Consider the following 56,963-nt stretch of genomic DNA (forward strand, 5'->3'; position numbering starts at 1 on the left):
GGCAAAGACAAAGGTAAACACCTGCCGGACGTTGATGCCCAACGCCTCAACCATCTCGCTATCCTGTACGCCCGCGCGAATAATCATGCCGATGCGGGTGCGCTGTAAAATGAGCCAAACCAGCAGCAGCACCACCAGCCCCACCAAAATAATGAAGACTTCGTTGTAGCTGCGAATACGGCCGTTAAACAAAAGAATCGTCGAGCATTGATTGGCTATCAAATCACCAAAACTGGTGGCCGGACAGCTATCGCCGCTGCCGCTGAACAGAGCTGCCTTCGGCATGGTAAATTCAGGTCGCCCCCAGATGGCGCGTACCACTTCAATCACAATGAAGCTCAATCCCAGGGTGATCATCAGTTGGTAAATGGGACGGTCGTACAACGGCCGTATCAACGCCACCTCAATCAGCCCTCCAATTACAAAACCCAGCCCCGTTGCTACCAGCATGGCTACAAAAAAGCGGGCAGTGGTGCTGATTCCCAGCAAAAAGTCAGTAATGTTGGAGTTAATGAAGAATGTAACCAGGCCGAGTATCGTCAGAACGGCCGCTGTAATCCAGGTGTTCCGTGAAATGTGGGTACTCATCGTGCCCGCTTGCCGCCGCAGCCTAAATCCGGCAATAGCCAACGCCAGTAACGACCCACCCAGCAAAGTTCCAAAAACGCCAAGCGGCCAGCCAGCTGGCGGGCGCACCGTTTCCAAAATCAGATTGTCTTGACTTAAGGCCAACGAGTAGGTGATGGGACTTTCTGCATATACTTCGGGGTTCCAAATGGCCAGTGGGAATCGGGCGTACGCAAGCCACAAAATCACGGCTCCTAAAATGAGTGCCAGCCAGGGCCAAATATGCGTTTGCGCCTTTAGTGCAGGTACACGCTGAATTAAAACGCGCCAGACAGGCAACAGCACAAAGCCTACAATCGTCAGCAGTAGCGGCGACAAAATATCCACAAAGGTATCCGGGCGCACAAACACCGTCCAGCCAACGTAAGCCCCCACCATAAACATTTCGCCATGCGCCAAATTCAACACGTCCATCAAGCCCAAAATTAGCGATAGCCCAGCCGCTACTAGGAACGTAATCATCCCCACGCTCAGCCCACGCAAAATGGTGATCAGCCAATCATCCGTTTCCATGCCTTGAACGGCCGTAAAAAACAAAAACGCCAACACCGCCAACGTAATCAACCGCGTCCGGTTTGCCCTCAATGTCCCTATTGCATCTGCCATACCTGCTCCGTTTTCTGTAATCGGTTATCGGTATTCGGTAATCGGTTTTACGATTACTGTTCACCGCTTACGGATTACCGAATACCGTCACGCTGCTCCCAAATACCGATGAATCGTTGCCTTATCCTGCACCAACTCAGACATCATGCCATCCTGCACAGAATGGCCTTCATCAATAATCACATACCGCTGAGCCAGCCTGCTGGCAACCACAAAATTTTGCTCCACCAACAGCACGGTCGTTTCGGCCGATAGCTGCTGAATCGCTTCCATCATTTGCTCAATAAGCACTGGCGCTAACCCCTCGCTCGGCTCATCAATGAGCAGCAAATCGTTATCAGGCACCAGCGCCCGCGCCACCGCCAACATCTGCTGCTGCCCGCCAGAAAGATTCGTGCCAGACAGCTTAATCAGCCGCTTCAAATCCGGGAAAAGCTCAAAAATAAGCTTCTCCTTACGCTCAAAATCCCCCTTCTTGCGCTCCGCGATCCGCAAATTTTCCAGCACACTCAAATCACGAAAAATAGCCCGATGTTCCGGCACAAAGCCAATGCCCATAGCCGCAATGTCAAAGCTGCGTCGCCCCTGAATCGGTTCGCCATTAAACAAAACAGAGCCGTCACGCGGTGGCGTTAACCCCAAAATAGATTTCAGCGTGGTGGTTTTGCCCGCGCCATTGCGCCCCAGCAAGGCCGTGATGCTCCCTTTGGGCACCGACAGCGACACCCCTTCCAAAATGTGGAACTGGCCAATGAAGGTGTGAATATTGTTAACTTCTAAAAGATTTTCCATCAATAATTCCAGATGATCTTCCCATGACCAAGAAGTTGAACTTTTTACAAAAGTTTAACTTCTCACTGGGCTTACTGTGGCGATGCGGCCGAATCCTCATACAAATGACCCAAATAAGCCGTCTGCACCGTCTCATCGGCCGAAATTTCGGCTGGCGTACCCTCGGCCAACACGCTGCCATGGTGCATCACCGTAATTTTGTCAGAGACGGTCATTACCACGTTCATATTGTGCTCCACTAGCATCACGGTTTTGTTTCCTTTAGCCTGAATTTTTTGGATGAGCGCCATCAGCTCCGGCACCTGCTCTGAGGCCATGCCCGCTGTCGGTTCATCCAGCAGCAAAATTTCCGGGTCTGGCGACAAAATCATGCCCAGCTCCAGCTTGCGCTGCGCCCCGTGTGGCAAGGTGCGGGCAGGCAGCAAGGCTTCATTCATCAAGCCTACCTGCTCAATCACTTCCCAGGCGCGTGCTTCATACTTTGTAAAGGCGCGGTGGGAACGAAACAGTCGAAAGCTGTCTTTGCCCAACGCCTGCGCTGCCAAACGAATATTCTCTAGCACTGTCAGGTTGGGGAAAATGTTGGTAATCTGGAAAGAACGGCCGATTCCCAAATGCACTGTCTTGTACAGGGGAACATTGGTAATATCTTTGCCCCGCAGCAGCACTTTGCCACTCGTAGGCGGAATATTGCCACTCAGCAAATTGAAAAATGTCGTTTTCCCAGCACCATTTGGCCCAATGATAGAGTGCAGCGACCCTGCTTCAACTTGCAGGCTCACATTATCCACCGCTACCAATGCTCCAAACTCCCGCCGCAGACTTTTCGTCTCCAGAATGATTGAATCGGCCATCTCGACTCCATTTACCGTAATCGGTGTTCGGTAAACGGTAATCGGTCTCTCAGAACCGATTACCGTTCACCGATTACGGATTACCGTTTACCGATTACTCTCCACTAAGGCTGCCTACAGGCAAATCGCCACAGCGGTCTACCAACTCTTCTGGCAACAGACAAGGTACATCTGGCCGGTTGGTGTCCACCAGTTCAAAATATTTGAACTCAGTGTCATCCACGTTTAGCAGTGTGGCAATGTACATATCCTGAATAGCTACATGGTCTTCGGGACGGATGTAGATGGTGCCTTTTGGTCCTTCAAACTCCATGCCTTCCATGGCGTCAATCAGAGCCGCGGCGCTGGCATCGCCGCCAGTGGCCTTCAATGCTTCCACAACCAGAATGGCTGCATTCATCGCATCGGCATCAAACAGATCAGGGAAGGTGCCAAGCTGCGCTTGGGTTTGCTCCACCAGCCAATCGTTGATTTCATTGTCCGGGAAGGTGTAGTGGTAGAGGATACCGCTGGTAGAACCAATGGCATTGGAGAAGAAAGCGGGCATGACCACGTTGTCTACAAAGCCTGCGGCCATTGGAATCTCATCTAGTACGCCGCTGTCGGTGGCAGCTTGCAGCAGCGGCACGAAGCCACCGCCAGCCCAGGTTACAATGAACGCTTCCGCGCCATTATCAATCGCGTCGAAGATGGGATCCATATAGGAGGTGAAGTCAGTGGTGTCGGCTGGGGCAAAGATATCGTCGCCGACAAAGGTTGCCCCTTCCAGCGTACAGGCATCGCGGAAAGCCGCAGCACTACCTGTGCCAAAGGAGTAGTCCGGCGCAATTTGAACCAAGCTGCTGTATTGGCTAGCCAAGTAAGCGCAGATGTTCACAGCGTCTTGGTAGTTGTTACGGCTGGTGCGGAAGGAGTATTCATTGAAGGTAGCACCCGTCAGATCATTAGCAGCAGCGGGGGCAGCAATGTGGATAACTTCGTTTTCACGCGCCAGTTCTTGCAGCGTAGCGGTGGCACCGGAGCTAACCGTACCCACCAAAATATCCACACCTTCAACCTCGATGAGCTCACGGCCAACAGTGGCGGTATTTTCTGGGTTGCTCTGGTCGTCACGGACGTAGACTTGGATTTCGCAGCCATCCACCATGTAAGAGGTGTAGCCGTCGCCTTCGGTACCAGGTGCGCCAGTGGCATATTCCATGCCCAACGGGAAAGCGCGCGTCACGTGTGCGCCGTAAATGGCCAAAGCGCCTGTTACATCGGTGATAAGCCCCACTTTGATTGGTTCTTCACAACTGAGTTCGGCCATGGCTTCGTCTTCCATTTCTTCATCAGCCATTTCCTCTTCGTCAGCAGTTTCTTCATCATCGCCGCCCGTGGCTTCTTCAACGGCCGCTTCTACTGTGGGTGCCACTTCTTCAACAGCCGCTTCCACAGTGGGGGCAATCTCTTCGACAGCCGCTTCTACAGTAGGGGCAATCTCTTCAACCGCATCCTGTACCTGCTCAGCGGCATCGTTGATCGCATCTTCGGTGGCGGCATCACAGGCAACCAGCACCAAAGAGAGCATAAAAATCATCAGGGTGAGTAAAGTGATTCGACGTTTCATAGGTTTTTCCTCCAAAATAATGTAACGAAATTAGATATTTCATGGCCCAAGTTGGGCGTTACTCTCTGTCTGCGCTTCATTTCATAAGCACCTCCATTACCAAAATTTTCAACTTCATTCCAAATCTTTCACCAGAACCAACGCCTCGCCTTCACAGACGACAGCGCCAGCCTGAGTTACACAAGTTGTGTGCAGGTTTGCCAATGCTTTTTCTGGTCGCAGGCGAATGATTCGGACAACGGCCGTTACTCTCTCACCGACATGCGCCACACCCGGAAAAGCCAGCGACTGCTTGAGCCAATTGGTGCCGCGCCCAGGTAGCTTGGTGCCTAATAAATCTGAAAACATGCCGCTGAGCAGTGAGCCAGGGACAGTTTCCTCATCCGGTTTGGCGGCAGCAGTGCCAAATTTCAGACCTTTATCGCTGGAGAGCTGCCGATAGAAGGCGATGTCTTCGGCGGTGAAGGTGCGGCTGGCACTGGCTTCTTGACCAACGGCTAGATGGTTCATATTGCCATTTTTGGTAGCCACCTTTGCTTGCTTTCTGCCACGCGCTTCAACAAAATCTCGGAAGCCATCAATGGCTTCAACTGTAATCATTTGAGCCACAAAATGGTCAAGCTCCGTTGCTAATCGTGCCGCTATTTCACTGCGGTTTAAGTGCAGCAGCCGCTTGGTGTGGCGAATGCTGCCCTGCTTTTTGGCGGCGATAGCTGCGGCGATGCTCAAAGCTTCTGCCTGAATTTTTTCTGCTGGGACGACACGGTTTGCCAATCCCCAGGATACGGCCGTTTCCGCATCAATCGCCTGGTTCAAATACAAAACCTCAGCGGCGCGGCGTGGTCCAATGATCAGGGGCAGGAGTACCGCCCAGCCGCCGTCTGGGCTAGGGCCAACCTCGCTGTAAAAGGGGGCAAAGCTGGCTTCTGGTGCCACCAAAACGATGTCTGACCCCAATATGAAGCCCATCGAGCCGCCCGTGACAATGCCATGTACGGCCGTAATCACTGGCACGGGCAAATCGATCATCGCCAAAATAACCTGGTTGAGCAGCCCCACAATTTCTCTGGCGAACGGTTCCATGTTATCGGCGTGCTGCACAAAGCCTAGCGCATCCCCGCCTGTGGAGAAGGAACGGCCGTTGGCTTGCAGCACCACCGCCCGCACCGACTCATTTGCAGCTACGGTTGCCAGCACGTTTAGCATGGCTGCCAGCATGGCCGGAACCAAACTGTTGTGCCGCTGGGGGCGATTGAGGGTGATAACGGCCGTTGCCCCTTCAAAATGCAGCAAAACAAGCGATTCGGATTGCGTCATAATAAAATCACTGCTTCCCCAGTAAAGGTGACTGTGCCTTCATGATTTTTCATTTCGGTTAAAAGTTGCGCCTCATTTCCGCTTTGCCCCAACATTTTCACAGAAATCGTCATTGGCTCATCGGCGTAGGTGGGTGCTGGAAACATCAACGATTGCGAAAGCTGCACCGCGCCTGGAAAGTGACGGCTAATGACGCCACAAACCACGCTGTACAAAAACATGCCATGCGCCACCGTGCGACCAAACCGCGTTCGTGCCGAAAATTCAGGATCAACGTGAATAGGGTTATCATCCCCGCTCAATTTGGCAAAAGCACCAAATTCTGCCTGGGTGAATGTCCTCTCTTCCTGAATCGTTGTTTCTAAATCTAGTTGCATATTATTGTTTAGACACTGATTTTCACGGATTTGCATTGATCTTTTTTGCTTTTATCCGTGTCCAAGACATCAAAAGACTTAGCTGCTAGTTGTTTAGAGCAAGTTGCCTGAAAGACTTTTGATGTCTGCGTCAAGAGTCAGTCAGCAGCCACCATTTCGCGTAGTTCGCGTTTTAATACCTTGCCTGCGGCCGTGCGCGGCAGTTCCTTTACAAAACGCACCTGCTTGGGAATTTTGAATCGGGCTAATTTGCCCTGGCAAAAATCAATTAGCTCCTGCTCGGTCAGAGATGCGCCTTCTTTGGTAACGACCAGCGCCAGCCCAACTTCTTGCCATTTGGGATGCGGGATGCCGATAACGGCCGTTTCCGCCACGCTTGGATGTTGGTAAATCACATTTTCCACTTCGGCTGGATATACATTTTCGCCGCCGGAGATGAACATATCCTTCCAGCGATCCACAATGGTGTAAAAACCTTCATCGTCGTAAACGGCCGCATCACCAGAGTGCAGCCAACCGTCGCGCAGGGCTTCTGCCGTGGCTTCTGGCATGTTCCAGTAGCCCGTGGTGACGTTGCCACCCCGAATACACAGTTCGCCCACCTCGTTTGGCCCCAGCACATTGCCATCCCGATCCATAATGCACACCTCGGTATGCAGCACCGGCTTGCCGACAGACCCGGCCTTGCGAACCGCATCCTCTTTGGTGAGCAGGAACACCGTTGGCCCGGTTTCCGTCATGCCAAACCCTTGTTGGATGATGATGCCTCGGCTGGCGTACTCATGCACTACCGACGGGGGCAGGGAGGAGCCGCCGCTGCCCCAGCTACGGATGCTGCTTAAATCGTATTGGCTGAAATCGGCCGTTTGCGCCAGCATCAGGTAGATGGCAGGCACCAGCAAAATGACGCTCACCTGCCACTGCTCAATCAGTTGCAGCAGCCGCGTTGGTTCAAATTGGCGCATCACCACCAGCGTACCGCCAGCATGGAAGATGGGGCCTGCATACAAACCCAGCCCTCCAGCGTGGAAGCACGGCAGCACGTTCAGGTTCACATCCCGCGAAGACAAATCAATAGCCTGACCCATGCCCACGGCGTTGTAGAAAAAGTTGCCATAGGTCACCTGTGCGCCTTTGGGGCGACCCGTGGTGCCGCTGGTGTACAAAATGGCCCAGGTGTCTTCATATTTCATACGTGGGTCGGGTATGCCTGCTGAGTCACCCGCCGCGAGGGCTGCCTCGTAGGTCCAATCGTCCGCTTCGGCCTCTGCTCCCAGAAAAATCCAATGCTCGACTGAGACGGTTTTGCGTAGCGCAACGGCCGTTTCCGCAAAAGCCTCGTCCACAATCATCACTTTTGGCTGGCAATCATTCACAATAAATGCCAACTCTGGCACAGAAAGCCGCCAATTCAACGTGTTGAGGATGGTGCCGCTCTTGGCGCAAGCAAATAGGGCAAAATAGTAATCGGTGCTGTTGTGCGCCAAAATGGAGATACGATCCCCTTGTTCTAGGCCAAGCTGATGCACAAAAAAGTGCGCCAGTCGATTGGCACGCTCGTTGAACTGGGCGTAAGTTAGCTGCTGCCCGCTGTGGTCATCAACCAAAGCCAGCTTGTTTGGCGTGCGCTCTGCGTGGCGCTGAATCCAATCGAAATGGTACATGATTAGCCTTGCAAAAATTCCGTGACAATGGCAACGGCCGTTTCTGGCTGTTCAAATGGGAAAAAGTGACCGGCTTGTTGGATGACGGCCGTTTTTGCGTGTGGCATGACGCCTTTGAGCAAATCTACATTGGCGGGCGGGACTACTTTGTCTTCATCCCCAGACATGATGAGCGTGGGCGCAGTGACGGCCGTTAATTGATGCTCAAAACAGGCCGCTTCAGACATCAACGACAGCCCCACGCCCATCTGCGCCTGGTAGCCTGCCGGGTCAACGGGATTCTGAGCGCGATAGTTGAGCCACGCCTCCACAACCTCAGGCTGACGTTCAGCAAACCCTTCGGCGCAGCTAATGAGGATACCATTCCGCAGCCGGGTGACGGGGTCGCTGGTCATGTCCATAAGCACAGCCAAGGCTTCTTGCGTCACGGGCACGTGGCGCGGCCCGCCAAAGTTGGTAGCCGACAAAATCAGATGTGTCACTTTTTCAGGATAAGCCAGCGCAAATGCCTGCGCCACAAAACCACCCATCGAATGCCCGAAAACGGCCGTCTGCTCAATCGCCAGTTCAGTCAGCAAACCTGCCAAATCATCGGCCAACAGTTGGGCATTGTACGGCCCGGCGGGCTTGTCGGTTTCCCCTGACCCCCGGTTGTCGTAGCTGATCACAGTGAAATTTTCGGCTAGCCCGGGCACCATCTTGTGCCACATCCAGCGGCTGTAGCCCAGCCCGGCCACTAGCACCAGCGGCGATCCGTTGCCTTCAATTTCGTAGGTCATTGTGATGCCGTTTGCAGTTAGTTTTGCCATATTTTTCCTTGTTTTTTGATGCGTGAAATGTGATGCGTGACAAAACTCACGTTTCACGTTTCATCCTTCACGTTTCCAAATACAGTTTCTTTGAGTTCTGCTTTGATCACCTTGCCATAGGGCGAGTAGGGCAGGGCATCGATGAAGATGACACGCTTGGGAATTTTGTAGCGGGCTAGCTTGCCCTGGCAATGCTTGATTAACTCAGCCTCGGTGACGGAACGGCCGTTGCTCACCACCACCACCATCACCCCAATCTCACCCCACTTCTCGTCTGACTGGCCGATAAGTGCCGCTTCAGCTACGGCGTCGTGTGCCACAAAGATGGCTTCGACCTCGGCGGCGTACACATTCTCGCCCCCGCTGATGATCATGTCCTTGAACCGCCCAGCAATGTAAAAGTAGCCATCTTCATCCTGCCGCGCCATGTCGCCCGTGTGGAACCAGCCGTCGCGCAATGCTTTGGCGGTGGCTTCCGGGTTTTTCCAGTAGCCACTGGTGACGTGCGGCCCTTTGATGAGCAGTTCGCCGGTTTGATTGGTGGGGACGGTACGGCCGTTTTCATCCACCAGCTTCATTTCACTATGGAAAATCGGTTTGCCCACCGTGCCCGGTTTCTTCACAGGATCGTCGTTGTTCATGCTGAAGCAGTTGGTGCCCACTTCCGTGAGGCCGTATCCCTGGCGGAATGGCTTGCCCGTCGCCTGCCGCCACGCCTCGATGAGCGACACCGGGCAGGGGGCACCGCCGCTAATGAACCAGCGGATGGTGCTGAAATCGGTTTTTACCAGTTCTGGCGAGTCCAGCCACATTTGGAAAATGGTGGGCACGCCCAGCAAAACGGTGCATTTTGTTTCTTCAACAACTCGTAATGTCTCTACGGCATCAAACTGGCGCAGCAGCACAATTTGCCCGCCCACGTAAAACAGCGGCGTCAGGAAAACAAACAGCCCGCCAGAGTGGAACATTGGCGTAAAAATGGGCGAAATATCGTCCTGCGTTAATCCCCAGCTAATGACGGTGTTGATGGCGTTCCACACAATTTGGCGGTGGGGAATCATGGCACCCTTTGGCTTCCCGGTGGTCCCAGAGGTGTAGAGAATGCAGGCGGTGTCGTTGGGATGGAGAGACGGCCGTTCCGGTTCCCCATCCTCTGCCTTCGCCAACTCATCTTCATAAACCCAGGCGTTGGCAAGCTGTGCGCCTTCCACGCTCACCAGATGCGCCACTTGAATGTTGGGCAGCATCTCTGCCAGGGTGTCTGTAAATTCTGGCCCGCAAATAAGCAGTTTGGAGCCGCAATTTTGCACGATGTAGGCCAGCTCATCGGCCACCAGCCGCCAATTTAGCGGTGCAAAAATCGCCCCGATTTTGGTGGCGGCGTACAGCAAATCAACGTAAATGACGCTGTTGTGCGCCAGCAGCGAGATCACATCCCCTTTTTGCACACCGAGCTTGTTTTGCAAAAAGTGGCAGGCGCGGTTGACCCGCGCGTTGAGTTGGGCGAATGTAAAATCTTGCCCGCTGGCGATTTCGCGCAGTGCCACCCGGTTGGGGGTTAATTCGGCTCGTTTGCTTAGTAAATGTGATGCGTTCATCTTTACTAGAGACTGATTTTAGTCTCTAATCTCCAGTCTCTTGCAAAAAGGTAATAATTTCCTGCGCCAACGTTTCCACATTTTCGCCAAAGAGCATGGTCATGTGGTTGCCGGGGACGGCTTTGTAACGGCAGTTGGGCAGGGCGTTTACCGTTTCCTCGGCTTGGGCTGGCGGCACGACGGGGGACGTGCCCGGCGCGCCAAAGGAGCCAGGTGCGTGCAGCATGATGGTGGGTTGCTGCACCCGGCCGAAAATCTCTTGCCATGGTTCATCCAGACCTTTGTCTACTGCTTCGGCGATGGTTTCTGGCTTGGAGCGTGCCTGTACAGAGCCATCGTCGTAGGTTTGCACATCGGCGCGGTAGTAGTTTTCTACGGCCGTATCCCAATACCCCTGCCAATACGCTGCACTTTTCACTGCATCCCGATACGCTTCCCACGATGGAATCCGCTGCTTGAGCCTGTCCAACGATGGCTTGATTAGCTCCCTGACTCTGGGGTGCATAAAGCCGGAATCCATCACAATACATTTGCTGACGCGCTCCGGGAAGTTGGCCGCTAAGTAGCAGGTGAGCAGACCGCCATAGGAATGTCCGGCCAAAATTACTTGTTCCAATCCCAAATTATCCATCAGCCCCAAAATATCGGCGGCGTGTTCGGCCATGCTGTAGCCAGTTGCTGGCTTATCGCTCTGGCCGCGCCCGCGCAAATCCACCGCCAGCAGCCGATTGGGCAAGCTACTGGCCGCCAGCCCATCAAAAAAGTGGGCGTTGGCCGACAACCCGTGCATGATGATGACAGGCGGCTCGCCCCCAGGGTGGTCCAAGTAGTGGAGGGTGATGTTGTTGGTTTGGGTGAATTTGTCCATAGTCCAATTTTCAGTAGGTCAGTTGGTCAGTGTTCAGTAGGTCAGTATTCAGTTTTGGTTTGACTGATTACTGGCTCACTGATTACTGAATACTAAATCTCCGTTCCGCGCTCCTGCCAGTATGGCTGGCGCATGACGCGCTTGAGCGTTTTGCCCGCCACGCTGCGCGGAAAATCATCCATGATGACGAGGCGGCTTACTTTTTGGTAGCGGGCCTCGACGCGCTCGTTAACCCAGTCGCGTAGCTCGGTTTCGCTAATCGCGCCCGGTTCATTCAAAATGACGGTGGCCATGGGGGTTTCGCCCCACTTGTCGTCTGGTATGCCGAAGACGGCCGTTTCTCGCACCGCCGGATGCTGCACAATCAACTCTTCAATATCGCGTGGGTATACATTCACCCCCCCAGAGATGATCAAATCTTTTTGCCGATCGACGAGATAAAGGAAGCCATCTTCATCCACATGCCCCAAATCGCCGCTGTGCAGCCAGCCGTCCCGCAGGGCGTTGGCGGTGAGGTCTGGCCGTTTGTAGTAGCCCGCCATGGTGATGGGGCCGCGCCCCACAATTTCGCCCACCTCGCCAGGAGCGCACGGCTTGCCTTCCAGGTTCACAATCTTCATTTCGTACAGGGGCGGCGGTGCGCCCACGCTGCCTGGCTTGTTGGGATAATCGTATTTGTCCAAAATGGTGACAAAGCCTTCGGTGAGGCCGTACAGTTCGTAAAAACGGCCAGGCAGGTGGCGGTCTAGCGCTTCTTTGTGTTCCAGATGCAGCGGTGCGCCCACGGAGCAAATCATCTCCAGCGATTGCATTTTGGCAGCATCGAAGTTGGGTGCGTGCATCATGGCAATGACCTGGGAGGGTACCATGAGCAGATGCGTCACTTCTTCTTGTATCACCGTTTCGATAAGTGCCTGGGCATCAAAATAGGGGTGCAAAATGTAGGTGCAGCCCTGAAACATAGCGGGCATAAGGGTGAGAAAAGCGCCGTTGAACACCAGCGAGCCTGTGTGCAAAATGACGCTTTCCGGCGTGATGCGGTAGGCGGTGGCGAAGCCAGTGCAATAGGCGGCGCGGATGGCATGGGTATGCACAATGCCTTTGGGCAGCCCGGTGGTGCCGCTGCTGTAGATGATGTTGTACGGATCTTCTTCATGTACGGCCGTAAAAGGAGGCTCGGTTTCGGGGGAAACGGCCGTTAGTGCCTGATAATCCTGGTATCCACCCAAGTTGCCATCAATCAAAATGAAGTTCGCCGCCGGGATGTTGGTTAGCTCGTCGCGAATTCTGTCCAGTTCGGGGGCAAAGCCTGCATTGGTGACCACGGCCACACTGTCAGAATCATTCAGGAGGCGGCTGAGGCCGCTGCCGCGTAGCATCGGGCTTAGGGGCACGATGACCACGCCCAGCTTGGCCACTGCCCAAAAAAGCTCTAGCTGCTCTAGGCAGTTGGGCAAAATGGTGGCCAGCTTGTCGCCTTTTTGCAGCCCAAGCTGCACCAGAGCGTTGGCAATGCGGTTGACACGGCCGTTTAGCTGGTGAAAGGTAAGGGTATGATTTTGGAAGATGACGGCCGTGTGGTGTGGACGATAGGTTGCGTGCCGGGGTAACAACGTCCCGATGTTCACGTGCATAAAAATCCCTCGTTTTGCTGCGCTTCTTCCTGTCAGCAGTCGCCAAAATCGAGCGGCTGCTCATCCGTTTGGGCAGTTTAACAAAGCGAGGTTGCCTAAAAGTAACAAACTGCCCAATTGCAGAAAATTGGGCAGTTGAGCTTGCTGAAGAATTACACAGAGCGATGACTGCCCGCACGAGGTGCGAAGCGCCCTCGTGCGGAGAAGATGTTGGGAGTTTTGCACTTTTTGGTGGTGGGACGCCCCCAACTGTGGTTGCGCTTAACGATTCCGTGTCGTATTTTGCTTTTAGGCTGGTGTTGGTTCCTCGACAGACAGCAGTTCTTCGACGAGGGCGTCTAATTCGGCTTCGTGTTCATCGGCAAGCTGCACGCCAAGCGCCAGCAGACGCTCCATGTTAGCAGGCGTTACGTTGTCCATCTCGGCCAGTTCGGTGTCATCTTTGGCAATAGTGGCCTGGAGCCGCAGGTAGCTGTTGGAACGGCCGTGTGCCGTGAACAACTGCCGCATCTGGTAATCTACCGTTTCCGACATCCCGGCCATCATGATATCAATAAGCGGTTTGATCCATTGCACCATGCCCCAATCCTTCACGTTGTGGTACGGGTACGATCGGGATATTTGCCCGGTACCCAATGACAGGATGACCATATTTTCGGCAGTGGGTTGGTCTGCCAGCTTGCGGTACGCTTCCACATAGGCGCACATGGTGGGATTGTTGGCGAAGAGGCCCCCATCTACATAAGCGTAGGGCGTACGGCCGTTTTCACCCGGCATGGCTTCAAAATAAGTTGGTGCGGCCGATGTAGCCCGCGCCACCACCTTGATTGGGTAATCCTTGTCGTCGTTGCGGGCGTCATGCTGGGTGAAGAATTTGGCTTTGCGCCGCGTCACGTCGTAGGCGGTGATGAGGCATGGCTTGATGAGCTGACTGAGCCACAAATCCCCCACGCGCTCGTCAATCAATCGCTCAAAACCAGTCGCCTGGTACCGCTCATCAACCAGACCGTTTAGTGAGCGGATGCGCTTACTCAGCGGTGCATCAAAAATTTCTGTTCCGTGATTCAGATACAAGTCTACGATCTCTTGCGCTGTAAACGCTGGCGTCCACTCATTCTCGCCTGGAGCTAGCAGCAAGCAGGTAATCAAACCACCGGTGCTGGTGCCTGCAATCAGGTCGAAATATTCGGCCAGATAAGCGTCATTCCGCCCAGTGCGCTGCTGGAGCTTACGCTCCAGGCTCACCAAAATCCGCGCCGGAATCAGACCACGGATACCACCCCCATCAATTGTAAGAATACGCGTCTGTTTGTTCATGACAACCTCCTGCAAAGTTAAACGAAGGAACGGCCGTTTTTGCGGGATCGGTTGTGTGAAAGGGGAGTGAATGTTTGTTTGTATTTAGGGAACGACACAGGGTGATTCAGGCTCTGTTTCAAGCTGCCCACTGCCATTGGCCGAAAACACCAAGCGATCCAGGCGAAATCCAGCCGACCGAGCGGACAATTCTATTGTATGAATTCCGGCTGTCACGTTCTTAAAAATGGCTGCACCCAAATTGCCACCTTGGTCGAAGTTGAAATCATACGTCCAGGCATTGATTACGTTAGAAAAGGATTTTATCCAGGGGCCGTTGTCTAACCTGACCCAGACGTCGTTGTACAAACTAGGGTTGGTGGGATGAGAGTTGCGGATATTTAGTTGGTAATCGCTCGATTTTGTTACGCTGATGGGGTAAGTGAGGACGCCGATGCCGGGAGTGCCATACTGTTCTGGCCCGCGCCAAACGTAGTAGCCATTGCCGGTGTAGCTGGGAAAACTAGTTTCAAACTGCCAATCTTCTGCTGCAGGTACAGATTCTATTTCAATCACAACGGCGTCATCTGTTTCCATATAAACACAAGGCGCCTCAGGCACCATGATGAGCGGTAAATATGTAAAAGCTTCGGCCGGCGAGGGGCTGGCATTTGCCATGGCTGGTTGGTTGAAAGCAAAGCGAGATTGTGTGGGTTGACCACTGCCATTGCGCAATAAAGCGACTATTGATGATAGGAAAACGGCCGTCACCACTGCAAAAAAAAATAGGTGACGTAATTGTTGAATGGGTCGTCGGTGCATAAAAATCCTTCCAGCTTAAATCAGCAAGAGCGCCCCTAGTTTAATTGTGGAACTGATTTGGTTCAAACGATGATGGTGTACAGATTGGTTTGTGTTCGGTTCCAGTCAAATAAATCTTGCACCGATTGTAGCCACGACTGGTATTCTGGGTTGGTGGCAGCCCAGGCGTTGAGTGCCTCAAATTGAACCAGCGTATCAAAGCGGGAAACCACATGAATGTGAAAGCTGTCTCCAGCGAAATTGGTTAGAATTTCGGTTTTTGCTCCGTAATTGTTAAGTAATTGGCATAGCGACTTTAATTTTTCAATGCCTTCGCTGCGCCTTTCGGGTAAGTGGTAAACGGTCACGGTGCGGTAGTAACTCAATTTTTCCCCTTCAGGAATCGTGCGTATTGCCTAAGGCGGCAAAGTCGCAATTTTTCCACGAAGGACACGAAGTTACACCAAGTAATAGTTCTTCGTGTATCTACGTGCGGCTTTGTGGATAAAAAATGTTGTGTAACCAAAAATTAACAGAATACGCAATACAAAGATGGTTATCTCTCTTGAACATGAGCGGAATAAGGTGCGGTTAGGGTAGGAAACGGCCGTCAGCAATTCGTGAACAGTTTTCGCGTAAAGCGGACTTGCGTTTTACAATTCATCATGGCGCAGCTTACCCTTTCCTTTTTAGGCACATTTCAGGTGAAATTGGGCGATAAATCTATTACTAAATTTCGCTCGGCCAATGTGCAGGGATTGTTGGTTTACCTGGCGCTGCATCCGGGGCGAGCACTGTCACGGGATGTGTTGGCGGCGTTGTTCTGGCCCGACGAGCCAGACAGTACGGCCCGGACCAACTTCCGCCAGACGCTGTACCAGTTGCGAAAATTGTTGGAGAAGGGAACCAGTGAGGAACGGCCGTACTTCGTCGTCACCCGCCAAACCGTGCGATTTAACCCCAATAGTGACTACCAATGCGACGTGACCGCTTTCTTACAGGCGCTGAAGCTGGGGGATTTGGCAACGGCCGTTGGCCACCCAGATGGTTGTTATGCTGGCGAACTACTGCCCGGGTTCACCTGCGATAGTTTGGAATTCGAAGCGTGGCTGCGACGAGAGCGAGAGCGGTTGCATCGCTCAGCGTTAGATGCGCTGCAGCAGCGCACCGATTGGCTGCTGGGCAGCGGTAATTTGGCTGAAGCCAAAGCGCTAGCGCAGCGACAGTTGGCGTTAGAGCCGTGGCGCGAACTGTCGCACCGCCAACTCATGCAGGCACACGCCCTGGCAGGCGACCGCCAGGCGGCAAAGGCTCAATTTGAACGGTGCAAAGCAATTTTGTGGGCGGAGCTAGCTGTCATGCCAGAACCGGAAACCAGCGAACTGGCTGAAAAGATCAGTGCTGGCGATGAAATCACCATTCAGACGCGCCAACAGCATAATCTGATTGCCCTAGTCACCCCCCACTTTGGCCGTGAGGCAGATTTGGTCGCCGTGCGTGAACGCATTACCAACCGGGATTATCGGCTGGTGACGTTGGTGGGCGAGGGGGGCATTGGCAAGTCGCGGTTAGCACTGGAAGTGGCGTGGCAGCTGCGGCAGCAATTTGCCGATGGCGTTTGGTTTGTGCCGCTAGCTGGTGTGGAATCTACAACGAATTTAGAAGATGCAATAGCTACGGCCGTATTACAAGCCCTCGATCAACCATTGGCGGGACAACAACCCAGCAAAGCACAGCTACTTATCTTTTTGCGGGAGCGAAAAATGTTGCTGGTGCTGGACAATTTTGAACCGCTGCTGGATGGGGCGGGGCTGGTGCTGGATTTGCTCCAGCAGGCGAAGGGCGTGTGCATCATTTGCACCTCGCGCGAACCGCTGAATTTCCAGGCAGAATGGGTGCTGCCGCTACAGCGCCTGCCGCTGCCGCTCATTGCTGACCCATTTTTGAACACAACGGCCGTTCCCCAAGACCCTACCACCTTTCCCGCCGTACAGCTTTTTATGGACCGAGCCCAGAGGGCAAACGGCCGTTTCCAGCTCAACAATGACAATATAGACGACATTGTGACCCTGTGCCGTCTGCTGGCAGGCTTGCCGCTGGCGTTAGAGCTGGCTGCGGCAGCGTTGCGGCATCAGACCCCGCCCCAGCTTATGGCAGCCCTTCAGCATTCTATTGATACATTGGCTACGCGGCGGCGAGACATTCCACTACGCCACCGCTCCATGCGGGCCGTGTTCGATAGCTCATGGGTGTTGCTCACCGAGGCAGAGCGGGCGCAATTGGCCAGCCTCTCAGTTTTCTTGGGACCATTTAGCGAAACCGCAGCCGAGGCCGTGACAGAGGCAACGCTGCATGAGATACACACTTTGGTAGAAAAATCGCTGCTGCAAAGGCAGGAGGATCGGTTTGCGCTACATGCCCTGCTGCGCCAATTTGCCGCTGAAAAGCTGGCCGGTTTCCCCAACAATCAGGCCATCGTGCGGCACAGCCATTACTATTTGCGGGCGGTGGCCGATTTGGCTGACGCGCTCAACGGCGAGATGCCGCATTTGGCAGTGCAGCGCATTGCCCGTGCCTGGGAAAATGTGAAGGGGGCGTGGGCAACGGCCGTAACCCATCAAGATTATTCGCCCATTCTGGCGGCACTCGTCCCCCTCTCCGACTTTTGCCAGCTTCGCGGTTTTTACCGCGAAGGGTTGCGCCTTTTTACACATGCGGCAGACGGTTTGCAGGCAAAGGAACAGCCGGAAGCCCTGGCTCAACTGCTCACCCAACAAGCGGCCATGTACGTCCGCCTGTCAGATTACCCACAGGCAATCAAAATAATTGAAGAAGCATTGCCCCAAACAACCGAGGCGTGGCTCATCGCTCGGCTAAACATCACCTGGGGCGAAGCGTTGTGGCGGCAGAGTCAATTGGATAAAGCGGCCAGACGGTTACACAAAGCGTTAGCTGGTGCTCAAACTCAAAATTTTGAGTCGCTGATTGGTGTGGCTACCTATCATATTGGCGTTGTAAGCACATTGGCTGGCAAAAATGAGGCATCTTTGGTTAATCTTGAGGCTGCCTTGGCGATTTGGCAGCGGCTTAAAAATCTTCGGTGGCAAGCAAATACCCTCACCAGCATGGGGTTTGTGGCGCAATCGTTGAATCAATTGGGGCAGGCAGAAAGCTACCTGTATAAAGCCCTCAATGTGAATCGGTCTGTGCAGGACGTTCGCGGTGAAATGAATACATTGGGCAATTTGGGCAGCTTGTTCACAGCCCAGCAGAGGTTTGAGAGAGCCAAAAAAATGTTTGATGTTGCCCTGCAATTGGCCGAGCAAACGGGCGATCGGCACATCCAGGGAATGCTAAATTACAATCTGGCCTGGAATTTTTGGCAAGCGGGAAATGTTGATGGAGCGAAAACGGCCGTTGAAAAAGCGCGCCTATTTTTTGAACAAGTGGGGGATCAGGATTGGTTGGGAAAAGCTTCAGCACTGCTAGGGGAAGTTGAAATGAAAATTGGCTAGAAAAGAAGAAACGGGAATGAACTTGTCATCCATTCCCGTGGGGTACGTTGTTAGCCACCAGTGTGGCAACCGCCACTGCTACACATCAAGGTCACATCAACAACTGGCTTAATTAAAAGTACGATCTGTGACAAAAATAGAACACCCGAAATCATTACGCTATACATTTGAATCTCCTTTACGAACTGATTGTTCCGATACAAGTTGTGGGGCATTGGGTGTTCCGGCCGGTTGTCCCTTTGCTTAAGTGATTGCAGGATAGCGAACGGCCGTCTCTAGTTCGTCAGCAGATTTTTGGGGTAGCGTCAGCGAATCGTCAGCGAGTTTTTGATAGTGGGAGACAAAAAAAAGAGTATCGCCTAGACGACACTCTCAGGAAAAATATGGCCTCAAAGTTGAGGATGTGAAACAGTTTGGTTAGGCTGCCGTGCTGTGCTTATGACCATTGGTAGCGAGGGAAGCAACAGCCGCCGTGCTGGCTGATTTTTCAACAGTGAAATGCGGGTTGACGGTGGCAAGTACCTCATCGAGCGGTGCGGAGGTTAGCTCTTTGACGTTAGGTTCTCCCGTGCCGTCTGGCCAGCGTATCAGGCGAATGTGGCCATCTGCAATCTCTAACCCCGTAATTTTGCCATCAGAGAAGCTACAGCAGCCGCTGTTAAAGTAACAAGATTTTTCAGTTTCAGGGTATGCTTCGTCTGCATGTGTAGGCTGGTTGCCTTGCGCCCGCACCCATTCCAGCTCAGCGGCAAGGGCGGCTCTTTCGGCAGGGTCAGCAGCATTGGCCAACGCTTCTACCAACTGGGCTTCGTGCGTTTTGGATTCAAAGACGGGGTAATGCGTGTGACCCGTGATGAGAACCAGATTTTTTTGTGCCTCTGCCCAGTTGTACATGGCTTCATTGGTGCGTTTGCGTTTGCGCCAGTCGGTGGCTGGGGTGTTGAGGCGTTTCCTGGTGATTTGCTGAAAGTATCGCCAAAAGTAGCGTACAAACAGGCGCGAAAAATGGGTCAGATAATCACTTTCTATTGAGCCTTGATGACCGTGTACCAAATAAAATTCGCCCACTGCTTGCTCACCTTTTTGAACCGGGATTTTGAGGCTTTCAAAGACGGTTAGCGCTTTGTCTCCAAAATATTTCCGAAAATAGAAATTGACGAGACGGCCGTATTTCCAAATATCATCATGGTTGCCAAAGACGCGATGGTAACGGCCGTCTTCGTGGAATTGCGCCTCCAATTTAAGCGAATGCTTGTATTTCTTCAACACTTTGGACGGCCGTTCTTCCCACAACTCCTCCACATCACCCAAGGCAATCAGATGGTAGCCCATCTCAAAATAGTAGGCGAGTGCCGCGTTGTAGGCACGCTCAGATGCTTGAAAATCATCCGCGCCATTTCGCCCGCCCCGATGCTGATCTGAAAAGATGATGTATTTTGTGTGATTATCATCCAGATTGATGGTTGGCAGCTCAGCCAGACATGCTTCATTGGCATAGGCTCGACTTAGTCCGGCGATGATATTTGCTTCTAAAAAAGAGTGCCAACCTGCTTTTAATGACTTCTGTTGCCACATTTCTACGATGGCTTGCCAAATACGTTTTAACATACGATTCCTCCAAACTTGCGACGGAGACTTTTGAAGTTTTGTCACAAAGTTGCATTGCTTCCAGAGATAAAAACTTCAAAAGTCTGGTTGGTAATTTGATAAACGAAAATCTTATCAATGTTCCTGCGTCAGTTTAAGCAGCAGTCGTCAGCAAAATGTGAACAGGTATCGTCAAAAACGGCCGCTTTGCGTAAAATGGCTCATGTCCCTGCTAGAAGTCTCTTTTTTTGGCACATTTCAGGTGAAATTGGATGGGGTTCCCCTTACTAATTTTCGTTCGGTGAACACGCAAGGGTTGCTGGTTTGTTTGATCTTGCAGGCGGAACGACCGTTCCCCCGCGACCTCCTCGCCACCCTCTTTTGGCCCGACGTGCCAGACAGCACCGCCAAAAAAAATCTGCGCCAAACCCTCTACCAATTACGCCAACTGCTTGAAATAGGAGCCACAGAGGACACGGAGAAAAAAGAGGGCTTATCTTCTCAAACCTCTATGTCCTCTGTGGCAAAAAATCCCTTCTTGTTGGTAAGCCGTCAAACTATTCAGTGGAACCCGGAATGTGATTACAGGCTGGATGTGCAGGCTTTTTTGGCAGATTTGGCGCATGGGGAATTGGAAACGGCCGTTGCCCAATACCAAGGCGAACTCCTCCCCGGCTTTACCTGCGACAGCCTGGAGTTTGAAAGTTGGCTGCGGCAGGAGCGGGAACGCCTGCACCGGCTGGCACTTTCGGCAATGGATGATTTGACTGAGCGACAAATCACCCAAGCAAATTTTGTGGCGGCCCAAGCAACAGCCCGTCGCCAGCTTGCTTTTGAGCCGTGGCGAGAGTCTGCCCATCGGCAGCTCATGCGGGCGTTGGCGCTGGCTGGTGACCGCAGTGCCGCGCTGGCACAGTTTGCCATCTGCCAAGAAGTGCTGAGTGAGGAGCTAGGTGCTCCGCCGGAGCGCGAGACGGCCAATCTGGCGGCGCAAATTGAGGCGGGTGCCTTTGGCAAAGACGAGGCTGACCTCATCGCTGGAAAATATGAGTTGGGCGAACAAATTGGGCAGGGTGCGATGGGAACGGTCTATCGCGGGCGAAACAGGCTGACGGGGCAGCCTGTCGCCATTAAAATGCTGGATCGCAGTCGCGTGGCGAGCGATCCACAGCTTGTTGAGCGGTTCCGGCGTGAAGGAGACGCATTGCGCCAGTTGTCTCATCCTAACATTGTGCAGCTGCTGGCCACCGATGAAAAAGAAGGCCATCATTATTTGGTGATGGAGCTGGTCGAGGGGGGTGATTTGCTCGACTTTTTAGGAAATCAGCCCCAGCCACCGTTGTCCCAAGTGTTGAGCATTGTCCTCGACTTAAGCGACGCGCTGACGCGCGCCCATCGCCTGAATATTTTGCACCGGGACATCAAGCCCGCGAATGTGCTTTTGGACGCAAACGGCCGTCCCAAACTAACCGATTTTGGCATTGCGCGGCTGGGTGAGGATTCCACCCTCACGCAACATGGGGCAATTTTGGGCACGGTAGCCTACCTCAGTCCGGAGGCGTGTCAGGGTGAGCCGCTGGACGAGCGGGCGGACATTTGGGCCTTTGGCTTGCTGCTGTATGAGATGCTGGCGGGGGAACGGCCGTTTGCCAAACCAACCTCCGCCGCCACCGTCATGGCCATCTTGCAAGAACCCGTCCCGGACATTGGCCAAATTCGCCACGATTTGCCGCCAGCCCTCACTGATTTGCTGGAGTACATGCTGCGAAAAGATAAAAATGAGCGCATCGCCTCAGTGCGGCAGGTGGGCGCTGCGCTAGAGGCCATTTTACAGGGCGTGCAGGCTGGCACAGCGAATGAAATTGTTCTCAATACGCCCCCGCCCGTGTCCGAGCCGGTTGCGCCGCCACCCGCTGCGCCCACCGGCCCCTTCCAGGCGCCCAATGCGCCGCCGCACTTTGTGGGGCGCGAGGTGGTGCTGGCGGAGTTGGCCGATTTGCTGCGGCAGGAGCAGGTGGTGGCTCTGGTGGGGATGGGAGGCATTGGCAAAACGTCGTTGGCAACGGCCGTTGCCAACCATTTGCGCCCTCACTTTGCCGATGGCGTGCTGTGGGCCAACACGCACAGCAGCGACCCCAGCAATATTTTGGAGCTGTGGGGTCGGGCTTACGACCACGATTTTAGTGGATTGACCGATTTGGCCAGCCGGGAAACGGCCGTACGCAGCCTGCTGGTAGACAAGCAAACGCTGCTGGTGCTGGACAACGTGGATGACGCTGCCGAAGCCCGTCCGCTGTTGCTGCATGGGGGACATGGCGCGGTGTTGCTCACCACCCGCAACCTGGACATTGCCGCCGCACTCAACGCCCACGCCTACCTTGTGCCGGAACTGTCGGCAGAGAGCAGTCGGGCTTTGCTGACCGAGATTTTGGGTGAGCAGCGCGTTCAGGCTAACCCGGATGAAGCGGCCGCCGCTGAACAAATTGGTGACCTGCTGCACCACCTGCCGCTGGCGGTAGAGATTGCCGCCCAGCGGCTCAAGTCTCGCGCCCGGATGAGCTTGGCAGCAATGGCGCAACGCTTGCAGGATGAACAGCAGCGGCTCGGCTTGGCCATTAGCGATTCGGCCGTGCGGGCTTCATTTGAAGTAAGTTGGGATGCCCTGGACGAGGATTTGCAGCTATTTTTCACCAAGATTGCCGTGTTTGGTGGACGGCCGTTCACCGCCGAAGCCCTGGCCGCTGTGGCCGACTGGAACGAGTATCTGGCCGCAGATGATTTGTACACACTCACCACGCTCTCGCTGGTGCAAGAGGTGGGTGAGACGCGCTACAAGCAGCATCCGCTGCTGGCTGACTTTGCCGCCGAAAAGCTGGGCGACAACGACGTCGCCAACGAGAGGATGGTGCGCTACTTCCTCGAATATGCTCAAGAGAACCAGGAAAATTTCGAGGCACTTGATCCAGAATGGGAAAATTTGCTGGCGTCTGTACAGGTGGCGCACGACGAGCGAATTTGGCGGCTGGTGCTGGATTTGACGGCCGCTTTGGGAACGAGTTGGTTTAGATACGGCCGTTATCACGATGCAAATACCGCCTATGCTCTGGCAGAAACGGCCGCAAAAAAGCTGGACTCTGACGAAGACCTGGCGCACACGCTGCTCAACTGGGCCGAGGTAGCCATTGAGCAAAGTAATTATGATGCGGCGTGGGGAAAGCTGGAAACGGCCGTAAACATTTACTATCGGCTCGAAGAGGGTGCGGGCATTGCAAAATCATATTACTTTCAAGGTTGCATCCTATTTGACCAGGGTCATTATCAAGATGCTGAAAGACAGTTGCAACAAAGCATTGCTTTTGCCAAACAGCTTAATGATGAAGAGATAGAAGCCAACGCCACTGAACAATTAGCCAGGGTTTATTTTGAATTAGATGACAACATTGAAAGGGCTAAGCAGGTTGCCGAACATGCCATGGAAATGCACCGAACTATTGAAAATCAATTTGGGCAAACAAAAATGCACAGATTATTGTCCAATATTGAAATTCGGGACGGGAACCTAGATCAGGCTAAAAAACAGGCAATCAGCGCAAAAGAAAAAAGCGAACGCATTCAAGACCCTGTAGAAAAAGGGCTGGCAAACTATTTGCTGGTTGCTATTTACAGTATGCAAGAAGCGTACACTGAGGCAGATGTATTGGCTCAAGAAAGCCTGGATGGTTTTCGTCGGCGCGGCAATAAACGATACGAGGCTATGGTTTTAAATGAAATTAGTTTAAATCATCTGGCGCTAGGTGAACCCGAAAAATCTCTGAAAATAACTCAGCAAAACCTCAAAATACTCCGCGAGATTGAAGAGCGGCTGGGGTATGCCTATGCTTTACGCCATTTAGGTGATATTTATAAACAACTTGGGCAACCTCAACAAAGCCTAAACGCTTGGCTAGAGGCAAAGGAAATTGCCGTATTTTTAAACCACAACCATTTGTTGAGTCAGCTCAAGAACAGGCTAGAGGTCTAAATTAATTGATTTTAATCATTCAGTTGTGTCAAGTATTCTGGCACCGGTAACCTCAACTGGGAAATTATCTCTTCCAACCCAATTGCCACCACCACCGCATTGGCAAGGAACTACAAAAAATTCTCCATTTAAGTAAACCTCAAAGGTCTCAGGGAGCTCGGAAGCCTCTATCGGAATAGTATCGGGGATGAAACTATTTTCTCCAGCGATTCCTCCCCCAACGATTTCCCCGTTTGCATTTCTGGCAATAACGATTCCCCTAGTAGCATAACTCACATTGGCGAGAGGATGGGTGCCATGATAAATTCTAGCAAGGGGTAGGCCTTCCGATGGAGATATTTCTACAAAAACAGTCTGGTTATCATCCGAAACTGACACAGCTTCAATAACAGATGTAGTTATCGCCTTAGGATCGATGGGCAAAAATTCTTCAACATCAATATTGACTTCAACATGATGGACTTGTTCTGACATTGACAACGGAACTGAGTCATAAAATCGGCGGCTTTGTCTGGGAAGAATCTCTTCTGCAAACGTTTCTTGAAACTGACCCAAAATAGATCCATTTTCAGCGAATGCAACAATCGAAACTGATATATTGGAAGCAACAAATGAACCATTTGGATTCAATAGTTTCATGTTGATGTCAAGAAATTCATCTCTTAGCTGCGATTCGTCCCCAACAAATATTTCTGTTTGAGCGATCTCTAATGGCTGCTGCGGAATAAAAGAAAATGTCTCAATATCGTCAATAGGCAATATTATCAGTGACTCTGGTTCATCTGATAGTTCTAACTGGTTGGCCGAAACAAATTCCAATTCAATACGATCGATGTCAGCAACTTCAAATTCTGTTTCTGCATCAATATTATTTGAGGAGCAAAGCACATTGCCGATGTTGGCTTTTTCAGACGGGAAAATATCACGAATATCGTCAAAGCAGACAGTCAATGGAATGCCCAGGCTGTCGTAAGCAACAACAGCAATTTGCAAGTCTGTGATAAATTGCTCTTCTGCTAGATTAGTTAGGGTGAATCCATAAGCAGCTTGATCTAGATTCTGTCCACTTTGTATTAGCGCACCAAAATTGCTGACTTCAAAAAAAGAAAATGTATTTGAGACGGTTGCGTTGCGAATGAGTGTAACAGTGTTTAGATTAGCTTCCCAAGTATCACCACCTCCACCAATACCGATTTCTGCATTTTCAGTTGAGGAATCAGACTCAGCGATTGACCAATCTATGGGGAATTGGAGTTCGACGGCGTGGCATTGGCCGTTGGCAACCCAGCCGTAAGTTGTGTTGGGGGCGGGGTTGAGGATTTCGAGCGGAACGGCCGTTTCCTCTCCAGCAGGATAAAAATTCACATTTACCCAACTGCCCCCAGCCGAAACCTGCGGCACCTCCGTAAACCAGTCGCTAATGGTTGCCTGGGCGCTTCCCTCCCAAGCAGCTATTAAACTGCCGGTAGCAACTTCCCACATCTCATAGCGACCCGCAACGCCCGCGCCTGTGGCGGTGTTGCGCCCTTGGTGCAAGCTAAAGCGTACACACGCGCCGCTCCCCGGCTGTTCAGCCACTGTTGGCTTGGCTTGGGGAAGCAGGGTAAAGATTGAAATGATTATGATAAGGAGAGGAACCAGGAAAAATAGAGAAGAATGTTTTGTAAATGGCCGTTTGCTCATCGGATGCCTCCTAGCTGATGGTCAATTGGATTTTTGTTGTCTAACACGCGCAAAAATTCGGCTGGTTCTGGCCGTATGCGGTAAGAATCTGTGAGGTCGGCATAAAGGATACGGCCGTCTATCCCCACAATCACCACCGTCGGCATCACCGTATCAGCTTCATACCCTGGAACGCCCATCGGTACGCCATAAGGATGGTCAATACCCAATTGGCGGGCTGCTTTGTTTTGCACATCCACTAAAAAAATAAAGGGAACCTCAAACCGAGCCGCCAAATCGCGGGTGTTTTTGTGGGGTTGTGGGCTAATCAGCACCATCTGCACGCCGCGCCGCGCTAATTCCTGGTATTGTGCCGCTATCTCTTTAATCTGAGCCATGCACAGCGGGCACCAGTTGCCCCGGTAAAATAGATAGAGTGTGGTTTGTCCCTTCAAATCGTCACTGCGAATGGGCTTACCGCTTTCATCTTCTAGAAGGATGTTGGGAAACGGCCGTCCCACTACCAACTGTTCATTATTGTTGCGATTCAGCCGTGAATACCAATGCACATAAGCCAGCCAGCCCACAAAAAGAAGCCCTGCCCACAAAGTTGGTAGCCACATAAAATCAATCAGCGTGAGGGCGGCTGCCAGGCCAACCCAGCCCGTGAGCAGGGGCAAATTGGCTCTGGTGCGTACCGTGGTGAAGCGGTACAAATTGGCAAAAAAACCGACAATGGGTAAGCCTGCCAGGAGCAATCCCACCCAATACCATTGCCAGCCATCTTGCACAAGCTGCACGACCGCCCAAACCATCGAAAATAACGCCAAGGAGAGCAACAGGGGGATCAAAAATGATTTGAGTCTATTGATCATAAATTTTGCCGAATTCCTTGTGTGCGAAAAACTCATCAAAGGGGAAATCAGAGCCGAGCCGTTGCAGTTCTTGTTTGCAGTAAGCGTCTAGTGCGTTGCCTCGTTTTGCGTCGAGCAGTTCCCGCCCGCCGTCTGCTTGCCCTTTTCGTACAATCTCGATTACTGGGCCACCGCCTACAATCGGCGACAGCTTGTGGTTAAGCTGGCGCATGTAGGCAAAACTGGATTTTTCGATAACGGCCGTTCGCGCCTCAGCCGTTAGTTCAACACCCAAAAATGTGGCCAACTGGTCAATATGACCCTCCATATCTGCCTTGAGTTTATGGAACGGAATGATCATCACATTAGGTTTGTGGCGTAATGCCCACCAGCTAGCAGTATGCTCCAACCATGACCCCAGCGGCACCAGGTTGGACATAAAAAGCTCATACCATTCATCCGGTGTTGGTTGTTGTAATCCCAAATTGCCAAGCGTCTGCGGAAAAAAGTGGTAGGTGCTGACGAAGAACTCTTTTGGATCACGAATGACGCAAATATATTTGGCCGCATCGTTGACTGGCACAAATGGTGCCTCAAGATGCGTTTTGATGACGCGCAGTCCAGTTGGCGATGGCGGCTGGGGATCATCCAGGGCAATTGAAGTTGAAAGGAAGAAGTCAGGCCAGGGGATCATATCATAAATATATTCATACTCTGCCTGCCCGTGATGGATAATTTGTAGCGATATTTGCATCATCCAATTTGTGCCGCTGCGAGCCTGGGTGGCTACAAACACGTCATTTTTGCTAGGCACATATCCCTTAAAAAAGGTTGGGCCTCTCATTTTTTCGCCTGCGATCATTAATTTGAAAATCTGCTTTTGGTGTCCAAGCCGGGTTGCCAAGCGAAAAAGCTGGAGGACGGGTCGAAGCGGAAAAGGAATTTTGACGTGCTGCCTACTGCTCATTATCTGTTCCTAATAATAATTTGGTTGTGAAACATTTGGATGTGAGAATGTGGCGAGCTTGTTGGGCGCAATGTTGTTGAGTCGGTAGCACATTATACAACAATGATCAAAATCCTAAATTGCTTTGTAAGCATTCAGACTTTTGAAGTTTTTGGCTTCAAGTGCACTAATTTCCAGACGCAAAAACTTCAAAAGTCTCCAGGTAGTTTGGCTTGATTGATAAAAGTAGGTTTCGAAACGGCCGTCAGCAATTCGTGAACAGCCTACTCCGGGAACTGAATCTCAACTGCATGGCATTGGTCATTGGAAACCCAGCCGTAAGGCAGGTCAGGTGCGTGATTCAAGATTTCCAGCGGGATGGGACCCGTGCCGCTGGCGGGGTAAAAGTAGACCTGTACGTGGACCACGTCTTGGCTGAGCGGCAAATTGTGCAGCCAGCCGGAGTCCAGCCAACCCTGTTTGGCCGTCCACGTTGCCAGCCGATGACCTGAGGGCTCTTGCAGAATATAGGTGCCATCCTCTGGCGTGCCGTCCACTTGGTTTCGGCCCATTTCCAAATCAAAGCGGGTACACCCTTCACCCTCGCCTGGGATAGGGTCGGGTGGAATGATGATCACGCGGGTAACCTCAATGAATTCTGTCATTGTGACTGTTTGGGTGATGGGTTGAACCGTGACTAAAGTTTCGGTAATCGTTTCCGTCACAATCCTGGTAGCGACAATTTCAGGTGGGGGAGGCGTCGTCAGCAACAAATCATCCAGATAGACATTGACTTGTTGCATGGTGACGTTGCTGTTGTCGGTAGACGTTTCGGTTTCTGTACCAGTTTCCGTGTCGGAGCCGATGTCTAAATCTGGTGTGGGTTCTGTGGGAACGGTGGTGGGGGGAACGGCCGTTTCGACCACTTCCTCTTCAGCTACCGCAACCAGAGTAGAGAGCCAAAGCAGCAAAGGAAGTAGGAACAACAGACCCCCAATCCCCCATTTCATCCGATGGTAACGATCAATTTCAGCGGCAGGAGTACAGTTGTCAGTTTGTAAAGTTTCAGTGGATACGCTTGTTTCAGTCGCATTACCGCTTTTGGTTTGTATTGTTCGATCAATCATGAGGATACCCTTTTGGTTGATAGGCATTTGTTTGTGACCTATGAAGTTAGATCAACATTGCTGCTGGTTGTCACTTTGGCCTGTTCCAGAGCAATGGAGCGTAATTGATCCAGCAGCTCTACAGTTGATAGCGTGACAAATCGAGAGGAGAATGTCTGTTGCAGCGCGGCCGCAGCATCCAGATCGATTTCTGCCAACTGCTGCCAGGTTCGGATGTAATATTCATTGCTCAACACGGCCTGAACCTCTTCGTCGATCAGCTCGATCTGGGTAAAGTCATCGGTGTGACCTTCACCCCGAAATCGTTCTTGGAAGCCATCCAATCGGCCCCAATACCCATTGGCAGCCAATTTGGCCTGAATGATGACCCATTCGTAGACTTGTTCCACAGTGGTGCTTGCGCCGTAATCCCCCCCGATTTTTTGCAAGATGGTTTCGATTTCCTCGAATTCCACATTGGCCAACTCTCGTAAGGTATGGATACCGAGTTTGTTTAGTTCGTTTTCTGTCATCTTACCGATGCCCCAGATATGGTCTAAATTGCGAGTTCGGCGCGCTTTCATTTTTTGGCTGTAGGCCAGCTTGCGCTGTGCCAACTGCTCGATCTTGTTTTCTGCGGCTAGATTGGCCTGCGTTTGCCACTCAAGAAAATCTTCATCACTTAGCAGCGATCCACGTCTTGTTTTTGCCTCAAACATGTTTCGCAGCGTGGCGAGTGAACTGTCGGCCAACTGGCGGAACGTCTCAATTCCTTTTTCTTTCAGAAGCGATTCTGTTTTGGGGCCGATGCCCCAAATTGCACTTAAATTATCGGCACGAGGGCGATGGCTGGTTTCGGTAGGAGTCTCTATTGTGTTCCCAATGCCGTTGCCGCTGCGACTGTTTCCACTACCAAAACCGCCTTTGCTTTCTGAGTCACTGTTCACGTTCACCGTCAATGCCCCACGGTTCATCGCCAGACTTTGAATAACTTCTACTAGCCCCGTCGTTTCACGGCCGTTTAAAGCATGTGTTTGCTGCAATCGGGCTGCTTCAAGCTGGCCTAGTAGCGAAGCGTTGTTTCGCTCCAGGCTATGTACAGTTGTGCGTAGCTGCCGTTCAGTTTCGTCACAGTTTCGGCGTGGATGCCAGAAAAAGTAATCCAATATTGCTTCAATCCCCCAACCGACAGCAATGCCAATGATTAAAAAAATTAACGAACTGGTAGTCATGATATTTCCTTTTTTGATTGAATTTGAGAATTGATTTTCGTGTTCGATTACAGGTTCCAGTTATGGGGTGGCACAGACGGCCGTATTCGGTGCTCCACGTAATATTGTTGTGGCGTTTGTGGTTTGGGGCGGAGCCGTTTGCCGCGAGACAGGTAGGCAATAGCTTCCTCAATCGAGCCGCCGTAGGTGATAACCGACACGCCGCGCGGGCTTTTTTCTTCGGCGATGGGGTGGGCAAAACGGCCGTACAATTTGTTCGTGTAGGGGTTTGCTTTTTCTGCCTGGAGCCGCAGTTGGGTAACGGCCGTTCCCTGGTACCGTTGCAGGGTAAACAAAAGCCCGTGATGAAACAGGCGCGTTAAGCGGTAGCTGGGCAAGATTGCGCCAACGTACAGATAAAGCACGTCCTTGTTGCTGAAATCATATTTGGGTTCACCCAAAAAATAGCCCAATGCGCCTAGTAATTTGCTTTCAAAAAAGCCGCCCGTTACTTGTCCTTTGGCAAAAAGTAACTGCGATACTTTTTCAGCGGCTGTGCGGTCTGGTAAACAGAGTTCTTCTCGTGAACTGAAAAACAGATCTGTGATTGCGTCTATTTCATCTGATTGACATAGTCGGTACGTAAAATTTTTCATCCGATACACTCCAGAACTTACTATTTTTAGTGAATAAGCCAGCAGTCGGGAACGGCCGTTTCTGCCGAAAACGCTTCGAATTTGTCTTGGACAGCCACTTCACACTGCTCGTCAAAAATGGGCAGAACGGCCGTAACAAGCAGAACCAGCGTCAGCAGCAAAACCAGCAGTCCCAAAACAAATCGCGCTGGATAACCAGGCATTTGGCGGGCGGGGAACAATGATTTTGTTTGCATCACGACCTCCTTTTTTGGTCAACAATATTTGGATTGGTTAAACGATGGGAGCATGATGACAAACGGCCGTCAGCAGTTCGTGAACAGTTTGCTAGGTGTGCAGATGGGTAAGGCAAACGGTAAGAAATGTGGGGCAAGCTAACGATGGATTTTCACAGGCAAATCTTCAAAAGGTGGGGCGCGTTAACCAACTTCCTGGAACCAACTGAAGTTCTCAATCAAAATCCGTGACAAACCTAGCGAAAGTTTGTCTAATGCAGGGGATACCAAAACTAGCAATGCAAAACACAACATTGACAAAAGAAAGCCACGAATTAAACGAACCGACAATTGATATTTTGGAAGAAGGCTGGCTGCACAAAGTGATGCTGCTTTTTCACTTGCCCACGCGCCTGCCGGGTGTGCTGGTCGTTGGCTTAGTGCTGGTTGTGGCTATATTAGCCGGCGCTGGCTGGTGGCTGCTCACAGGCGACAAAGCATTGGCAGAGCTGATTGCCATCTTGCTCGCCCTGTTCATGGCGGCAGATTTGACACTTCTGCTCTCGTTACCGCAGCAAAACATTTCTTTTGGCCCCTGGAAGGCACAGCTTTTTGTCTTAGCGTTGCCTCGGTTGGCTGCCACGCTGGGTTTGGCTTCAGTGGCAACCCTGTTGCCTGGCAATTGGCCGCTTTGGTTATTTTTGGGGGCACAGGTGATGGGAACAGCCGCTTTCATTCGTGGCTACATTTTTGAACCATTCAAGCTCAAATTAACGGCTGTTATGACCTTTACAGATCGGTTGCCGCTAGGCACAGAACCAATCAAGGTGCTGCACATCAGCGATTTACATGTAGAGCACCTAACAGAGCGCGAAGCCCAGGTGCTGGAACTAGCCCGCGAGGCCAAGCCCGATCTCATCGTTATCTCTGGCGATTACGTGAACCTTTCCTACAATCGTGATCCCGAAACGCTCAAGCAGGTACGCCAACTGCTAAGCCAGCTATCTGCCCCGCACGGTGTTTTTGCCACGTTGGGTAGCCCGCCAGTTGATCTGCGCGAAACTGTCGTACCCATTTTTGATGATTTGTGGAATGTGACACTGTTGCGACATGGTTGGCAAGAAGTAAATATGGGAAACGGCCGTTCCCTCACCGTCATGGGGATGGATTGCAGCCACGATTTACCTGTAGATGCGGGTCGTTTGGCGCGTTTGGTGGCGGCTGCCCCCAGTGACCTGCCCCAACTGCTCGTTTACCACTCCCCTGAACTGATGCCCGAAGCGTCTGAACACGGCATTGATCTTTACATGTGCGGCCACACGCATGGTGGCCAGGTGAGGTTGCCCATCATTGGCCCAATTTTTACCAGCTCCCAGTTGGGACGTCGTTTTGTGATGGGATTGTACAGAATCGGCCGTACCACACTGTACGTTAGCCGAGGCATTGGTTTAGAAGGACTCAGTGCCCCCCGCGTTCGTTTCCTCTGCCCTCCAGAAATGACCCTCATCACCATCATGCCCAATGGCTGAGAGAATAATGAATTGTGAGTTGTGAATTTTTAACTGTGAATGCCTTTGGTGGCCGCTTATTCACAATTCATTATTCAACCTCTTTTTCTTCCAGCCACCCCACCATCTTCTCTGCCACCTGCTCCCAACCAGCTTCCAGCATCATGTCATGCGCCATTGGGAAGAAGTGGGGCTGGGTGTTGTAAGCACGAGCTGTTGCTTTCACCTCGTCCATAGAAAAGATTGTGTCGCTTTCTCCACCCAAAACCAGCATGGGGGTTTTGACCCGTGCCGGTCGGGGCAGGTTGAACAACAGCATATCCAAAAAGCCGCGATATGATTCATCGCCAAGTTGGGCAAAATAGTCTTTAACCTGCTCGGCAGGCATATTTGATGAGAAGAAATGAAATTGGGCGAGTTCGGCCGTTTCCACCAGCGGGTAAAGGCTCATCTTTGCATTTAGCTTCGCAAATTGCCAGGGAAAACGCCACGCCGAGCGCAGTGTAATTCGCCACACGCCCTGCGGCGGCACAGATGCCAGCAAAATAGCCCCGGGCAGCGTCACATCCTCCAAATACTTTTGCACCACATACCCGCCCATCGAGTGCCCAATAATGACAGGCGGCTGCGGCAGTTTAGCGGCCGTTTCGGCCACATCAGCCACATAATCTTTTGCAGAACTCCAACGTAGCCGCTTTGCACCGCCACTTTGCCCGTGACCACGCAGGCTTGGCGCGTAAACTGCATACCCATGCTCCGCAAAATAAGGCAAAAAATATTCATCCCAGCACCACGCGCCGTGCCAGGCCCCGTGAATAAATAGCAGTGGCGTCTGTTTTGTTTGCTCAGTCGGTTTGCGGACGATCAATTCCAGCATGTGAGCCTCCTTATTGCAACATTTTGGGTAAAAGGGCGTATAGCATTGTGTAAACTAAAATTGGTTGGTCATTCTCAAAAGAGTGACCAAATGGTATATGAGGCTAAAAAAATGACAACTGATTCGGTAACGATGAAAATGAAAGAAAATAATCCTGAAACCCCTTTTTTGCTGCGGGTCATCTGGTTCTTTGTATTCGGTTGGGAGCTGACGGGCATTTGGATTTTGGTGGCCTGGGCGCTGAACGCCTCGATCATCGGTTTGCCTTTGGGCTTGTGGATGATTGACCGGGTGCCGCAGGTGCTCACGCTGAAGGCGCGGCCTGGGGTGATGGTGACAGACATGAAAGACGGCCGTTCCCAATTTCTCCCCGCTACCAATGCACCGTTCCTTATCCGCGCTGTCTACTTTGTACTGTTCGGTTGGTGGTTTAGCTTGCTCTGGGCATTCCTGGCCTACCTACTGTGCGCCACCATTATCGGCCTGCCTCTGGGGGTTATGATGCTAAACGGACTGCCTGCCGTAACAACCTTGGCTAACAGTTAATAGAATCTAAATTGGCAAAAGCCCCGCTCCGTTTTCGGAGGGGGCTTTTTTATTGAACAACTAGGATAAAGCTGACCAAACTTCCAGCTTGGCCCGCACCCGCCGAATGACCTCGTTGGTAAACTCGTCGGTGTTGGCCGTGCCGCCAATATCGGCCGTTTTGGTGCCATCGTACACCGTTTCCAGCGTGGATTCGTAGATGGCACGGCTGGCCTGCTTTGCTTCTGGTTCATCCATAAAAGAGAGCAGCCCGGCAGATGCCAAAATCATCGCCATCGGGTTAGCTCGGTTGAGCCCCTCTAATGTGGGGGCGGTGCCGTGCGGCGCCTCGGCCATTACGCAATCCACCTCGCCATCATCATCTACTGAAATCACCATTGATTCAGAGCCAGCGATAGAGCCAAACATCTGCAAAACCATGTCAGACAGCAAATCACCGTCTCGGTTTAGGCTAGGGATGACGAGCGGCTCACCGGTAGTTGCCAGCAGCAAAGCAAAGGTGGCGTCAATAAGCTGCGGTTCGTACCGAACGCTGGGGTACTTTTTGGCGGTGGCATCCATCTCTTCTTTAAACATCCCTTCGTATACCGGACTCACCGTAAATTTAGGGCCACCAAACACTTTGGCACCAGTGTTGCGGGCGTGCTGAAAGGCATATTCAGCCACGGCGCGGCAAACCCGACGGGAAACTTTTTCGGTGCGAAAAGCTACCTCATCAAGAGAGCCATCTTCCCCTTCGCGCCACTCTTTGGCACCGTAGGCATCGCCCCGTGCCATACGTACCACGCTAATGGGGGCATAGACACCAGCAATGGGGCGCACGCCAGGTATGCGCCGTCCGGTGCGTAGAATTACTTCGGCGTCCATTTCTTCACGCAAGATGCGGTTAGGGCTTCCTACATCACCTTTTTGTTCTGGGGTGATGGTGGCTGCTTTGAGGGCTAGATGATACTCGCGCATTGCTTTGCCCGCTTCGTAAACCACCTGGTTGTTGGTAGCGCGTCGGTTTTCCAGGCTAAGATCGAAGCGTAAAAAGTTTAAGTCCATGCGAATGACGCCTGGCTCCAGGACGCGAACTGCTTCTTCGAGCAGCTCCTGGCCAGTTTGGTCACCTTCCAAAAGTACAATTGTTCTGGTCATAATAAATTGGGTCTCCTAAAAAATAATTTCTTTATTTTCTTCTTGAGCGTAGGTAGTTAAGGTATTTGGGCAGGATGACGGTGTAGAGTTGGTAGAGCAACGGCCGTACCGGAAAATCCCATGCGCCGATATGCCGAACAACCTGGCCGTTGAACCCCGCTTTAAACCGCCACACGCCCCACAAGCGGTCGCTTTCTACAAACTCGTCGGGGGCACCCCAAAAGTCGTAGACGGTGCAGCCTTGTGCTTTTGCCCAGCGGATCGCTTCCCATTGCAGCAGGTAGTTGGGCATCCGCTGACGCTCTTTGTGGGTGGAGGCACCGTACATATAAATAACCCGCTGGCCGTAGCGCACCAGGTAAACGGCCGCTACCGGATCACCCTCAAACTCAGCAATGAGCAAATGCCCCATGCCTGCTTGGTGAAAACTTTGCCACGCATCCAGGTAGTAGGCTGTGGGGCGAATGCCGAAGCCGTCGCGCACGGCCGTTTCAGCATACATCTCGGCCATGATGGGAAAATCAGCTTCACTGCCAGCCCGAACCACAATGCCTTTACGCCCGGCGAGGCGGATGTTGTAGCGAGTCTTCGATTTCATCGCTGCCAGCAGATTTTCTTCCGAGAGCGTTAAATCCAGCTCTACCGTGTTGCGAAACTGAATTTGCTCGTCGGAAAAGCGCCAGCCCCGATTTTTGAGTTCGCCCGTGAATTTTGTGCCGAGGGGAGACGGCCGTTCCATCTCATATCCCCAGCTTTTCACAATTTCGGGGTCAATCTTGATGAAGATGGCGCGTTCGCGCCGGGCGATATTTTCCAGTTCGGCCAGTACCACGCGGCGCAGTGCGCCATCTTTGTAATCCAGTGCGGGGCCTTTAGGCACATACAAAATGCAAAATGGCGTTCGCGGAATTTTGCGCTTCAGGATCATTGCCGCCGCCAATGGTTCCCAACTGCTCTCGCTAATGGTGAGCGTGAGCGGGATGGGCATCCAGCCCCAGCGGGACTTTTGCGCTGCCCAAGCCCAGCTTTGCAGCGCATGGGCATATGGCAGGCTAGCCAGCGCCTGTGTAAACGTCGTTTTCGACTTTTCCAGCTTAAACGTAGATGCTCGGTAGGTGGGCTCGTTGTGAGTGGTTGTCATTTGTCGAAATGGGAAGCCGTAATCGGTAACGTTTTTACTGTTTACCGTTTACTGATCACCGATTCCTGCGCCATTGGTAAAGTCTATAGACGAGTTTGTTGTAGATGCGATCCGTCGCGCCGATGGTGCGCTGAATTTGGCCACCAAAGCCGCGCTTGAAGCGATAGACACCCCACAGGCCGTCGTAGCGGGTAGTGAAATTGGCTTCGAGTTCATTCTGGGGTGCATCGGGCACGCCCCAGAGGTCGTACCAGTGGCAGCCCTGTTCTTTGGCCCACTGCATGGCAGCCCACTGGACGGCGTAGGTGGGCATTCGCTGGCGCTCTTCGTTGCTGGAGGCCCCGTACAGGTAAGCGGCCGTTTTGCCCGAAGCAAACACCATCACACCGGCTAACGGCCGTTCTTCATATTCTGCCAAAAAGAGAGCAGCTTGCCCCATTGGTTCAAAAATTTCGTGGGCGGCTCGGTAATACATGGGCGTATGCACGCCAAATTGGTCGCGCTCGCCCGTCACGCGCATCAGCTTGTTGAAAGCAGCGATGTCGTTCAGGCTACCTTGCCGCACGGTGATGCCCTTTTTGGCTGCCAGCCGGATGTTGTACCGGGTTTTTTGCTTCATGTTGGCTAATATTTCGTCGAGAGACGGCCGTAAATCAACCATAATCGTATTTGGCGGCTGGATGGTGTCACTGTTGGGCAGCAGATTATGCTGCTGGCAGATGGCTTGCCATTTGGTATTCATCGCCTCGTTTTGCCAAAGCAGTGGTTCCATTTTTAAGATGGCTGCGCCCCGCTCGTAAACAGATTGGTCAATCTGGTTGAGCAAAATCGTGACCTGTTCTTCATCGTCCCAATTTACCAGCGGACCGTGCGGGATGTAAGCGATTTTCACCAGCCTGGCGGCGGCAGAACGGTAAAGCACCTGCGCCCCGGCAACCAGTTGGCCGTCCCTTCGCATCCAAACGCGGTGCGACGTCCAGCCAAACCGATTTTTAAGCCGTGCCCAGTTAGTGGTTTGCAAAATGGAGCCGTCGGGATGATTGGCGACAAAATTGTCCCACTCGGCATCTTCTTCACTGTACGGCCGTTCGCCGATCTCTAAAATCTTATCCAGCATAGTCGCCGATTATACCGGAAATGGGGTAATCGCATATTCGGTTTGTCGGAATATTGCGTATAGCGTATTTCGTATTCAAGTGCATTTTTACGATATACGCAATTCGCAATACGATTTCTCACCCAATGACTGCCAGGGGGCTTTATGCTACAATCCGGCAGCAAATCCTCACAAATTTAGGGCAAATAAATAATGAACATTCACCAACTGTTTCAACTGCAAAAGCTGGATACGGAAATTGATGAGAAGAAGAAGCGTCTGGGCGAGGTGCTGAAGGCGCAAAAAGAGCCAGAAAGCCTCCTCAAGAAACGGCATCGGGCAGAAACGGCCGCTTCCGAGCTGCAAACCTGGCAAACCAAACATCAGGATTTAACGCTGGAGGTGGGCAGCGTTTCCACCAAAGCCAAAAACTCTGAAAATCGCCTTTACTCTGGTAAGGTAACCAATCCGAAGGAGCTGTCTGATTTGCAGCAGGAGATTGAATCATTGGGGCGGCGCAAGACGGCACTGGAGGAAGAGGTGCTGGAGGCATTGGTCATGGTGGAGGATGCACAAACGGAAAAAACGGCCGCAGATGCTGAATTGGAAACGGCCGTTACCGACTGGGAAGCTCAAAGCACCCACCTAAAAGCAGAACAAAATGAACTGGCGCTAAGCCTGCACAAACTCATGCAAAATCGTAAAGGCAAAGCAGCAGCAGTGGAGGCTGCCGCGCTGAAAGAGTATGAGCAATTGCGTAAAAGTCGGCATGGGGTAGCGGTGGCTGCCCTGCGGATCAACGTTTGTCTGGGATGTCGCACCACTGTGTCTGCCAACAAGGCGAAAGAAGTAAATGAAGGGCGAAAGGTGTATTGTGGTGGCTGCGGCCGTTTGCTTGTAGCAGCCTAATTTGCCCCAAAATTTGGTAAGATTTCTACAGTCTTCATTTTTGATTCATGATACGATGCTGAGTGTAGGTTAAAAGTGGGACGGCCGTATCGCTTTTTGCTGCACATAGCTTATAATAGTTCCCAGAAGTTCAACTTTTTTGAAAAGTTGAACTTCTCTAATATTTCACAAATTTTTTTGAGGAGTTTTCACCAACTTATGAGACGATTCTTGCGCTGGAGCATCCCATTGTTGGTTATTGCCACCGTTTTTGCCATTTGGCCAAGCACCGTATCTGCGGCCAAATGCTTCATTCAGTCCGATGAGATCGGCCATGTGTGTGAAGCCGAACCGCCGGAGCCAGTTTTCTCCAAGCCACAGCCCTTTGCCAACAGCTTTTTGCCTTACCAAACCTATGCCCGCCTGCACGACAACATAGACGTGTACGCTGGCCCTAGCCTGGGCAGTGGCGTTGTGCGAAATGTGGGGGATGGCTTTTTATACGCCACCGTTCAGGGGGCGGTTGAAGCCGAAGGCGCACTTTGGTATGTCATCAATTATGGCGAATATGTGCGTGCTGAAGATTTGACGCTAGTAGAATCTTCAGAGTTTACAGGGATTGAAATCAAATCGCAGCCGGAACGGCCGTTTGGCTGGATGGTAGTTGATTACTGGTACAGCAACGAACCCGGCGCTGAACCCGCGCCAGAAAATATCAAGTTGCCGCGCTATACCTTCTTTGAAGTATACGATGCCGTCACCGCTGACGATGGCTGGATTTGGTACAACATCGGTGGTGGACGCTGGATGCGCCAGACCTACGTGAGTCTCATAGACCCCAACCCCCGCCCGGAAGAAGTGGGCGAAGATGAATATTGGGTAGAGATTGACCTGTACGAGCAAAGTTTTGCCGCTTACATTGGTGACCGGATGGTATATGCCGGGCTGGTTTCTAGCGGGCTCAACCGCTGGCCTACCCATGAAGGCTTGTTCAAAGTGTGGAGCCGACACGACAAAACCAAAATGTCTGGTGCAGAGGGCAAAGTTGATTACTATTTCATCGAAGATGTGCCTCACACCATGTTTTTCGACAACGATATTGCCCTGCACGGCGCGTTTTGGCATGATCGCTTTGGCTACAAACACAGCCACGGCTGCGTCAACATGCCGCCACGCGATGCAGAATGGGTGTTTTACTGGTCAGCTGGTGCGCCCAACGATTTGTGGGTGTGGGTACACACCTCTGATCCCAACCATTACTATGATCGCTACGATCCCGTGACATCGTTTAGCGGCCCATAGCCTTAACGAGCTGCAAAATGCAAAGACCTTGAGCCAAGCACTCAGGGTCTTTTTTGTTTCTGTAAGAAATTAAATGTTTAGGAATTACACATTCGGCCTAACTAGACTACAAATGTGAACAAGACTTTTGTATCTCCATTGCGTAAGTGCTGATGTTGTTACAGGGTAATTACCTGATCTGGCGGGTTGCCTGCCAACGCGCCGTACAAATCGGGGAAACAGCCAACCATCACGCCATATACTGTGCCAGACGGCTGGCAATTGCCCGCTTCACCCTCGGCCAGACCGCGTTCCAGGGCACATTGGTCGCACATCATCAGCATCATCCCTTTGTTGGCCGCGACTTTGGCTAGTCGCTCGCCAATGGGGTCGCCTTTTCGCAAAATGTAGTTGTTGTCATCAAAAAAGAACATGCCAATCACATCTACGCCGTGAGTGCCAGCTTCTAGCTGGGGCAGAATCATTTTGCCAAGTTTGTAGCTGGCAGTGTGGCCGGATGTGGCAAAAACATATGCAACCTTCATGAAAAATTCTCCTTTGTAAATAGAACGTATAGCGTATTTCGTTCCTTGAAAATTGGTAACAGATTCGTTGCCCATTGTAATGAAATGGTCGCAGGATCGCAGATTCAGTCATTGACTTTGTCGCCAGGGATAAACGGTGTTTGGATAACAAAGTGGAAATAATCTTCTGAGCTTTGGGTAAAGGTGTGGCTTTCACCTGGTTCAACAACAAGCATATCGCCAGCCTGGAGTTTGATAGGTTGTTGATTGACAACGGCCGTACTTGTGCCTCTTGCTATCAGATAAATTTCAAATATTTGGGCATGGTGGTGGGGTAGATCAATGCCCTCATTCGCATAGCCAACAGGAATTGGCACCGCCGAATTCCACGGCCCGACAAACCAGCCCTTATTTACAATTTTGTCAGGTTTTTGGTGAATCATTGCTTGTTATTAGAGGAAGGAAAACCAAAGATTTAGCAGATTGATAAGATTTTTATCTGCTAAATCTCTGATGAAAAACATTCCTATACAATATGTAATGTAACGATTACGGCAAGACAAATTCAGCTACGATAGGGGCGTGGTCAGATTCTGGGAATTTGTCGTCGGTGCGGAAGGCACCTGACTCGTCGTGCAGCACTTCGTTGTGGATTTCGGCACCGCGATAGTAGGTAAGTAGCTGACGTGTAGCCAAAATGTGATCCAGCATCTCCTTCCGACCCAGATGGAACAGCGAATAGCGAGAGGATTCGGGGATGGATTCTTCGCAAGGAATCATGATGCGCTCAATGAGGCCCGTGTTGCCCGTTTCCTCAACGGGGCCCATGATGGCCTGTAGCGGCACCTCATTCACATCGGCGTTGAAATCGCCACAGGCGACGATATATTTTGGCTCGCCGCTTACGTCCAGCTTGTCGAAGATGTCGTCAATGAGCACGCGCAGCTCCAGGGCTTGCCCTACGCGCTTCATGGCGGAGATGAAGCTACCCTCTGCCCAGCCAGCCATGGTGCGCCAGGTATAGTTATTGATTTTTTGGCCACTGATGTTGGACGGCCGTTTCGATTTCATATGCACGTTCAATAAATGCAGCATCCGGCCTGCGCCTAAATCAATGGTCACATACAGGATGGGACGTTCCCAGGTAATCTCTTTGGCATCTTCAGCAGGGTCGGCGGTGACTTTGCGGTAGCTGGGCTTGGGAGCGTATTCGTGCTTAATTTGCTGCACATCGCGGATGGGGTAGCGGCTAATCACCACAAGGTTGCGCTGGTCGTACGCTTCATCGCGGGTGGTTTTGGTGTGGGCTGTATAAAACCATTCATAGGGCGTTTCGGCCAGTAGCTGATTGAGCGCATCTAGCTGGCGCGGCCCTCCCTCAAACTCCTGCCCGTTCACTTCCTGAAAGCAAATTACATCGGCACGCAGACGCAGCAGTTGGGGACGCAGTACGGCAATCCGCTCTTTGAGAGACGGCCGTGCGTCTGGTTTGTCATCCAAATTTTCCAAATTAAAAGTTGCAATTCGTAAGGGTGTCGCCACAGGAAACTCCTTTTTTTGAGGTTCGGGTTAACGCACTCAGTATAGATGGGTTGGGTCAAAGACTCAACCAGTTCGCTATTTTTGTTCATGAACGAACAATATGGCGGAAATTCCCGCAGCGTTCCGTTTAGCTCATTAAACGCTTTTACACAGTATTGGAGGGAATCATGACGGAACGATCGCAAAGAGAGGGATGTGCAGGTTGGTTCAAATGGATGGTCGCTACGTTTATTGCGCTGATTAGCGCCGGTGGCGGCATTGCGGCCTGGGCAACGGTATTTAGACCGCAAGAACCGCAGCAACCGCCTCCATCCACACCCATTGTCATCAACATTCAAACCGAGGGCGGATCTGGCGAAGAGACACGGACTGAGGTGGTATTGCCGGAGGATGTGTTTGTGCCAACGGCCGTTCCCACCCCGCAGCCCATCGTCAACCAGCCGAATACAAATCGGCCGTCGGAGCAGGATGTGGCTAATTTTTTGTACGAGGCGGTTGTGGCAGAAACGGCCGCATATCTTTATCTGGATGGCAGCTATGTTTCTTACTACTTCACCGGTGTGCCGCTGAGTGTCATGCAGTCTGAAATTATTGATTTAGCAAACCAGGGCGTTATCGTGGCCAAACTGTACGATGAGACCCAAAGCTACATCTACGATATTCGCTTTGTGAACGATAGCTACATCGAAGTAGATAGCTGCGAAATCTGGTCGTTGGAGATGTATAGCGTGTGGGACAGCAGCTTTTTGGGCGGCGAGCCACCGGCACTGTTTCCGCAAACGATCACCATTGAGCAATTCAGCAATGGCTGGTTCATCACCAACATCGCCTTTTATGAGGTTCCTGCTTTTTGTAGCTGATCAATTGCGAATGATGAGCCAGACCCCCAGCATGAGGATACCTATGCCGAGCAGTTTTGTGGGGTCTAACGGCCGTACTTCTGCCCCAAACCAGCCAAAATGATCAATAATGCCGCCCAGCAAAAACTGGGTGGCAATTAAAATGGTGAACGCCGTCACCAGCCCCAGGCGGGGGGTAACATACCCAATCGTGCCCACAATAATTAGCCCCAAAATGCCCGTGAGGAAAAAGTGTATGGGTACCTCCCGCCAGGTAGCCAAATTGCCCCCGCGCAGCAGCAGCATGGTAATGCCTACCAGCAGCCCGCCGCTGCCGTAAGTGATAAACACACTCTCAATTGTCCCAATTTGTTGATCGAGCACGCCCATAAATTGGGCTTGAAGCACTACCGCAATGCCCCCAATGATGGCGATAAAGACCAATGCAATAAATGTTGTCATCTTTCTCTCCAGGTTTTGTCAATTTGGGGGCGATCTTGCTTCTGTGCTGTTCCGCACAACGTTGTACGCTAAGGGTAGGTTTTGTTATTTTGTGCTTCTGTTCTTCAAATAATCAATAACGGCCGTTTTACTCACCACATCCCCATATTTACTGTCAATATCAAACAAGTTGGCTTCATGAGGTGCCTGATGGCGGTCGCCTACACATTCGCTCGGCACAATGACACGAAAACCGTGCTGCATTCCATCAACGGCCGTTGCTCGCACACAGCCACTCGTGGAACAGCCGGTTAAAATTATTGTGTCTACACCCAAACTAGTAAGCATCGCCGCCAGTGACGTGCCAAAAAAGGCACTGGCATACTGCTTCACAATGACGACATCTTCTGCCGCAGGTGGCAGCTCAGGCACGATTTCGGCCAGCGGTTCGCCAGGAACCATGGTACGAAGCACGGGCACTTTTTGCACAAAAAGGCCACCATCCAGACCGTTTTTATTGTATAGAACTTGTGTGTAGATGATGGGTACGCTTTTTTGCCGAGCAAGTTCAAGCAGCTCAACGGTTTCCTGAACGGCCGTTACCACATCGGGCGCATACAAAGCCGAGCCTTCTGTCGTATAGGCGCGAATAAAATCAACCACCAACACCGCTGGGTTGTTGCCAAATCCTAAGCGGCCGTCGAAAACGCCGGAATAGTTTGATTGTAGGTCGGTCATGAATGCCTCCTATATTGCGTATTGGGACTGTTTCGGAATACGCAATACTAGCTACCTCCATAATTTTAACCCAGTGCCCACATCCAGCACGCGCCTCATTGGCTTGCCATCGTACGCCATGAGCGTGAATTCTACAGCAAAAGCGGCGGCGCTGGCGGCGTGACCGCCTACCAAGCCAATGCCGTGCGGGTAGGCGGCATCCCGAAAGCTGACAGACAGATGTAGGTGGACGTGGGGGTGGTCATCCAGCAGGCTGATTGTGCCGTGACCGGAGACGATTTCTAACGGCTGTTTCAACACAGTTGGCTCTTGTCGGGTTTGCTGCTCAAAATCGTAAGCGGTAAAGGTAACTTCATTCAGGCCACCCAGTAGTTCGAAAGTGGCAGTGGTGATGTAGTGGGTAACGGCCGTTTGCGTCAATGCTTCATGCACATTTGCACCATTGGTTAACGTACCCATAAACACCCGCAAACCAGCCGAATTTACTTGCTTGCATCTTATCTTTGCCATAATTGTCCCATCTGCAGACTGCGGATTCTTAATTTTGTTCATGACCTATTTCTTGCCAGAATGGCGGAAAGCGCATGAAATAAGTCGAGAGCAACAGAGCTACTGTTTGCCACAGTACAAAAAGCCGTGCATTTTGGTAAAGCGTTAGATGAATGAGGGTCAAAGAAAGGTTGGGGACATGAGCTAGAAGAACTTTACGGCCGTTCCACGCCGCAATATTGTGTTCGGGAGCCACGTAAATGTCCCAGTAAAGCGCGTGCCACAGCCCGATGAAGGCAGGCAAGATGAGAAACGAAACAAACACAACCAGCCACTGTGCCGAAATCCAGTTTGATGTCAGCAGCCAAACCGAGACAAAGAGGGTTCCTTCACTAATGCCCCAGAGCAGGCCAAAAAGCAGGACGGCAAGCACATTTAGGGAACGGCCGTGCGTCAGCGTTCCCTTCGGCCAGATGTACCCATAGCCCACCAAAATGACCACAAAGCAGGCAAGGGTTAGAGGGATGTAGCCGGGTGTTGAGGGAACGGCCGTTATCAAAGGCCGACTAAAAATAATTTGCAACGCACCACTCCACCAGCCCAGTAGCAAACAAACTGCAAAATAAATCATAGCGCGTCGCCAAGCAGATTTGGGCTGGTAAACGATGGCTGAATCCACCCTAAATGGCCCCTTTTCCACGCAAAGCGGCAATAGTCGCGGCTGATTTGCCTAACGATTGCAAGACCTCATCCGTGTGTTGCCCTAAAAGCGGTGGCGGACTAAATGACTCTTCGTGCGTTTCAGACAGTTTGATGGGGTTGCCCGGCATTTTTACGCTGCCGCCCGAAGGATGATCCACCTCCACGACCATTTCCCGCGCCAACACCTGCGGTGCGCTCAGCGCCTGGGCAAAATTATTGACTGGCGCACAAGGAATACGCGCCTCGCCCAGCTTATCAATCCAGTAAGCCTGCGTATTGGTTTGGAAAATTTCACTGAGACGCTGGTTGATGGTGGTCTTGTTCTGCCAGCGACCAGGCTGTCCTTTGTTTTCCTCCGTATCTAAATCAGGCGCATCAACCAAAGCCATTAGGTTTGTCCAAAAATTATCTGTAATCACGGCAATGATGATGTGGCCGTCACTTACTGGGAAGGTGTCGTAAGGTACATGGACAAAGTGGGCGTTGCCCAACTGTCCCGGTACCAGACCAGACAAACTGTACATCGTTGCCATATAGTTGAGGAGGCTAATTTGGGCATCCAGCATAGCAATGTCTACATGCTGACCGCGCCCGGTTTGTTCACGCGCAGCGAGGGCTGCCAGTACGCCTACTACGCCCATCAAGCCACCCGCTAGGTCGCCGATAGGAATGCCAGCGCGGGTGGGGGGGCTATCTGGTTGCCCCGTGATAGACATGCCGCCGCCCATTGCCTGGGCTACCATGTCAAAGGCGGGGCGCTTGTTGTCTGGGCCCGTTTCACCGAAGCCGGTGATGGTGGCGGTAATAATTCGTGGATTGATGGCAGATAAGCGTTCATGGTCAATTTTAAGCCGACTAGTAACGCCAGCACTGAAGTTATCCAGAACGATATCGGCCGTTTTTACCAATTCATAAAACAGCGCCAAGCCTTCTTCCGATTTCAAATTCAAAGTGACGCTTTTTTTGTTACGATTGAGCGTCAGAAAATAAGCACCCATGCCGTGCAGGCTATTTTGGGGATCGTTTTCCAGCAGGCGGCGGGTGCCTTCGCCTCTGCCCGGTGGCTCAATTTTGATGGTGTCTGCACCTAAATCAGCTAGCATCATGCCTGCGTAAGGGCCACTGAGCATGTGGGTGAGGTCAAGGAGGCGGATGTGTGAAAGGGCTTTCATGAAGGTTCCTGGTACGTATTGCGTAGTGCGTATTTCGTATTGCCTCTGGCCGTGTAAAAGCCCTACGCAATAATGGATAAAACTTTGATTCTACAGTTAAATGTTATAACATTATATCATTGTATCATTGGCGACCACCCCCGACAAAATCAGGAGACATGATGACAAACCCAGCCCCGACCCCCAGAAAGTTTGGCCCCGTGCGGATGATGCCCGGTATTACGGTCAAAAATATGGTCGTTTACTACATTTCTACGATAACGGCTTTGATGATGTTTACTTTTTTGCCCCAAGTGCAGCCCTTTTTGCTGACGGAGCTTTTAGCGATTCCAGAAAGTGAGCAGGGGGTGATCAGCGGGAATTTGGCGCTTTTTGCTGAAATTGTCATTTTGTTTTCGATTGGCGGCTGGGGGACGCTGTCTGACAAGGTGGGGCGTAAATTTGTAACGGCCGTTGGCTTTCTCATCATGGGGGTGGCCTTATTCCTGTACCCCAGCGTTACCAGCATTCCTCAGCTTTACCTGTTTCGTGGCTTCTTTGCTTTGGGTTCCTCGTCCATAACCACCATGATGGCGACGGTGATTGCTGACTATGTGATTAACGACGATCGGGGCAAGGCGGCGGGGCTGCAAGGCATCGGCAACGGCATTGGTGCGATTCTCACTGTATTTGTGGCTTTACAACTGCCCAAAATTTTTATGGATGGCGGGGCATCGGCCTTGCAGGCGACGCAGCGCACCTTTTGGCTGGTGGCTGTTGTTGCCACTATTTCTGCTGTCTTGATGGTCATTGGGCTGCAAAGCCGCACTAAGCGACAAAAAGAGCAAAAGAAAAGCATCTGGCAAATTAGCAAAGAAGGTTTTGACGCTGCCAAAGACCCAGGCATTGCCCTGGCTTATATGGCAGCCTTTGTCTCGCGGGGGGATTTAGCCATTGTGGGTACCTTTTTCTCGCTGTGGATTGTGACATATGGCACGGCAGAAGCGGGGCTAACAACGGCCGAAGCGTTGGCGCGATCAGGCATTATCATTGGCATCTCGCAACTGGTTTCGTTGCTCACCGCGCCCATTTTTGGCATCATGGCAGACCGGATGAATCGGGTAACGGCCGTTATCATTGCGGTTTCCATTTCGGCCATTGGCTATGGCTCCACGCTGCTGGTAGATGATCCAACTGGCGGCATCATTTTCCTTTGCGCCGTTCTCATTGGCCTGGGCGAAATTAGCGGCGTTATTGCCAGCGGCGTACTGATCGCCCAGCAAGCCCCCAGCGAAATTCGCGGCTCAGTGATCGGGATTTTTAGCTTATGTGGTGCTGTGGGCATTATGGTGGCGACCGGGGTCGGCGGTCAACTCTTCGACACCTGGAAGCCGCAGGGACCCTTTGTTTTGTTTAGCATCTTTAGCGTCATTGTGGTCATTGTGGGCTTGGTTATTCGGGATAAGGTTGTGCCGCTGAATGAGTCGGCTGATGCGGTTGGGGGGCATTAGAAACATATTGCGTATTGCGTATTTCGTATCAACTCCTACGCAATACGAAATACGCAATAAAACAAATTTATGTCAGACAAAAACGAACTCCTTCCAGTCCTCATCGTTGGTGCTGGCCCGGTTGGGCTTTCTTTGGCGACGGCTTTGGCGCAGCAGGGTGTGGCAACGGCCGTTTACGAAAAAGAGCCCACGCTCAACCAGGAAATCCGTGCCAGTACCCTGCACCCTGCCACGCTGGAGATGTTTGCTGAGTGGGGCGTCGCCGAGCAGGTAATTGCCAACGGCAACCCAGTGCGCCAACTGATGTATTGGGAACGCCGCACCCAGGAATTGATTGCCCAGTTTAACTACGAAAGTATCGCCGCCGACACGCCATTTCCTTTTCGGCTGCAATGTCCCCAGCACATTCTTACGCGCACGCTCAAGCCGCTGCTGCAGCAGTCACCCTATGCTACGGTGCATATGGGGCATGAGTTAATTGGTTTTACGGATCATGGTTCGCATGTGACGGCCGTATTCCAAACGGAAAATGGAGAGGTGGCAGTGAACGGCCGTTACCTATGTGGCGCAGATGGCTCCCACAGTGCCACCCGCCGCCTGCTTGGTTTGGCCTTCCCCGGCTCCACCTATCAAGATCGCTTCCTACTCATTGGCACAGATTACAATTTTCGCCAGCATTACCCCGATCTTGGCCCCGTCAACTACATTTTCGATCCCAAAGAGTGGGTCATCATGCTCGCTTTGCCCGACCTCACTCGCGTTGTCTTCCGCCTGCGCGACGAAGAAGACAGCGACACAGCCACCAGCCCCGCCGCCCTGCAACAGCGTTTGCAAAACTTCGTCGTCGAGGGACAAAATACGCAATACGCAACACGCAATACCCCCCCCTTCAACATCCTCACGACCCAACTCTACCGCGTCCATCGCCGCGTTGCAGATACGTTTCGTGTAGGCAATGTGTTGCTGGTGGGGGATGCGGCTCACAACAACAACCCAATGGGCGGCATGGGCATGAACAGCGGCATTCACGATGCCCATAACCTAGCACCCAAACTCTCTTCTATTTTAGAAGGGGAGGGGGATGAATCATTGCTTGATCAATACAATACAGAAAGGCGGCAAGTTGCTTTGGAGGATGTACAATCTTATTCGGAGCAGCGTTTTAAAGACATGACAGCAAAAAGTGATGCTGAACGCCAGCAGCGGGATGCCCAATTGCGAGCGATGGCGGCCGATCCGGCTCTGGCACGGGCTTACTTATTGAAGGCATCCATGCTTTCAGAAAGAATTTAGCAATAACCAACCTGCTTCTTGGCAGCGCCGAGTAAGCATTTTCTTCAAGCAGTTTTACAGCAAGCCCCGGATCAGGGTATTTACCAGATAACTATTGTCCCAACCGTCTTTGAGCGGTTTAGGGCCAGCAAATGGCCCCATACGCACAATGACGAGTTCATGGGAAGGAACAATGTAGATTCGTTGTGCCCCATAGCCGGAAGCATAATAAGTATCTTTAGCCAAAAAGGGTTCAGTGCGGATGTACCCACCTGCGCCAGGGCGCGGGTTGGGCGTCTCCTCATAGCCTAACCAAATGTGCAGGCCATAGTATGGGCTAACGGGAGACGGGGTTATCATCTGCTCAATCCAGGTTGCCGGGACAATTTGACGGCCGTTTACCACCCCCTTGTTTAGCAGCATCTGGCCGAACTTGGCCCAATCACGCGCCTGGGCTAAAAGGCAGCATTCTGTATGGGAACGGCCGTTGACATCATCGAGCCACACAAAGGTTGCCACAATTTTTCCGCCAAGTAAGCAGCATACCGTTGCCCAGTAGCGCGTTCAAGGAGTAGACCCAGTAAGTAAGAATTCAGATTATTGTAGTCAAATTGGCTGCCTGGTTCATAAGCAAGGGGAACTGCCAAAACGAAGGGAAGCGTGTTGCCACTGAACAGCCAACGAAAATCATTTGAGAAGGGGTTGAATGAGAAGCCGTACTGATCCAAACCGCTAGACATCATCAGCATCTGGCGAATTGTGATTTCTCCACGGGCATCAGCTTGCCATTCGTGAATGAATTGCCCAATAGAAGCATCCAGGGAGCTAATGTGCCCCTCGGCAATCGCGCTGTGGAGCAAAATGGGCAGAACCGTTTTGTGCATTGATTGCGATTGGGTAAGGGAGGATGCAGAGCGACCTTCGCTGTACCATTCTGCTTGTATCACGCCGCGATGAAGAACGAGCAAAGCATAAGATTCAAAGCTGGCAGCATACCTTTGTACAGCTTGTAAAGCTTCTTTATTGATAGTTTGTTTAGCGGAGTTAACAGCGAGTAGGCCAATGGGTTGGGGAGAGGGAACCGTTTCGGTTGGTTGAAGCCCAATGTGGCCGGGATCGTTCATGTGTTGAAACAAACCAAAGAAACGTCGCCACAGCCAGGGATCGCGCCTATAGACGATAATGGAAATGAGGGCAACAGTGAGAAGAATTACCAAAAAAGTCATTCAAGTCTAGAATTCACGCAGCAAACGGCCGCAACCATACACCTTATCCTCAATCCCGTTTTCCCGAAGCGCCATCCACCAGGTGGCGGCGTTGATGGCAATGACGGGTTTGCCTAGCCAGCGTTCGGCTTCGTCGGCGAGCCCCACCATGCTCAAGTTGGTGCCAGCCTGCACCAAAGCATCCACATCTTCACCGTTTACTTCAATGAGTGCTTGGCGTAGCTCTTCTTCTGAAACGTGGGCAATGGCAACGGCCGTTGGGCATTTCAGCCCCTTAATCCGCACCACCTCAAAGCCAATTTCGTTGAAGAACTTGATGACATTATCATCCCCAATTTGCTGGTAAGGGGTAACAACGCCAATCTTTTTGGCACCAAATAGGTTGAGAGCCCGTTCACACGCTTCGGCTCCGGTAGCCACATCTAGCCCGCTCCACTTTTTTATATTGCGGATAAATTCACGGTTGCCCTGAACACCCCCCCAAAAGGTTTCGGCGCTCATGCCCATGACCATATAATCCACTTCGGCGGTCATCACTCGCTGTACGGCATACTCAATTTCCACCCGAATTTGCTCCAAGAGGGCCTCAAAGGCATCGTTGTCGCTCAGGTTTTGGTCACGAATCCAAATGCGAGAGATGTGAGCCGTCACGCCGGGGACGGCCATGTGATAAAAGTCGGGTTCTACGATGGTGTTGGTGCTGGGGACGATGACGCCAAATTTTTTGCGCCAGGCTAGGGCATCGGCCATGGGGGTCTCCTTCATCTGTAGGCATTGTGTATTTCGTATTGCTGACACGTAATACAAATACACAATAATAAAATCCTTTGACGTAAATGTTATAACAATGTAACATTATCACATTTAAAAATGGTCGTCAAAATTGGCTAAAATGGCAGATTTATCTGCACCTACGGTTACAAAGTCGGCCTACGCCGACTGGATTCTAGGCAAGCTGCCCTGATGATTCTTGCAAAAGGCTATAGCACATTCTCATACGGTCAAGTGCATTATCGAATGACGGAGCATCATGGCAAACGGCCGCTTTTACTCTTGCACCAAACTCCCAGCTCATCCATCATGTACGAGTTGCTCATGGCTGAATTGGCGGCCGATTTTTGGTGCATTGCTCCCGACACACCCGGTTTTGGCCTGTCTGACCCGCTGCCGGGCGAGGCAACAGTGGTGGGATATGCAACGGCCGTTGCCAATCTTCTCCATGCGCTAAATATCAATAATTGCGCCGTGTTTGGGCATCATACTGGTGCGGCTATCGGGGTACAATTGGCTTTTGACAAACCAGAGTTGATTACACATCTGGCGCTCTCTGGCCCACCATTGCTCACTCAGGCGCAAATTGCCCATCTAAAAACAACTTTGCCCATGATGGAGCTGGACGTAGACGGCCGTTTCCTCACCGAGCTTTGGCAGCGCCTGCGGCACAAAAATCCAGCGGCACCGCCTGAGCTGACGCTGCGGGAAACGATAGCGGCACTGCAGTGCCGCCACAGTTACCACGAAGCGTATCATGCCGTCTTCGCCCAGGAGTTTGCGGCACAATTGGCGGCTATAAGCTGCCCGGTTTTGCTGCTGGCAGGTGAAAACGACAGCTTGCTGGCTAGTTTGGAACCGTCGGCAAACCTGGTGCAAAACGGCCGTTGCCACACAATCCCCAACGCTGGCACTTATATTTGTGATGAGCAGCCGCAGGTGGTGGCGAATTTATTAAGAGAGTTTTTGATGTGACCGTATTGCGAATTTCGTATTGCGTATGAATCAAGGCGTTACGCAATACGAAATTCGCAATAGGACTTCCTAATGGCCGAATTTCTCTACATCCTCTACACCTTGGCACATATCGTTCTGCTCATTTGGGGCTTTCGTTTGTGGCGAGACGGCCGTAAACTCATGCTGCTCCTTATTTTGCTACCAATTGCTGGCCTTGTTTACGACAACGGGGTCATCTCACTGGGACGTTTCCTAGGCGAGGGCGAGCTGCTGCAAACGCTAAATCAGGGGCGATTTTTACTCCATGCCCTCATCACCCCGTTGTTGATTGCCGCCTCAGTTTCCTTGGCCGCTCGGGCGGGCGTGGGTTGGACGCAAAAGCGATTGACCCATGCGCTTTTTGGGATTATAACCGTCGCGCTCATTGGTTTTGGCCTGGTGGAATTTACCCATTTTGTGTACGAGCCAGAACAATTTGGCAATACGCTGCGCTATGTGGATACGGCCGTTGCTGGCCCACCCATCCCTGCCATTATTACCATTATCATCATCATGATTATGGGCATCTTTATTTGGCGACTCAGGCAGTGGCCGTGGCTGTTTTTGGGTGGCCTGATCATGTTTATTGGCAGCGCAGTTCCGCCCAGCCTAGTGGGGCCTATTGTTGGTTCTGGTGTTGAGGTGGTGTTGTTGGCCAGCTTGTTGGCAACTTGGAACGTAGTGCGTAGAGCATAAAGTGGCAAAGCCACAACCATAATTTCACGCCAAGGCGCAAAGCCGCGAAGGAAGAAAAAAAAGTTTGCGCCTTTGCGTCTTTGCGTGATCGATCTTTTTACGCTCATGGCGCACATTTTGCGCGGGTACGGTGTATTGCGTAGACCGTGCAACCTACGCACTAATCTCGAGAACTTTATGGAATACACACTTTCTTTAGCCCTGGTGGATTTTATTCCCGTCATTTTTTCGGCCGTTGGCGTTTTTCTCATTGCGCGTATGATTGCCAGATTGGATGCAATGAGTGGCCAGGTGGCTTATTTGGCGGCTGGGCTTATCACGCTGGGGGGGCTTTCCAAGGCGGTCTGGAAGCTCATCATTGCCACCACAGGCAACGATTTTGCGGTACTGGATAACCTGCTGTTTGTTTTTCTGGGGCCAGGTTTTACGCTGCTGGCCGGTGCGTTGTGGCATTTTCGGGGAGCACTGGCGGGCAAGGTTTCTTCGCAGCGGGTGTGGCTACGGCCGTTCATCATCATCGCTCTGTTTGGCATTGGGGCAATCATTGCCCGCTTTGTGCAGCCCCAAGAACGCTACTGGGTTTTTACCTTGCTCGCCCTCACCACCTTGGCAAATTTAGCCGTTGGTATTTTGCTTATTCGCCAGGCCATGCAGCAGCGGTTAACTTTGGCTGCGGGTCTGTTTTTGTTTAACCTCATTGCCGTCTTTGCTCTAAGCGGTCTGGCGCGCGTCCCAGAACAAACCATTGCCTTGCAGTGGGTTGAAGAAACAATTAATGCTTTTGCTCAAGGGGCCTTTGCCTTTGCAGCGTGGCAGTTGAGTCGGGAAACGGCTGTTGGTAAAGAATTTGCCGCAGAGGTCACGGAGAACACCGAGGTCTTTACCTAATTTCTCAGTGCCCTCTGTGGTTTAAAAAGAAAAGCCAAAGCATGTCACGAATCAACCAAACCAAAGCAAAACTACAGCAGGGTCAGCCTGTTTTCGGCGTTATTGGCAGCACCAACGATCCGCAAATTGTAGAAATATTGGGCTTAACAGGCTTCGATTACTACATGGTGGATGGCGAACATGGCCTAATTGATCCAACCCAGGCCGAAAATATTGTCCGTGCTTGTGAAGTGACGGGCATGACGCCGCTGGTGCGTTTAGGCCCAAAAGACCCCAAACTTGTGTTGCAGTATTTAGATGCCGGCTTTATGGGCGTGATGATGCCTGGTCTGGAAACTGTGGCCGAGATCGAAATGTTGGTCAATGCAGTCAAATATCCACCGCTGGGCAAGCGAGGGCTGGGGCTAGGCCGTGCGGCAAACTTTATGCTTGGCTCCGGGGCGGATCAGGCCAATTACGTTAGGCAAGCCAATGAGCAAACAATGGTTTTGCCCCAGTTTGAAGACGCGGCAATACTGCAACTTTTGCCGCAAATGGTTCAGATTCAGATACCGGGTGTGGATGGCTTTGTTTTCGGGCCACGCGATCTCTCTTTGACCATGGGATACCCAGACGGCCCCAACCACCCAGAAGTGCAGGCGGTGATTGATGAGGCGATTGCCATTATGCAAGATGCAGGTTGTTGGGTGGGGATTACCGCGGGAACGGCCGTTGCTGCCCAGCAACAAATCCAGCGCGGTGCCCAAATCATCCTCAACTCCGTCCCCAATCTGCTCAAACAAAGCGCAGCTAATTTTCTTGATTAGCACCTGCCAAAATGAGTACCTCCAACCTCTTTTTCCTCTGTGTACTCTGTGGCTCAAAAAGTTGACAACCCAGCCAAATCCCGCTAATATCCCATTGTTATAATGTTATAACATTTAGGTGTATGTTTATGTCAACAACAATGGATCGCACATCGCCGATTCCGCTCTACTTTCAGCTGAAGCAAGTCTTGCTCCAGCAGATTGAGCAGGGCGAGTGGCAGCCAGGTGATATGATCCCCGGTGAGCAAGAACTTCAGGAAACCTTTGGCCTAAGCCGCACCACCGTCCGGCAAACATTGGCCGAACTCGTCAATGAAGGCCGTCTTCATCGGCAGCGAGGGCGCGGCACCTTTGTGACTCGCCCCAAGTTTGCCCATGATCCCAACGTGCGCCCCGGCGCAGCAGGCTACCTCCAATCTGAAGGCTTAACCCCCGGTTGGCAGGTTATCAGTGCCGATTGGGTAGCGGAACCGCCGGAAGGGGTGCGTGAGCGGCTAAAAATTGACAAAACAATACGAGTCTTCCGCGTTCACCGCCTGCGCTTGGCTAACGACGAACCAATTGGCTACCACTTTGCCTACGTCCCAGAGCTGTTTTTTCCCCATCTCAATTTGGAAAGACTAACCGAAGGTGGTTCCATGCGTTATTTGCGTGACGTGCCGCAAATGCACAACAGTGTTACCCAGCGCACCATCGAAGCGACCGCTGCCAATGGCCCCGAAATTGAAATGTTGGGCGCAACATCTGGCGAACCCATCCTCACTATCGAGCGGCTTATCCTGGCCGATGACGGTACGCCAATTGAACTGCTGTGGGCGGCTTATTTTGGAGATCGGTTTAAGTATCAGGTAACTATTTAAATTATGAAGGATGAATTAAGAATTATGAATGGCTTACACCTCCTTAATCCATAATTCCTAATTGAGAGAAAGCTATGAAGTTCGACATGGACAGCAACCAAAATTACGGCCCCGCCAATCACGTTCCCTACCAATGTTTTATGGGTCGTTGGGAGGGTTTGTGCAAAACGTTTGATGCTAAGGGGAATTTTATTGAGGCATCGGCTGTTCACATGAATGTGTACTGGATTGATGAGAAAACGTGGCATTTACACGAATATTTTGAGAATTTGTACGAATTTGGACCAGCGGATATCCATTCTGACATTACCGTTGAGGGTAAATATTGCCACGGTGCTAACGAAGCAGTGACCATTGAAGGCACAGAAATTACGCCATTCAACTACGTTTTTACCATTGTCAGCCAGCTTTCAGGCACGACGGTGTACAACAACCATTATTTCATAGACCCTAACAATCGCCGCATCATCACCCACAAGGTGCGAGACGGCAAAACGCATATTTTTCAGATTCAGGATTTTGTAAGGATTGTGCAGCCCTAATACGCCATGATTATTCAAACAGCACCGACTGGCCACCCCCATCTTGTTATTTTCCAAACGGATCATGCCCAAACGTCTGGGCAGATTGCGGCGGCGTTTGGCAATGAGGCGTTTGCCTCGCCGTCACCTTATGAGCCGATGGTGTACGTGGCAACCCATCATGATGCAGGCTGGCAACCGATTGATGCTAGAGTGGAGATGGATGTGAAGACGGGGCTACCTTATCACCTGACGCAAACGCCGCTGCCCTATTTGCTGCAAACGAGTGCAGGATCGCCTGAATTTAATGCGGCCCATCATCCGTACAGCGGCTTGATGTCTAGTATGCACACCTATGGTTTGTTTAACGGCCGTTATGGACTCTCCGACAAAATATTCATTGATCTGGTTCCAGCCGAACATAAAGCCAGCGTACAAAATATGCTGGATACAGAACTCATTCGCCAAGCGCAGTTAGAAGAACAGCTTGCGGCCGATTCAGCCACACAAGCATGTGCTGCTCCAGAAATATTGCTACACAACTATAAACTACTGCAATTTTTCGATACGCTGGCTCTGTACTTCCAGATGAGCCACGAGGCGGCTCGGGGTGAATCCCAATTCCTAAACGTGCCTCGCGCAGTCGGCGACGACGTGACGATTACCATCAAGCTAGTTGAACCGAGCATTTACAGCCTGTCCCCCTATCCATTCCAAAACGATGAACTGACTTTGAGCTATGAAGGACGTTGGCTAACGCCGCAGCCTGTTGGCACAGATTTGAAAGCACTTTTGGCAGAGATAGCACCCATTACTGAGGAGGTTATTTTAGTGCGTAGTGCGTAATGCGTAGAAAAATACGCATTACGCACTACGCACTACGCCCCATGTCCACACAAACCCGCACCACTGGATTCACCCAAGGCATCGGCAAATGGCTGGGTACGGCCGAAGTGTATGATGGCAACGGCCGCTTCCTGGGCAATGCCACCGACCGACGACACGTACAAAAACTGGCTGGCGACAACCGGGTTAAGATTGATTTGTCATTCATTGGGCCGCTCAAATTTGCCGGGCATTATTTCATTGAAGACCATACCGATTTTCGTTTGTACCAGGGGCCAGCCAACACCGGTTTTGCCGAAACGCTGGCCGAAAATCTGATTGATGCCAACGCCTACTGGCCCGTTACCGGGCTGACGCAGCGATTTTTCCTCATGATTTTGCCCGACGGCAATCGGCAAATGTCTCTCGCCCTTATGTCGCGGGGCGACAAGCTGATTTATGCTATCGTGGGCGAGTACCAGCGGGTGGATGATGAGTACCAGGGCATCCCGGCCTTGGTGAACGGCACATCTTATGATTTGCACGACGATCCGGCAGGCGGGCGGGGCGAGATTTTGCTGCACAGAAACGGCCGTTGGCAAGGCCAACTCAACACGCTAGACGGCAATCTGGAAAAGATGGCTCCTACTCAATATGAAGAAACTGTGGTGGAAGACGGCCGTCATCTCAACATCCAAATTAGCGGCACAGCCTTCACCCCAAACGCCACCAGCATGAGGCTAAACAGTAACCAGTGGGAAGCCTGGTCAGAGCCGGGCAATCTGGTTGGCAGCTACAGCATGAGCGGCGGACGGGCTTTAAGCGGACATTTCCATTATTTACAAGAGCAACTGCGCGTCTGGCGGCGTGAGGTGGTGAGCCACGACGGCCGGTGCAAAGCCGTTTTGCACACCTGGTATCGCGGTGGTGCGCGGGTGGGCGTGCAGTTTGGGGTGCTGGCGTATGAGCCGATTTAGTGAACACGAGCCATGTCCTTCCTAGGTGCCTGGCTCGTCACCGAGTACGTTTACAATCCCGATGGCACGTTTGCCGGCACGATTCG

General features: G+C 51.8%; 55 protein-coding genes (2 of these 55 only partly in view). 18 read left to right on the top strand and 37 right to left on the bottom strand.

What is annotated here, in order from left to right; all coding sequences use genetic code 11:
- The 14 genes from ACOQPM_RS15050 to ACOQPM_RS15115 all read right to left on the bottom strand — a co-directional run.
- Positions 1-1,233 carry the 5' portion of an ABC transporter permease subunit gene (locus ACOQPM_RS15050; RefSeq protein ID WP_420630084.1) on the bottom strand. The gene continues 327 nt to the left of window position 1, outside the view, so only the first 1,233 of its 1,560 coding nucleotides appear in the window; its start codon is at positions 1,231-1,233; its stop codon lies off the left edge, out of view.
- An 87-nt stretch (positions 1,234-1,320) separates the two neighbouring features.
- Positions 1,321-2,025 carry an ABC transporter ATP-binding protein gene (locus ACOQPM_RS15055; protein WP_420630085.1) on the bottom strand — a complete coding sequence of 235 codons (705 nt, stop codon included), beginning with the start codon at positions 2,023-2,025 and terminating at the stop codon, positions 1,321-1,323.
- Between the two features lie 71 nt (positions 2,026-2,096).
- A complete protein-coding gene (locus ACOQPM_RS15060) occupies positions 2,097-2,879 on the bottom strand; it encodes an ABC transporter ATP-binding protein (protein ID WP_420630086.1) in 783 nt (260 codons plus the stop codon).
- Positions 2,880-2,973: 94 nt separating this feature from the next.
- Positions 2,974-4,488 carry an ABC transporter substrate-binding protein gene (locus ACOQPM_RS15065; RefSeq protein ID WP_420630087.1) on the bottom strand — a complete coding sequence of 505 codons (1,515 nt, stop codon included), beginning with the start codon at positions 4,486-4,488 and terminating at the stop codon, positions 2,974-2,976.
- 114 nt (positions 4,489-4,602) lie between these two features.
- On the bottom strand, positions 4,603-5,805 hold the full coding sequence (locus tag ACOQPM_RS15070; RefSeq protein ID WP_420630088.1) for an enoyl-CoA hydratase-related protein: 1,203 nt from the start codon (positions 5,803-5,805) through the stop codon (positions 4,603-4,605).
- Positions 5,802-6,182, bottom strand: a complete 381-nt coding sequence (locus tag ACOQPM_RS15075) for a MaoC family dehydratase (RefSeq protein WP_420630089.1) — start codon at positions 6,180-6,182, stop codon at positions 5,802-5,804. Before ACOQPM_RS15075 ends, ACOQPM_RS15070 begins: the two co-directional genes overlap by 4 nt.
- Positions 6,183-6,319: 137 nt before the next feature.
- The gene (locus ACOQPM_RS15080; RefSeq protein ID WP_420630090.1) at positions 6,320-7,846 is read right to left on the bottom strand and encodes an acyl-CoA synthetase; all 1,527 of its coding nucleotides are present in this window, start codon (positions 7,844-7,846) and stop codon (positions 6,320-6,322) included.
- Between the two features lie 2 nt (positions 7,847-7,848).
- On the bottom strand, positions 7,849-8,655 hold the full coding sequence (locus tag ACOQPM_RS15085) for an alpha/beta fold hydrolase (protein WP_420630091.1): 807 nt from the start codon (positions 8,653-8,655) through the stop codon (positions 7,849-7,851).
- A 53-nt stretch (positions 8,656-8,708) separates the two neighbouring features.
- A complete protein-coding gene (locus tag ACOQPM_RS15090; protein ID WP_420630092.1) occupies positions 8,709-10,253 on the bottom strand; it encodes a class I adenylate-forming enzyme family protein in 1,545 nt (514 codons plus the stop codon).
- A gap of 25 nt (positions 10,254-10,278) precedes the next feature.
- Positions 10,279-11,121, bottom strand: a complete 843-nt coding sequence (locus ACOQPM_RS15095) for an alpha/beta fold hydrolase (RefSeq protein ID WP_420630093.1) — start codon at positions 11,119-11,121, stop codon at positions 10,279-10,281.
- Positions 11,122-11,213: 92 nt separating this feature from the next.
- The gene (locus ACOQPM_RS15100; protein WP_420630094.1) at positions 11,214-12,755 is read right to left on the bottom strand and encodes a class I adenylate-forming enzyme family protein; all 1,542 of its coding nucleotides are present in this window, start codon (positions 12,753-12,755) and stop codon (positions 11,214-11,216) included.
- A 288-nt stretch (positions 12,756-13,043) separates the two neighbouring features.
- A complete protein-coding gene (locus ACOQPM_RS15105; protein WP_420630095.1) occupies positions 13,044-14,072 on the bottom strand; it encodes a CBASS cGAMP-activated phospholipase in 1,029 nt (342 codons plus the stop codon).
- Between the two features lie 84 nt (positions 14,073-14,156).
- On the bottom strand, positions 14,157-14,873 hold the full coding sequence (locus tag ACOQPM_RS15110; RefSeq protein WP_420630096.1) for a hypothetical protein: 717 nt from the start codon (positions 14,871-14,873) through the stop codon (positions 14,157-14,159).
- Between the two features lie 62 nt (positions 14,874-14,935).
- Positions 14,936-15,238, bottom strand: coding sequence for a hypothetical protein (locus tag ACOQPM_RS15115; protein ID WP_420630097.1), 303 nt, complete (start codon positions 15,236-15,238; stop codon positions 14,936-14,938).
- Between the two features lie 234 nt (positions 15,239-15,472).
- On the opposite strand from ACOQPM_RS15115, the gene ACOQPM_RS15120 reads away from it, so the two are divergent.
- Positions 15,473-18,367 carry a tetratricopeptide repeat protein gene (locus ACOQPM_RS15120; protein ID WP_420630098.1) on the top strand — a complete coding sequence of 965 codons (2,895 nt, stop codon included), beginning with the start codon at positions 15,473-15,475 and terminating at the stop codon, positions 18,365-18,367.
- Positions 18,368-18,784: 417 nt separating this feature from the next.
- On the opposite strand, the gene ACOQPM_RS15125 is transcribed toward ACOQPM_RS15120, so the two are convergent.
- A complete protein-coding gene (locus ACOQPM_RS15125; protein WP_420630099.1) occupies positions 18,785-19,975 on the bottom strand; it encodes a metallophosphoesterase in 1,191 nt (396 codons plus the stop codon).
- 157 nt (positions 19,976-20,132) lie between these two features.
- Between ACOQPM_RS15125 and ACOQPM_RS15130 the strand changes: the two genes are divergently transcribed.
- Positions 20,133-23,975, top strand: a complete 3,843-nt coding sequence (locus ACOQPM_RS15130) for a protein kinase domain-containing protein (protein ID WP_420630100.1) — start codon at positions 20,133-20,135, stop codon at positions 23,973-23,975.
- Positions 23,976-23,990: 15 nt separating this feature from the next.
- On the opposite strand, the gene ACOQPM_RS15135 is transcribed toward ACOQPM_RS15130, so the two are convergent.
- From ACOQPM_RS15135 to ACOQPM_RS15165, 7 genes are all read right to left on the bottom strand, one after another.
- Entirely contained in the window at positions 23,991-25,658 is a 1,668-nt protein-coding gene (locus tag ACOQPM_RS15135) for a hypothetical protein (RefSeq protein WP_420630101.1), read from the bottom strand.
- Entirely contained in the window at positions 25,655-26,512 is an 858-nt protein-coding gene (locus ACOQPM_RS15140; protein ID WP_420630102.1) for a peroxiredoxin family protein, read from the bottom strand. The genes ACOQPM_RS15135 and ACOQPM_RS15140 overlap by 4 nt, the downstream gene beginning before the upstream one ends.
- Positions 26,502-27,335 carry a sulfotransferase domain-containing protein gene (locus tag ACOQPM_RS15145; RefSeq protein ID WP_420630103.1) on the bottom strand — a complete coding sequence of 278 codons (834 nt, stop codon included), beginning with the start codon at positions 27,333-27,335 and terminating at the stop codon, positions 26,502-26,504. Before ACOQPM_RS15145 ends, ACOQPM_RS15140 begins: the two co-directional genes overlap by 11 nt.
- Before the next feature lie 386 nt (positions 27,336-27,721).
- Positions 27,722-28,564 (bottom strand): hypothetical protein, encoded by an 843-nt coding sequence (locus ACOQPM_RS15150; RefSeq protein ID WP_420630104.1) that lies wholly within the window; start codon positions 28,562-28,564, stop codon positions 27,722-27,724.
- Between the two features lie 38 nt (positions 28,565-28,602).
- Positions 28,603-29,775 carry a helix-hairpin-helix domain-containing protein gene (locus ACOQPM_RS15155; RefSeq protein WP_420630105.1) on the bottom strand — a complete coding sequence of 391 codons (1,173 nt, stop codon included), beginning with the start codon at positions 29,773-29,775 and terminating at the stop codon, positions 28,603-28,605.
- Between the two features lie 47 nt (positions 29,776-29,822).
- Positions 29,823-30,410, bottom strand: coding sequence for a hypothetical protein (locus tag ACOQPM_RS15160; protein WP_420630106.1), 588 nt, complete (start codon positions 30,408-30,410; stop codon positions 29,823-29,825).
- 26 nt (positions 30,411-30,436) lie between these two features.
- On the bottom strand, positions 30,437-30,646 hold the full coding sequence (locus ACOQPM_RS15165; protein ID WP_420630107.1) for a hypothetical protein: 210 nt from the start codon (positions 30,644-30,646) through the stop codon (positions 30,437-30,439).
- Between the two features lie 278 nt (positions 30,647-30,924).
- On the opposite strand from ACOQPM_RS15165, the gene ACOQPM_RS15170 reads away from it, so the two are divergent.
- Positions 30,925-32,154, top strand: a complete 1,230-nt coding sequence (locus tag ACOQPM_RS15170) for a metallophosphoesterase (RefSeq protein ID WP_420630108.1) — start codon at positions 30,925-30,927, stop codon at positions 32,152-32,154.
- A gap of 70 nt (positions 32,155-32,224) precedes the next feature.
- On the opposite strand, the gene ACOQPM_RS15175 is transcribed toward ACOQPM_RS15170, so the two are convergent.
- Positions 32,225-33,010: an alpha/beta hydrolase gene (locus tag ACOQPM_RS15175; protein WP_420630109.1), complete on the bottom strand. Its 786-nt coding sequence runs from the start codon at positions 33,008-33,010 to the stop codon at positions 32,225-32,227.
- 111 nt (positions 33,011-33,121) lie between these two features.
- Between ACOQPM_RS15175 and ACOQPM_RS15180 the strand changes: the two genes are divergently transcribed.
- Positions 33,122-33,556, top strand: coding sequence for a YccF domain-containing protein (locus ACOQPM_RS15180; RefSeq protein WP_420630110.1), 435 nt, complete (start codon positions 33,122-33,124; stop codon positions 33,554-33,556).
- A 60-nt stretch (positions 33,557-33,616) separates the two neighbouring features.
- Here ACOQPM_RS15180 and ACOQPM_RS15185 read toward each other — a convergent pair whose 3' ends face one another.
- The 3 genes from ACOQPM_RS15185 to ACOQPM_RS15195 are packed head-to-tail and all read right to left on the bottom strand — an operon-like array spanning position 33,617 to position 36,954.
- On the bottom strand, positions 33,617-34,696 hold the full coding sequence (locus tag ACOQPM_RS15185) for an isocitrate/isopropylmalate family dehydrogenase (protein WP_420630111.1): 1,080 nt from the start codon (positions 34,694-34,696) through the stop codon (positions 33,617-33,619).
- Positions 34,697-34,727: 31 nt separating this feature from the next.
- Positions 34,728-35,837 (bottom strand): lipid II:glycine glycyltransferase FemX, encoded by a 1,110-nt coding sequence (locus tag ACOQPM_RS15190; protein WP_420630112.1) that lies wholly within the window; start codon positions 35,835-35,837, stop codon positions 34,728-34,730.
- 55 nt (positions 35,838-35,892) lie between these two features.
- A complete protein-coding gene (locus ACOQPM_RS15195) occupies positions 35,893-36,954 on the bottom strand; it encodes a lipid II:glycine glycyltransferase FemX (RefSeq protein ID WP_420630113.1) in 1,062 nt (353 codons plus the stop codon).
- Positions 36,955-37,146: 192 nt separating this feature from the next.
- Between ACOQPM_RS15195 and ACOQPM_RS15200 the strand changes: the two genes are divergently transcribed.
- Both ACOQPM_RS15200 and ACOQPM_RS15205 read left to right on the top strand, forming a co-directional pair.
- On the top strand, positions 37,147-37,842 hold the full coding sequence (locus ACOQPM_RS15200) for a zinc ribbon domain-containing protein (protein ID WP_420630114.1): 696 nt from the start codon (positions 37,147-37,149) through the stop codon (positions 37,840-37,842).
- Positions 37,843-38,040: 198 nt separating this feature from the next.
- Entirely contained in the window at positions 38,041-39,123 is a 1,083-nt protein-coding gene (locus tag ACOQPM_RS15205; RefSeq protein WP_420630115.1) for a L,D-transpeptidase, read from the top strand.
- Positions 39,124-39,281: 158 nt separating this feature from the next.
- Here ACOQPM_RS15205 and ACOQPM_RS15210 read toward each other — a convergent pair whose 3' ends face one another.
- The 3 genes from ACOQPM_RS15210 to ACOQPM_RS15220 form a co-directional block, all read right to left on the bottom strand.
- Positions 39,282-39,647, bottom strand: coding sequence for a SaoD/DsrE family protein (locus ACOQPM_RS15210; protein ID WP_420630116.1), 366 nt, complete (start codon positions 39,645-39,647; stop codon positions 39,282-39,284).
- 104 nt (positions 39,648-39,751) lie between these two features.
- Entirely contained in the window at positions 39,752-40,003 is a 252-nt protein-coding gene (locus ACOQPM_RS15215; RefSeq protein ID WP_420630117.1) for a cupin domain-containing protein, read from the bottom strand.
- Between the two features lie 172 nt (positions 40,004-40,175).
- Positions 40,176-41,168 (bottom strand): endonuclease/exonuclease/phosphatase family protein, encoded by a 993-nt coding sequence (locus ACOQPM_RS15220; RefSeq protein WP_420630118.1) that lies wholly within the window; start codon positions 41,166-41,168, stop codon positions 40,176-40,178.
- 167 nt (positions 41,169-41,335) lie between these two features.
- On the opposite strand from ACOQPM_RS15220, the gene ACOQPM_RS15225 reads away from it, so the two are divergent.
- Complete coding sequence (locus ACOQPM_RS15225) at positions 41,336-42,028, top strand: hypothetical protein (RefSeq protein ID WP_420630119.1); 693 nt, start codon at positions 41,336-41,338, stop codon at positions 42,026-42,028.
- Here ACOQPM_RS15225 and ACOQPM_RS15230 read toward each other — a convergent pair whose 3' ends face one another.
- The 5 genes from ACOQPM_RS15230 to ACOQPM_RS15250 form a co-directional block, all read right to left on the bottom strand.
- Positions 42,029-42,469, bottom strand: a complete 441-nt coding sequence (locus ACOQPM_RS15230; protein WP_420630120.1) for a DMT family transporter — start codon at positions 42,467-42,469, stop codon at positions 42,029-42,031.
- Positions 42,470-42,553: 84 nt separating this feature from the next.
- Entirely contained in the window at positions 42,554-43,186 is a 633-nt protein-coding gene (locus tag ACOQPM_RS15235; protein WP_420630121.1) for an N-carbamoylsarcosine amidohydrolase, read from the bottom strand.
- A 51-nt stretch (positions 43,187-43,237) separates the two neighbouring features.
- Positions 43,238-43,696: a PPC domain-containing DNA-binding protein gene (locus ACOQPM_RS15240; protein ID WP_420630122.1), complete on the bottom strand. Its 459-nt coding sequence runs from the start codon at positions 43,694-43,696 to the stop codon at positions 43,238-43,240.
- 28 nt (positions 43,697-43,724) lie between these two features.
- Positions 43,725-44,306, bottom strand: a complete 582-nt coding sequence (locus tag ACOQPM_RS15245; RefSeq protein WP_420630123.1) for a hypothetical protein — start codon at positions 44,304-44,306, stop codon at positions 43,725-43,727.
- A gap of 49 nt (positions 44,307-44,355) precedes the next feature.
- Positions 44,356-45,549 (bottom strand): CaiB/BaiF CoA transferase family protein, encoded by a 1,194-nt coding sequence (locus tag ACOQPM_RS15250; protein WP_420630124.1) that lies wholly within the window; start codon positions 45,547-45,549, stop codon positions 44,356-44,358.
- A gap of 158 nt (positions 45,550-45,707) precedes the next feature.
- On the opposite strand from ACOQPM_RS15250, the gene ACOQPM_RS15255 reads away from it, so the two are divergent.
- On the top strand, positions 45,708-47,039 hold the full coding sequence (locus ACOQPM_RS15255; protein ID WP_420630125.1) for an MFS transporter: 1,332 nt from the start codon (positions 45,708-45,710) through the stop codon (positions 47,037-47,039).
- A 69-nt stretch (positions 47,040-47,108) separates the two neighbouring features.
- Positions 47,109-48,332 carry an FAD-dependent oxidoreductase gene (locus ACOQPM_RS15260; protein WP_420630126.1) on the top strand — a complete coding sequence of 408 codons (1,224 nt, stop codon included), beginning with the start codon at positions 47,109-47,111 and terminating at the stop codon, positions 48,330-48,332.
- Between the two features lie 54 nt (positions 48,333-48,386).
- On the opposite strand, the gene ACOQPM_RS15265 is transcribed toward ACOQPM_RS15260, so the two are convergent.
- From ACOQPM_RS15265 to ACOQPM_RS15275, 3 genes are read right to left on the bottom strand one after another with little or no spacing between them, the layout of a single operon-like run.
- Positions 48,387-48,830, bottom strand: a complete 444-nt coding sequence (locus ACOQPM_RS15265) for a hypothetical protein (RefSeq protein WP_420630127.1) — start codon at positions 48,828-48,830, stop codon at positions 48,387-48,389.
- Positions 48,767-49,537 carry a serine hydrolase domain-containing protein gene (locus ACOQPM_RS15270; RefSeq protein ID WP_420630128.1) on the bottom strand — a complete coding sequence of 257 codons (771 nt, stop codon included), beginning with the start codon at positions 49,535-49,537 and terminating at the stop codon, positions 48,767-48,769. The genes ACOQPM_RS15265 and ACOQPM_RS15270 overlap by 64 nt, the downstream gene beginning before the upstream one ends.
- A 6-nt stretch (positions 49,538-49,543) precedes the next feature.
- On the bottom strand, positions 49,544-50,287 hold the full coding sequence (locus tag ACOQPM_RS15275) for a maleate cis-trans isomerase family protein (RefSeq protein ID WP_420630129.1): 744 nt from the start codon (positions 50,285-50,287) through the stop codon (positions 49,544-49,546).
- Positions 50,288-50,500: 213 nt separating this feature from the next.
- Between ACOQPM_RS15275 and ACOQPM_RS15280 the strand changes: the two genes are divergently transcribed.
- From ACOQPM_RS15280 to ACOQPM_RS15320, 9 genes are all read left to right on the top strand, one after another.
- Positions 50,501-51,283 carry an alpha/beta fold hydrolase gene (locus ACOQPM_RS15280; protein ID WP_420630130.1) on the top strand — a complete coding sequence of 261 codons (783 nt, stop codon included), beginning with the start codon at positions 50,501-50,503 and terminating at the stop codon, positions 51,281-51,283.
- Between the two features lie 72 nt (positions 51,284-51,355).
- A complete protein-coding gene (locus tag ACOQPM_RS15285) occupies positions 51,356-52,000 on the top strand; it encodes a hypothetical protein (RefSeq protein WP_420630131.1) in 645 nt (214 codons plus the stop codon).
- 177 nt (positions 52,001-52,177) lie between these two features.
- Positions 52,178-52,888 (top strand): hypothetical protein, encoded by a 711-nt coding sequence (locus ACOQPM_RS15290; RefSeq protein WP_420630132.1) that lies wholly within the window; start codon positions 52,178-52,180, stop codon positions 52,886-52,888.
- Positions 52,889-52,929: 41 nt separating this feature from the next.
- Entirely contained in the window at positions 52,930-53,694 is a 765-nt protein-coding gene (locus ACOQPM_RS15295; RefSeq protein ID WP_420630133.1) for an HpcH/HpaI aldolase family protein, read from the top strand.
- 128 nt (positions 53,695-53,822) lie between these two features.
- Complete coding sequence (locus ACOQPM_RS15300) at positions 53,823-54,554, top strand: GntR family transcriptional regulator (protein WP_420630134.1); 732 nt, start codon at positions 53,823-53,825, stop codon at positions 54,552-54,554.
- A 74-nt stretch (positions 54,555-54,628) separates the two neighbouring features.
- A complete protein-coding gene (locus ACOQPM_RS15305; RefSeq protein ID WP_420630135.1) occupies positions 54,629-55,096 on the top strand; it encodes a hypothetical protein in 468 nt (155 codons plus the stop codon).
- A 6-nt stretch (positions 55,097-55,102) separates the two neighbouring features.
- Positions 55,103-55,921: a DUF3891 family protein gene (locus ACOQPM_RS15310; protein ID WP_420630136.1), complete on the top strand. Its 819-nt coding sequence runs from the start codon at positions 55,103-55,105 to the stop codon at positions 55,919-55,921.
- The gene (locus ACOQPM_RS15315) at positions 55,921-56,877 is read left to right on the top strand and encodes a hypothetical protein (RefSeq protein ID WP_420630137.1); all 957 of its coding nucleotides are present in this window, start codon (positions 55,921-55,923) and stop codon (positions 56,875-56,877) included. Before ACOQPM_RS15310 ends, ACOQPM_RS15315 begins: the two co-directional genes overlap by 1 nt.
- A gap of 12 nt (positions 56,878-56,889) precedes the next feature.
- On the top strand, positions 56,890-56,963 hold the beginning of the coding sequence (locus tag ACOQPM_RS15320) for a hypothetical protein (protein WP_420630138.1). 742 nt of this gene lie beyond the right edge of the window; the window shows 74 of its 816 coding nt (coding positions 1-74); the start codon lies at positions 56,890-56,892; its stop codon lies off the right edge, out of view.

The sequence above is a fragment of the Candidatus Leptofilum sp. genome, assembly GCF_965223525.1.
Classification (GTDB): domain Bacteria; phylum Chloroflexota; class Anaerolineae; order Promineifilales; family Promineifilaceae; genus Leptofilum.

Bases quoted from the DNA above. Each gene is read 5' to 3' on its own strand.
- ACOQPM_RS15055 (WP_420630085.1), bottom strand. From the start codon at position 2,025: ATGGAAAATCTTTTAGAAGTTAACAATATTCACACCTTCATTGGCCAG.
- ACOQPM_RS15060 (WP_420630086.1), bottom strand. From the start codon at position 2,879: ATGGCCGATTCAATCATTCTGGAGACGAAAAGTCTGCGGCGGGAGTTT.
- ACOQPM_RS15065 (WP_420630087.1), bottom strand. From the start codon at position 4,488: ATGAAACGTCGAATCACTTTACTCACCCTGATGATTTTTATGCTCTCT.
- ACOQPM_RS15070 (WP_420630088.1), bottom strand. From the start codon at position 5,805: ATGACGCAATCCGAATCGCTTGTTTTGCTGCATTTTGAAGGGGCAACG.
- ACOQPM_RS15075 (WP_420630089.1), bottom strand. From the start codon at position 6,182: ATGCAACTAGATTTAGAAACAACGATTCAGGAAGAGAGGACATTCACC.
- ACOQPM_RS15080 (WP_420630090.1), bottom strand. From the start codon at position 7,846: ATGTACCATTTCGATTGGATTCAGCGCCACGCAGAGCGCACGCCAAAC.
- ACOQPM_RS15085 (WP_420630091.1), bottom strand. From the start codon at position 8,655: ATGGCAAAACTAACTGCAAACGGCATCACAATGACCTACGAAATTGAA.
- ACOQPM_RS15090 (WP_420630092.1), bottom strand. From the start codon at position 10,253: ATGAACGCATCACATTTACTAAGCAAACGAGCCGAATTAACCCCCAAC.
- ACOQPM_RS15095 (WP_420630093.1), bottom strand. From the start codon at position 11,121: ATGGACAAATTCACCCAAACCAACAACATCACCCTCCACTACTTGGAC.
- ACOQPM_RS15100 (WP_420630094.1), bottom strand. From the start codon at position 12,755: ATGCACGTGAACATCGGGACGTTGTTACCCCGGCACGCAACCTATCGT.
- ACOQPM_RS15105 (WP_420630095.1), bottom strand. From the start codon at position 14,072: ATGAACAAACAGACGCGTATTCTTACAATTGATGGGGGTGGTATCCGT.
- ACOQPM_RS15110 (WP_420630096.1), bottom strand. From the start codon at position 14,873: ATGCACCGACGACCCATTCAACAATTACGTCACCTATTTTTTTTTGCA.
- ACOQPM_RS15125 (WP_420630099.1), bottom strand. From the start codon at position 19,975: ATGTTAAAACGTATTTGGCAAGCCATCGTAGAAATGTGGCAACAGAAG.
- ACOQPM_RS15135 (WP_420630101.1), bottom strand. From the start codon at position 25,658: ATGAGCAAACGGCCATTTACAAAACATTCTTCTCTATTTTTCCTGGTT.
- ACOQPM_RS15140 (WP_420630102.1), bottom strand. From the start codon at position 26,512: ATGATCAATAGACTCAAATCATTTTTGATCCCCCTGTTGCTCTCCTTG.
- ACOQPM_RS15145 (WP_420630103.1), bottom strand. From the start codon at position 27,335: ATGAGAGGCCCAACCTTTTTTAAGGGATATGTGCCTAGCAAAAATGAC.
- ACOQPM_RS15150 (WP_420630104.1), bottom strand. From the start codon at position 28,564: ATGATTGATCGAACAATACAAACCAAAAGCGGTAATGCGACTGAAACA.
- ACOQPM_RS15155 (WP_420630105.1), bottom strand. From the start codon at position 29,775: ATGACTACCAGTTCGTTAATTTTTTTAATCATTGGCATTGCTGTCGGT.
- ACOQPM_RS15160 (WP_420630106.1), bottom strand. From the start codon at position 30,410: ATGAAAAATTTTACGTACCGACTATGTCAATCAGATGAAATAGACGCA.
- ACOQPM_RS15165 (WP_420630107.1), bottom strand. From the start codon at position 30,646: ATGCAAACAAAATCATTGTTCCCCGCCCGCCAAATGCCTGGTTATCCA.
- ACOQPM_RS15170 (WP_420630108.1), top strand. From the start codon at position 30,925: ATGCAAAACACAACATTGACAAAAGAAAGCCACGAATTAAACGAACCG.
- ACOQPM_RS15175 (WP_420630109.1), bottom strand. From the start codon at position 33,010: ATGCTGGAATTGATCGTCCGCAAACCGACTGAGCAAACAAAACAGACG.
- ACOQPM_RS15180 (WP_420630110.1), top strand. From the start codon at position 33,122: ATGACAACTGATTCGGTAACGATGAAAATGAAAGAAAATAATCCTGAA.
- ACOQPM_RS15185 (WP_420630111.1), bottom strand. From the start codon at position 34,696: ATGACCAGAACAATTGTACTTTTGGAAGGTGACCAAACTGGCCAGGAG.
- ACOQPM_RS15190 (WP_420630112.1), bottom strand. From the start codon at position 35,837: ATGACAACCACTCACAACGAGCCCACCTACCGAGCATCTACGTTTAAG.
- ACOQPM_RS15195 (WP_420630113.1), bottom strand. From the start codon at position 36,954: ATGCTGGATAAGATTTTAGAGATCGGCGAACGGCCGTACAGTGAAGAA.
- ACOQPM_RS15200 (WP_420630114.1), top strand. From the start codon at position 37,147: ATGAACATTCACCAACTGTTTCAACTGCAAAAGCTGGATACGGAAATT.
- ACOQPM_RS15205 (WP_420630115.1), top strand. From the start codon at position 38,041: ATGAGACGATTCTTGCGCTGGAGCATCCCATTGTTGGTTATTGCCACC.
- ACOQPM_RS15210 (WP_420630116.1), bottom strand. From the start codon at position 39,647: ATGAAGGTTGCATATGTTTTTGCCACATCCGGCCACACTGCCAGCTAC.
- ACOQPM_RS15225 (WP_420630119.1), top strand. From the start codon at position 41,336: ATGACGGAACGATCGCAAAGAGAGGGATGTGCAGGTTGGTTCAAATGG.
- ACOQPM_RS15230 (WP_420630120.1), bottom strand. From the start codon at position 42,469: ATGACAACATTTATTGCATTGGTCTTTATCGCCATCATTGGGGGCATT.
- ACOQPM_RS15235 (WP_420630121.1), bottom strand. From the start codon at position 43,186: ATGACCGACCTACAATCAAACTATTCCGGCGTTTTCGACGGCCGCTTA.
- ACOQPM_RS15240 (WP_420630122.1), bottom strand. From the start codon at position 43,696: ATGGCAAAGATAAGATGCAAGCAAGTAAATTCGGCTGGTTTGCGGGTG.
- ACOQPM_RS15245 (WP_420630123.1), bottom strand. From the start codon at position 44,306: ATGATTTATTTTGCAGTTTGTTTGCTACTGGGCTGGTGGAGTGGTGCG.
- ACOQPM_RS15250 (WP_420630124.1), bottom strand. From the start codon at position 45,549: ATGAAAGCCCTTTCACACATCCGCCTCCTTGACCTCACCCACATGCTC.
- ACOQPM_RS15255 (WP_420630125.1), top strand. From the start codon at position 45,708: ATGATGACAAACCCAGCCCCGACCCCCAGAAAGTTTGGCCCCGTGCGG.
- ACOQPM_RS15260 (WP_420630126.1), top strand. From the start codon at position 47,109: ATGTCAGACAAAAACGAACTCCTTCCAGTCCTCATCGTTGGTGCTGGC.
- ACOQPM_RS15270 (WP_420630128.1), bottom strand. From the start codon at position 49,537: ATGACTTTTTTGGTAATTCTTCTCACTGTTGCCCTCATTTCCATTATC.
- ACOQPM_RS15275 (WP_420630129.1), bottom strand. From the start codon at position 50,287: ATGGCCGATGCCCTAGCCTGGCGCAAAAAATTTGGCGTCATCGTCCCC.
- ACOQPM_RS15280 (WP_420630130.1), top strand. From the start codon at position 50,501: ATGATTCTTGCAAAAGGCTATAGCACATTCTCATACGGTCAAGTGCAT.
- ACOQPM_RS15285 (WP_420630131.1), top strand. From the start codon at position 51,356: ATGGCCGAATTTCTCTACATCCTCTACACCTTGGCACATATCGTTCTG.
- ACOQPM_RS15290 (WP_420630132.1), top strand. From the start codon at position 52,178: ATGGAATACACACTTTCTTTAGCCCTGGTGGATTTTATTCCCGTCATT.
- ACOQPM_RS15295 (WP_420630133.1), top strand. From the start codon at position 52,930: ATGTCACGAATCAACCAAACCAAAGCAAAACTACAGCAGGGTCAGCCT.
- ACOQPM_RS15300 (WP_420630134.1), top strand. From the start codon at position 53,823: ATGTCAACAACAATGGATCGCACATCGCCGATTCCGCTCTACTTTCAG.
- ACOQPM_RS15305 (WP_420630135.1), top strand. From the start codon at position 54,629: ATGAAGTTCGACATGGACAGCAACCAAAATTACGGCCCCGCCAATCAC.
- ACOQPM_RS15310 (WP_420630136.1), top strand. From the start codon at position 55,103: ATGATTATTCAAACAGCACCGACTGGCCACCCCCATCTTGTTATTTTC.
- ACOQPM_RS15315 (WP_420630137.1), top strand. From the start codon at position 55,921: ATGCGTAGAAAAATACGCATTACGCACTACGCACTACGCCCCATGTCC.